This is a genomic window from Cellvibrio sp. KY-YJ-3 (assembly GCF_008806955.1).
Taxonomy (GTDB): domain Bacteria; phylum Pseudomonadota; class Gammaproteobacteria; order Pseudomonadales; family Cellvibrionaceae; genus Cellvibrio.
In genome coordinates, this window is sequence record NZ_CP031727.1 from 1 (window position 1) to 57,671 (window position 57,671).

At 50.1% G+C, this 57,671-nt stretch carries 44 protein-coding genes (1 of these 44 running past the window's edge); 16 read left to right on the plus strand and 28 right to left on the minus strand.

Annotated elements, in window-relative coordinates; translation table 11 throughout:
* Positions 1–28 precede the first annotated feature (28 nt).
* Together D0B88_RS00005 and D0B88_RS00010 are read right to left on the minus strand one after the other, a co-directional pair.
* Positions 29–1,660: an EAL domain-containing protein gene (locus D0B88_RS00005; protein ID WP_225318465.1), complete on the minus strand. Its 1,632-nt coding sequence runs from the start codon at positions 1,658–1,660 to the stop codon at positions 29–31.
* Positions 1,657–4,572 (minus strand): ATP-binding protein, encoded by a 2,916-nt coding sequence (locus D0B88_RS00010; RefSeq protein WP_151054158.1) that lies wholly within the window; start codon positions 4,570–4,572, stop codon positions 1,657–1,659. The genes D0B88_RS00005 and D0B88_RS00010 overlap by 4 nt, the downstream gene beginning before the upstream one ends.
* A 237-nt stretch (positions 4,573–4,809) precedes the next feature.
* Here D0B88_RS00010 and D0B88_RS00015 point away from each other — a divergent pair, with 237 nt between their 5' ends.
* Positions 4,810–5,649 (plus strand): HDOD domain-containing protein, encoded by an 840-nt coding sequence (locus D0B88_RS00015; protein WP_007644745.1) that lies wholly within the window; start codon positions 4,810–4,812, stop codon positions 5,647–5,649.
* 33 nt (positions 5,650–5,682) lie between these two features.
* Here the strand turns inward: D0B88_RS00015 and D0B88_RS00020 are convergent, their stop codons facing one another.
* The 9 genes from D0B88_RS00020 to D0B88_RS00060 form a co-directional block, all read right to left on the minus strand.
* Positions 5,683–7,275: an aldehyde dehydrogenase (NADP(+)) gene (locus D0B88_RS00020; RefSeq protein WP_151054160.1), complete on the minus strand. Its 1,593-nt coding sequence runs from the start codon at positions 7,273–7,275 to the stop codon at positions 5,683–5,685.
* A gap of 11 nt (positions 7,276–7,286) precedes the next feature.
* Complete coding sequence (gene kdgD / locus D0B88_RS00025; protein WP_007644741.1) at positions 7,287–8,201, minus strand: 5-dehydro-4-deoxyglucarate dehydratase; 915 nt, start codon at positions 8,199–8,201, stop codon at positions 7,287–7,289.
* Between the two features lie 125 nt (positions 8,202–8,326).
* On the minus strand, positions 8,327–9,874 hold the full coding sequence (gene garD / locus D0B88_RS00030) for a galactarate dehydratase (protein ID WP_151054162.1): 1,548 nt from the start codon (positions 9,872–9,874) through the stop codon (positions 8,327–8,329).
* Positions 9,875–9,906: 32 nt separating this feature from the next.
* A complete protein-coding gene (locus D0B88_RS00035; protein ID WP_151054164.1) occupies positions 9,907–11,277 on the minus strand; it encodes an MFS transporter in 1,371 nt (456 codons plus the stop codon).
* A gap of 170 nt (positions 11,278–11,447) precedes the next feature.
* Positions 11,448–12,548, minus strand: a complete 1,101-nt coding sequence (locus D0B88_RS00040; protein ID WP_007644737.1) for a beta-propeller fold lactonase family protein — start codon at positions 12,546–12,548, stop codon at positions 11,448–11,450.
* Positions 12,549–12,593: 45 nt separating this feature from the next.
* Complete coding sequence (locus D0B88_RS00045) at positions 12,594–13,979, minus strand: glycoside hydrolase family 28 protein (protein WP_151054166.1); 1,386 nt, start codon at positions 13,977–13,979, stop codon at positions 12,594–12,596.
* Positions 13,980–13,998: 19 nt separating this feature from the next.
* Positions 13,999–15,213: a glycoside hydrolase family 105 protein gene (locus D0B88_RS00050; RefSeq protein WP_151054168.1), complete on the minus strand. Its 1,215-nt coding sequence runs from the start codon at positions 15,211–15,213 to the stop codon at positions 13,999–14,001.
* 101 nt (positions 15,214–15,314) lie between these two features.
* Positions 15,315–18,242, minus strand: a complete 2,928-nt coding sequence (locus D0B88_RS00055) for a TonB-dependent receptor (protein ID WP_191966475.1) — start codon at positions 18,240–18,242, stop codon at positions 15,315–15,317.
* A 531-nt stretch (positions 18,243–18,773) separates the two neighbouring features.
* Positions 18,774–19,664: a LysR substrate-binding domain-containing protein gene (locus D0B88_RS00060; protein WP_007644733.1), complete on the minus strand. Its 891-nt coding sequence runs from the start codon at positions 19,662–19,664 to the stop codon at positions 18,774–18,776.
* Between the two features lie 821 nt (positions 19,665–20,485).
* Between D0B88_RS00060 and D0B88_RS00065 the strand changes: the two genes are divergently transcribed.
* The 6 genes from D0B88_RS00065 (at position 20,486) to D0B88_RS00090 (ending at position 29,619) form a co-directional block, all read left to right on the plus strand.
* Complete coding sequence (locus D0B88_RS00065; RefSeq protein ID WP_151054172.1) at positions 20,486–21,112, plus strand: DUF2214 family protein; 627 nt, start codon at positions 20,486–20,488, stop codon at positions 21,110–21,112.
* Between the two features lie 162 nt (positions 21,113–21,274).
* A complete protein-coding gene (locus D0B88_RS00070) occupies positions 21,275–22,336 on the plus strand; it encodes a cellulose binding domain-containing protein (protein ID WP_151054174.1) in 1,062 nt (353 codons plus the stop codon).
* 23 nt (positions 22,337–22,359) lie between these two features.
* Positions 22,360–25,734, plus strand: coding sequence for a DUF1592 domain-containing protein (locus D0B88_RS00075; RefSeq protein WP_151054176.1), 3,375 nt, complete (start codon positions 22,360–22,362; stop codon positions 25,732–25,734).
* Positions 25,735–25,783: 49 nt separating this feature from the next.
* Positions 25,784–26,995: a DUF1552 domain-containing protein gene (locus D0B88_RS00080; RefSeq protein ID WP_007644727.1), complete on the plus strand. Its 1,212-nt coding sequence runs from the start codon at positions 25,784–25,786 to the stop codon at positions 26,993–26,995.
* 519 nt (positions 26,996–27,514) lie between these two features.
* Positions 27,515–28,570 carry a glycoside hydrolase family 11 protein gene (locus tag D0B88_RS00085; protein WP_040393213.1) on the plus strand — a complete coding sequence of 352 codons (1,056 nt, stop codon included), beginning with the start codon at positions 27,515–27,517 and terminating at the stop codon, positions 28,568–28,570.
* Positions 28,571–28,680: 110 nt separating this feature from the next.
* Positions 28,681–29,619 (plus strand): HEAT repeat domain-containing protein, encoded by a 939-nt coding sequence (locus tag D0B88_RS00090; RefSeq protein WP_151054178.1) that lies wholly within the window; start codon positions 28,681–28,683, stop codon positions 29,617–29,619.
* Positions 29,620–29,762: 143 nt separating this feature from the next.
* Here the strand turns inward: D0B88_RS00090 and D0B88_RS00095 are convergent, their stop codons facing one another.
* The 4 genes from D0B88_RS00095 to D0B88_RS00110 form a co-directional block, all read right to left on the minus strand.
* Positions 29,763–31,967 (minus strand): xanthine dehydrogenase family protein molybdopterin-binding subunit, encoded by a 2,205-nt coding sequence (locus tag D0B88_RS00095; protein WP_151054180.1) that lies wholly within the window; start codon positions 31,965–31,967, stop codon positions 29,763–29,765.
* Complete coding sequence (locus D0B88_RS00100) at positions 31,967–32,431, minus strand: (2Fe-2S)-binding protein (RefSeq protein WP_007644715.1); 465 nt, start codon at positions 32,429–32,431, stop codon at positions 31,967–31,969. Before D0B88_RS00100 ends, D0B88_RS00095 begins: the two co-directional genes overlap by 1 nt.
* A gap of 65 nt (positions 32,432–32,496) precedes the next feature.
* A complete protein-coding gene (locus D0B88_RS00105) occupies positions 32,497–33,123 on the minus strand; it encodes an NTP transferase domain-containing protein (RefSeq protein WP_151054182.1) in 627 nt (208 codons plus the stop codon).
* A gap of 47 nt (positions 33,124–33,170) precedes the next feature.
* Positions 33,171–34,274, minus strand: a complete 1,104-nt coding sequence (locus D0B88_RS00110; RefSeq protein ID WP_151054184.1) for an XdhC family protein — start codon at positions 34,272–34,274, stop codon at positions 33,171–33,173.
* A gap of 428 nt (positions 34,275–34,702) precedes the next feature.
* On the opposite strand from D0B88_RS00110, the gene D0B88_RS00115 reads away from it, so the two are divergent.
* The 3 genes from D0B88_RS00115 (at position 34,703) to D0B88_RS00125 (ending at position 36,899) form a co-directional block, all read left to right on the plus strand.
* The gene (locus D0B88_RS00115) at positions 34,703–34,927 is read left to right on the plus strand and encodes a ParD-like family protein (RefSeq protein ID WP_151054186.1); all 225 of its coding nucleotides are present in this window, start codon (positions 34,703–34,705) and stop codon (positions 34,925–34,927) included.
* Positions 34,920–35,693, plus strand: coding sequence for a type I methionyl aminopeptidase (map, locus tag D0B88_RS00120; protein ID WP_151054188.1), 774 nt, complete (start codon positions 34,920–34,922; stop codon positions 35,691–35,693). The genes D0B88_RS00115 and map overlap by 8 nt, the downstream gene beginning before the upstream one ends.
* A gap of 207 nt (positions 35,694–35,900) precedes the next feature.
* Positions 35,901–36,899 carry a family 43 glycosylhydrolase gene (locus D0B88_RS00125; RefSeq protein WP_151054190.1) on the plus strand — a complete coding sequence of 333 codons (999 nt, stop codon included), beginning with the start codon at positions 35,901–35,903 and terminating at the stop codon, positions 36,897–36,899.
* A gap of 208 nt (positions 36,900–37,107) precedes the next feature.
* Here D0B88_RS00125 and D0B88_RS00130 read toward each other — a convergent pair whose 3' ends face one another.
* A complete protein-coding gene (locus D0B88_RS00130; RefSeq protein ID WP_151054192.1) occupies positions 37,108–37,962 on the minus strand; it encodes an SDR family oxidoreductase in 855 nt (284 codons plus the stop codon).
* Positions 37,963–38,050: 88 nt separating this feature from the next.
* On the opposite strand from D0B88_RS00130, the gene D0B88_RS00135 reads away from it, so the two are divergent.
* The 6 genes from D0B88_RS00135 (at position 38,051) to D0B88_RS00160 (ending at position 47,247) form a co-directional block, all read left to right on the plus strand.
* The gene (locus tag D0B88_RS00135) at positions 38,051–38,437 is read left to right on the plus strand and encodes a helix-turn-helix domain-containing protein (RefSeq protein ID WP_007644705.1); all 387 of its coding nucleotides are present in this window, start codon (positions 38,051–38,053) and stop codon (positions 38,435–38,437) included.
* A 134-nt stretch (positions 38,438–38,571) separates the two neighbouring features.
* A complete protein-coding gene (locus tag D0B88_RS00140) occupies positions 38,572–39,276 on the plus strand; it encodes a 2'-5' RNA ligase family protein (RefSeq protein ID WP_225318466.1) in 705 nt (234 codons plus the stop codon).
* A gap of 72 nt (positions 39,277–39,348) precedes the next feature.
* A complete protein-coding gene (locus tag D0B88_RS00145; RefSeq protein WP_151054194.1) occupies positions 39,349–40,584 on the plus strand; it encodes a TonB family protein in 1,236 nt (411 codons plus the stop codon).
* A 369-nt stretch (positions 40,585–40,953) separates the two neighbouring features.
* Positions 40,954–44,088: a TonB-dependent receptor gene (locus D0B88_RS00150; RefSeq protein WP_151054196.1), complete on the plus strand. Its 3,135-nt coding sequence runs from the start codon at positions 40,954–40,956 to the stop codon at positions 44,086–44,088.
* Positions 44,089–44,179: 91 nt separating this feature from the next.
* Entirely contained in the window at positions 44,180–45,733 is a 1,554-nt protein-coding gene (locus D0B88_RS00155) for a tryptophan halogenase family protein (RefSeq protein WP_151054198.1), read from the plus strand.
* Positions 45,730–47,247: a tryptophan halogenase family protein gene (locus D0B88_RS00160; protein ID WP_151054200.1), complete on the plus strand. Its 1,518-nt coding sequence runs from the start codon at positions 45,730–45,732 to the stop codon at positions 47,245–47,247. The genes D0B88_RS00155 and D0B88_RS00160 overlap by 4 nt, the downstream gene beginning before the upstream one ends.
* 98 nt (positions 47,248–47,345) lie before the next feature.
* Here D0B88_RS00160 and D0B88_RS00165 read toward each other — a convergent pair whose 3' ends face one another.
* The 12 genes from D0B88_RS00165 to D0B88_RS00220 form a co-directional block, all read right to left on the minus strand.
* A complete protein-coding gene (locus D0B88_RS00165) occupies positions 47,346–47,810 on the minus strand; it encodes a hypothetical protein (protein ID WP_151054202.1) in 465 nt (154 codons plus the stop codon).
* A gap of 9 nt (positions 47,811–47,819) precedes the next feature.
* Positions 47,820–48,365 (minus strand): flavodoxin, encoded by a 546-nt coding sequence (locus tag D0B88_RS00170; RefSeq protein ID WP_151054204.1) that lies wholly within the window; start codon positions 48,363–48,365, stop codon positions 47,820–47,822.
* Between the two features lie 127 nt (positions 48,366–48,492).
* Positions 48,493–50,826, minus strand: a complete 2,334-nt coding sequence (locus tag D0B88_RS00175) for a TonB-dependent hemoglobin/transferrin/lactoferrin family receptor (protein WP_151054206.1) — start codon at positions 50,824–50,826, stop codon at positions 48,493–48,495.
* A 169-nt stretch (positions 50,827–50,995) separates the two neighbouring features.
* On the minus strand, positions 50,996–51,520 hold the full coding sequence (locus D0B88_RS00180) for an EF-hand domain-containing protein (RefSeq protein WP_151054208.1): 525 nt from the start codon (positions 51,518–51,520) through the stop codon (positions 50,996–50,998).
* A 37-nt stretch (positions 51,521–51,557) separates the two neighbouring features.
* Positions 51,558–52,376, minus strand: coding sequence for a DUF4198 domain-containing protein (locus D0B88_RS00185; protein WP_151054210.1), 819 nt, complete (start codon positions 52,374–52,376; stop codon positions 51,558–51,560).
* Positions 52,377–52,506: 130 nt separating this feature from the next.
* A complete protein-coding gene (locus D0B88_RS00190) occupies positions 52,507–53,232 on the minus strand; it encodes a hypothetical protein (protein ID WP_151054212.1) in 726 nt (241 codons plus the stop codon).
* Positions 53,225–54,040 carry an FTR1 family protein gene (locus D0B88_RS00195; RefSeq protein ID WP_151054214.1) on the minus strand — a complete coding sequence of 272 codons (816 nt, stop codon included), beginning with the start codon at positions 54,038–54,040 and terminating at the stop codon, positions 53,225–53,227. Before D0B88_RS00195 ends, D0B88_RS00190 begins: the two co-directional genes overlap by 8 nt.
* Position 54,041: 1 nt before the next feature.
* Positions 54,042–54,386, minus strand: coding sequence for a cupredoxin domain-containing protein (locus D0B88_RS00200; RefSeq protein ID WP_191966476.1), 345 nt, complete (start codon positions 54,384–54,386; stop codon positions 54,042–54,044).
* Positions 54,370–55,782, minus strand: a complete 1,413-nt coding sequence (locus D0B88_RS00205) for a cell wall metabolism sensor histidine kinase WalK (RefSeq protein ID WP_151054216.1) — start codon at positions 55,780–55,782, stop codon at positions 54,370–54,372. Before D0B88_RS00205 ends, D0B88_RS00200 begins: the two co-directional genes overlap by 17 nt.
* Positions 55,779–56,438 (minus strand): response regulator, encoded by a 660-nt coding sequence (locus D0B88_RS00210; RefSeq protein ID WP_151054218.1) that lies wholly within the window; start codon positions 56,436–56,438, stop codon positions 55,779–55,781. Before D0B88_RS00210 ends, D0B88_RS00205 begins: the two co-directional genes overlap by 4 nt.
* 37 nt (positions 56,439–56,475) lie before the next feature.
* Positions 56,476–57,147, minus strand: coding sequence for a tetratricopeptide repeat protein (locus D0B88_RS00215; protein ID WP_225318467.1), 672 nt, complete (start codon positions 57,145–57,147; stop codon positions 56,476–56,478).
* A 10-nt stretch (positions 57,148–57,157) separates the two neighbouring features.
* Positions 57,158–57,671, minus strand: partial view of an SDR family oxidoreductase gene (locus tag D0B88_RS00220; protein WP_151054220.1) — the 3' portion only. It continues 353 nt past the right edge of the window; the window shows 514 of its 867 coding nt (coding positions 354–867); its start codon lies off the right edge, out of view — the gene reads right to left on this strand; its stop codon occupies positions 57,158–57,160.

A 57,671-nucleotide genomic window follows, 5' to 3' on the forward strand; every position in this document is an offset into this window, starting at 1 on the left:
GCTTAAACGCGCTGAGCATCTGCCTCTTTTAATGAGGCAGGACAGACGACACTTTAGCGACCAGCGTTTTGCGATCAAAGGGTTTTGCGATAAAACCCGAGGCGCCGGTTTTCATACTCTGCACAACTATGTCTTTCTGATTGGAACCAGACAACATAATTACCGGGGTATTTTTAAAAACTGCAGTAGAGCGTAAACGCTTGAGAATTTCCAAACCACTCATCCCGGGCAATTCGATATCAATTAAAATTAATGCGGGACGCAAGGTTCTTAATAGCGACAAAGCTTCCGCACTGGTTGCGGCAGTCACGACTGAAAACCCCTCCTCCATTAGTATTTTGCTTTGAATACGCCGCTGAAAATCATGGTCTTCAATAACTAATACCGTGCCCTGTTTGCTGGCTTTTACCGTCAGGGTTGCCGCATTGGCCTCGGGCAATAACTCGCGCCGCACCCGCTCTCCCCACAGTGTTAACCACTTGGGCAGCGCATCACCCGCCATGGGTTTGGAAATAAAATAACCCTGGGCATAATCACATTGCGCCGAGCGCACAAATTCCCAATCTTTTTCTGATTCAATGCCTTCAGCAACGACTTTCATCGACAGCCGTTTGGCGAGGTTCAAACTGGTTTCAAACATCACCCGAATCCTTTGGTCAGCCCAGGCACCGGTGACAAAACTTTTATCAATTTTAAATTCATCAAACGGAATATCGCGCAGCTGCGCCAGTGATGAATGGCCGGTGCCAAAATCATCAATCGATAATACAAACCGTTTCAAACGCAAACGCGCGAGGGTATCCAACGTAATCATCGGGTCTTTCATAGCGCGGCTTTCAGTGATCTCCAGAGTGATATCTTTGGTGAGTAAACCGGCATCGGCCATAATTTTTGAAAAATTATCGGCAAACTCCAGTGACGCCAAATTTTCCATAGACACATTGATCGCCATAGGAATATGCAGTGACAGCGCCTGCCATTTTTTATGCTGCGCCAACGCCTCGGTCAACACTACGCTCGCTAACTGATCGATAAGGTTATTGTCCTCGGCGACGGGAATAAATTGATCCGGCCCCACCAAACCATCGGTGGGGTGACTCCAGCGCACCAGCACTTCCACGCAGCTCACCTTGCCAGTTTTTAGCGACACTATAGGCTGATAGGTATTAAACAACTGGCCACCATTAATTGCAGCCGCCAGGGATTCCGCCGAGTAGTTTTTTAAGCTTGAGGGTATAAATGTAGTTTTCGCACCTAATTGTTTTAACAGCGGTATTATGGCCTCCTGGGTTACGGGTTTTTGCAGATGCCCAAGAATACCAATGTGTCGGGCCGCAATTAATTTTTCTGCACTGATTAGCATTCGTTCATCCTCACCGCTAATCAGAATAATACTGCCTTTAAACGATTCAGAATCCAACTGGCGAACAAATTGAATACCATCCATCTCCGGCATATTTAAATCGAGCAATATCAAATCGATTGGCACTGGTGCTTGTCTCAGCGCATCAAGCCCGCCTTGGGCAGTATCACAACAGGTGACATTGGCAATACCGTTGACATGCAGGATGCGCTGCATAATTTTCAGCATGAATGCATCATCATCAATCACCAGGGTATTGATATTGGCGAGATCTACCACACTAGCTTCTTGGTTCATTTTGTTTTGGATGCACTGCACCCACTCCATTCGTCCACAAATATTCTATTGATTAACATCAGCACCTGCTCAAATTCCTGCTCAAAGGCAGCATAGGCAGTGGCCAACTCGATGAACTGTTGATGATTACATTTGTGCTCAATACATTCGCAAATTTTGCCCAGCTGTAATGCACCCACCGCGCGCGACGAGGATTTAAATTTATGTGCACTACTGGCCAGTGCACTGATATCGGAGATGCGAAAACTGGTGGCCATTTCTCCTCGCAGCTGTATGGCCGTTTTTAAATAATCCGCTAAAAACTCCATCACCACCTGCTCATCTGCACCAATTAATTCACGCAATACATTAATATCCAAATGTATATCCTTAACAGCCGGAGAAGCGGAGCTGAGCTGCGCATCTGCAGCGGTGGAAATAGCAACATTTGGTTCAGCGGAAAAATAGCGGTCGAGCATATTTTTTAAATCGTGCAGCAGCGCCGGTTTCACCAAATATTCATTGGCACCAAGCTGTTTGCATTTATCCACCTCTTCCCGCAGGGCATTGGCACTCAAGGCAATAATGGGAATGTTATTGAAGGCGCGATGCGCCGCGCGCACCTTGGCAATCAAACGGTAACCGTCCATGATCGGCATATGTATATCGGTTATCAAGAGCGCATAGCGCTCAGCAGTAAGCCGATCAAAAGCCTCTTCGCCATTGCTCACCACATCCACCGCGTAGCCGAGCAAAGCCAATTGCCGGGTAATCACTTTTTGATTGGTTTCATTGTCTTCCGCCAAGAGTAATAAACGGTTCTGCGCAAGTGCATCGCTGCGGGCGGGTGGCATAAAATCCTGTTCGTGATAACCGCGTGTCAGGGGCTTAGCGATTGTGATATGCCCCAAGGCGATATTGATTGCCTCAAAAAAACGGCTGCGCCCAAGACAATTGCCATCGATAAAACAATTGCCTTGTTCGTCGCTGCGCAGTTCGCGTCGCTGTCCGCGCCCAATCACCAAACAATGCACACGCGGATTGGCAGGGTGTTTATTAATCGCCGCCAGCGCCGGTGAAGACTCAGGAATTTCACCGCACTCATCAATTAATACCAGCCACTCATACTGCGCGTAGTGATGGCGCAACTCGTGCCATTCAATCAGTTCCACCGCGGCCACCGGTATAACCACCGCACCGGATGCGGATAAATATTGCCCCCATATAGCAGACAAGCCGGATAGGTCACCCACCACAATGCACAGCAACAAACTAAAATTCGGATTGTTCGCGGGTGTTACACCGGTTGCTGCATTTACTAAAAAAGGAATGCGCACCCTGAATACAGAACCTATGTCCAAGCGGCTTTCCACCACAATTTCGCCCTGCATTAATTCAACCAGGTGGCGCGTAATTGTCAGCCCTAAACCGGTGCCGCCGTAATGGCGGGTAGTGGATGCATCGGCCTGCATAAAGGGGCTAAATAATCGCCCCAGTGTTTGCTCCGACATACCAATACCGTTATCGCTAATTGCAAATTCAATAACCATCTCGCCCGCATTTTTTGCGTGCACACTTACACTCAACCTCACTTTGCCAAAAGGTTCCGCGCCGGAAGAAAACTTGATTGCATTATTCACCAAATTAATCAGTATTTGACGCAACCGCAATTCGTCGCCCACCAGCGTTTCTGGCAGGTTGGAATCAATAAAAAGCGATAGCTCGACATTTTTATCCAGCGCCATGCGATCCAGTAGCGAGCACACTTTTTCAATACTGTGCTCCAATGAAAAGGGCACCGCTTCCAGTTCTAAACGGCCGGATTCTATTTTGGAAAAATCCAGAATGTCATCAATAATGCTCAATAGTGAATTCGCTGAATCGCGAATAATGTCCACCATTTCAATTTGATAACCTTTCAGACTGGTTTGATGTAAAACATCCACCATGCCGATTACGCCGCTGATGGGCGTGCGAATTTCATGGCTCATGGTCGCTAAAAAACTGGACTTGGCTTGATTGGCTAATTCCGCTACTTGTTGTGCGTGTTTAATAGCATCTAATTGTTTTAACTCTTGCTCTGCTTGTTTTGCCTGGGTAATGTCATCCACCACCCCGACAAAAGCCAGCGGTTGTTCCTGCGCATCGCGCAACATGGACACCTGCGCTCTAATCCAAATAACACCGCGTGATTTGGTGAGGCTGCGACACTCCAAGGTAAAGCGCGACACTTCATTTTTATAGAGCGCTTTCAACCTGGCCTGCATAGCAGGATAATCCTCAGGCAATACAATATCCGCCAAGGTAGTGCGCGACATTTCCGCTGGGGCATAACCAAACAGATTGCAATAGTAAGGATTGGAAAGTAAATATTTTCCATCCAGCGTTGATACCGCAATACCGGTGGCGGCTGCAGAAATAATATCTTTTACCCGATTATGCGCCGCCTGTTCAGAGGCCAAACGCTCGCGCCGCGCATTTAAATTGTACATTGCCTGATGTGCCAACAGACATAGCGCCTTAACGGTTTCTTCAGCGAGTGTACGCGGCACCTGATCGATAACCGCAAGAGTGCCAATTGCAAAACCTTCGGGTGAAATCAGCGGAATGCCCAGATAAAATCGTATGCGCGGATCATTTATCACCAGCGGGTTGCTGGCAAAGCGCGAATCTTTCGCTGCATCTTCCACCACAAAAGGCGTGACGTATTGGATTGCGTGGTTACAAAATGCAATTTCGCGCGGTGTTTCACGCACATCCAAACCATAAATCGATTTAAACCATTGCCGGGTTTCATCCACCAGCGTGAGCACGGCAATTGGCGTTTTACAGATGTGTGCAGCTAACCAGGTCAGCTGATCAAAATCAGCTTCGGGAACTGTATCGAGAATGTCATAAGAATGCAGGCTTCGGAGGCGATGAAATTCATCCATTAGTGGCAACTCTTAATAAAGCCAAGTGAACTGATACTAGCACAGGCCAGTGAGATAGCTTTGCTTAGGCCGAAATATCAAGAGCTATGCAATTTATATAACCGCGAATTTAAAAAATACGAATCGAATGCAGGAAATTATTAATTGATGCGCCAAATAGTGCGCTCAGTTGCCCAGCTTCATTCCTCACCTATACTGAGAAAAATAAAAGCTGCAGCTAGCTGCCGGGAAAAGTTGATGGATAATATTGCCGATAGAGTCAGTGAAAATATCATCACCGCCATTAAATGTGATCAACTGGTGTTACCTACACTGCCGGAAGTGGCGCTACGCGTGCGCGAAGTGGCCGATGACCCGACGGCGGATATTGAGAGTTTGGCGAATGTGATTAGCTGCGATCCGGCGCTGAGTGCGCGCTTGATTCGGGTTGCCAACAGCCCCTTACTGCGCGCCGGGCGACCAGTCGATAATTTAAATAATGCACTGATGCGCTTGGGCATTGAATACGCGTGCAATATTGCCACCAGCCTCGCGATGGAACAGATGTTCCAATCCACTTCGGACATTATTGATATGCGCATGCGCGATGTGTGGTTTAGCTCCAGCGAAGTGGCGGCTGTCAGTCACGTACTGTGCAAACACTACACCAAGCTGCGTCCGGATCAGGCAACACTAGCCGGCATTATCCATAAAATTGGTGTGCTACCCATTCTCAGTTATGCAGAAGAAAATCCAACGCTGTTAAATGACAGTATCACGCTGGATAAAGTGATAGAAAAAATTCACGGGCCGATTGGTAGCCTGATTTTAAAAACCTGGGGTTTTAATAAAAACCTGGCGAGCATTCCAGAAGATCACTTGAAATTTTATGCGCAGAAATCGCAACCCGACTACGCCGATTTAGTGACAGTAGCCGTATTGCAGTGCGATTTTTTTAGAGACAACAGAATTTCTGCGTTGGATTTTTCCAGCATTCCCGCGTTTGATCGTTTGGGGTTGGACCCGAATATTGATATTGGCGAATCCAAAGTCCTCGCCGCTGAATTGGAAGCGGCGGTGGATCTGTTGCGCACTTAATTCAGAAAAGAGTTGAAGCAACGCGCACCACAATCAGTGCGCGCTTTTTCCATCCACCAAACGGGTTAATTGCAGCGGATTATTGTCTTGCAGTTCCGGGGGCAACAACGCCGCTGGCAAATCCTGATAACACACCGGGCGCAAAAAACGCTCCAGTGCCGCAGAACCTACGGAGGTGGCGCGCACATCCGTAGTGGCAGGCCAGGGGCCGCCGTGCACCATCGCATGACAGACTTCCACACCCGTCGGCCAACCATTGGCGAGAATACGCCCGGCTTTGCGCTCAAGCAGCGGCAAGAGTTTACGCGCGAAAGGTAAATCGGCGTCTGCCAACTGCAGGGTCGCGGTTAACTGCCCATCCAAATGACTCAATACACTAATCAGTTCTTGTTCATCGCGACAGCGCACCAACAGCGAGGCCGCGCCAAACATTTCTTCATGCAAATTGGCGTTGGTTAAAAAAATCTCCGCACGGGTTGCATAAAGCGCCGCACGGCAAGTATTGGGGGCAGAAGAGCTTTGGCCCCGTGCCAAGGTTTGCACTTGTTTGCTGCCGGCGATGCAGGCAGTGCTGTGCTCGTAGGCATTGTGAATGCCGGGGCTGAGCATAGTCTGGGCAACAGAGTCTTGCAGTGCCGCACTCGCTGCGGCAATAAAACTGTCCAATGCAGGGCTATCCAGCGCCAACAATAAACCAGGGTTAGTGCAAAATTGCCCCGCGCCCATGGTGAGTGATGCGACAAACTGGCGCCCCAATTCATCGCCCTTTTCACTCAGGGCGCCCGGCAATAACACCACGGGATTGAGTGCACTTAATTCACCGTAAAACGGAATGGGCTGCGGCCGCGACTGTGCGATACGCATCAGCGCAATACCACCCGCGCGCGACCCGGTAAAACCAACGGCCTGAACCAGTGGATGTGCCACCAGCGCAGCGCCCACTTCGGCACCGGCACCAAAAATGAGCGAGAACACACCCTCGGGCAAATCGCATTCAGCGACAGCTTTTTGAATCGCATGCCCTACCAATTCTGAAGTACCAGGGTGCGCCGAATGGCCTTTTACAATCACCGGGCAACCCGCAGCCAAAGCGGAAGCGGTATCGCCACCGGCCACTGAAAACGCCAATGGAAAATTACTTGCACCAAATACCGCAACAGGCCCGAGCGGAATACGACGCTGGCGCAAATCGGCACGCGGTAGCGGTTTACGCTCCGGCTGGCGCGGGTCGATACGCGGCTGATTTTGTTCACCCGCTTGAATGGTCGCGGCAAACAAACGCAATTGATTACAAGTGCGCCCGCGCTCACCTTCCAAACGCGCTTTGGGCAAACCCGTCTCGGCCATGGCGCGCTCAATTAACTGATCACCAATCGCTTCGATATTGCGCGCAATAGTTTCCAGAAAATTCGCGCGTACCGTTGGCAGGGTAGCGCGATAGCTATCAAACGCCTGCTCCGCCAACTGACAGGCACGCGCCACATCATCCGCACTACCTAAATGATAAGCCGGCTGGAGCTGTTCACCGGTTGTGGGGTTAATGGCGTACAAGGTGCCTTTGCTACCCGCCACTTGTTGCGCGCCGATTAACAAATTTCCTGTTAACAATTGTCCGCTTGATTTCATAACAGTAACCTTTATTGAATACGCGCAATCAGCGTTTTTAATTCCGCCATTTCTGCGTCGGTTAAATCCGTGAGCGGTGTGCGCACCGGGCCAGCGTCGCGCCCGACTAATTTCATGCCCGCTTTCACAATCGATACCGCGTAACCCTGTTTGCGATTGCGAATATTGATGTAGGGCAATACAAATTCATTCAGCGCCGCATAGACTTTGGTGTAATCGCGCGCGCGCACTGATTTATAAAAATCCAACGCAAATTCAGGCGCAAAATTAAAAATCGCCGAGGAATAAGTAGTCACACCCATTTCCAGGTAAGGCAACGCAAAGGTTTCGGCGGTGGGCAAACCGCCGATGTAGGTGAGGCGATCACCGAGGCGTGCGTAAATGCGGGTCATTAATTCGATATCGCCGATGCCGTCTTTATAGCCGACTAAATTGGGGCAGCGCTCAGCCAAACGCTCCAGCTCTACTTCATCCAAACGCTGGTTAGCGCGGTTGTAAACAATCACACCCAGCTTGGTGGATTTACAAATTGCCTCAACATGTGCGGCAACACCATCTTTGGCCGCTTCGGTCAAATAGGGTGGCAGCAATAAAATACCATCAGCACCGGCTGCTTCCGCTGCTTGGCAATATTCAATCGAGACGGCGGTGCCGCCACCAGCGGGCGCAATTACCGGAATATGTTTGGTTTCTTCCACCGCGGCGCGCACCACACGGTCCACTTCTTTTTGCGTCAGCGAAAAAAATTCACCGGTGCCACCAGCGGCAAACATCGCCGCCGCATCGTGTTTAAACAGCCAATTCAAATTGGCGCGATAGGCATCTTCATCAAAAGACAAATCGCTCGCTTTAAAATGGGTGACGGGAAAAGAAAGCAAACCGCTGCCAACTATTTGGGCAAATTCTTTAGGTGAATAACGAGTCACGATGTATCGCTCCGGTAGTGGATAGTAGAAGCAAATTTTCACACCGCAACCCATACCGGTAAAGATTAATTGCTGACTGGGTTAATACGGTTTTTGTATTGATACAAGGTAGGAAAAATAAAATATCAAGTCACAGGCGCAGGGTTAAATAACACCAGCGAATTGTGCAATTTCCACTGCTCCGCCCAGGTTTTTTTGCCGCTGGCCACATCGAGCATTAACTGAAAAACTTCCCAACCCATTTCTTCAATGGTTTTTTCACCGTCGGCAATACGACCGGCGTTTACATCCATCAAATCGTGCCAGCGCCGCGCCAGATCAGTGCGGGTTGCTACTTTAATCACCGGGCATTCTGCCAAACCATAGGGTGTACCGCGCCCGGTAGTAAAAATATGCAAATTCATGCCGGCCGCTAATTGCAATGTGCCGCAAATAAAATCACTCGCCGGTGTGGAGTTGTACACCAAACCATGGGGAATTTTTTTATCGCGCAAACGCTCACCGGGCGAGAGCACACCGACAATGGGCGACGAACCGGATTTAACAATCGAACCCATGGCTTTTTCCACAATATTGGAGAGGCCACCTTTTTTATTGCCGGGAGTAGTATTCGCACTGCGATCCACCATGCCTGCGGCGAGATAATCGTCGTACCACTGCATTTCATTAATAATGCCTTGCGCAACTTCCGCAGTGGCAGCGCGCGAGGTTAATTGATCGATGCCATCGCGCACTTCGGTATTTTCCGAAAACATTACCGTCGCACCAGCGCGCACTAATAAATCCGCGGCAAAACCTAATGCAGGGTTAGCGGTAATGCCAGAGAAAGCATCGCTGCCACCACACTGCATACCCACTACCAATTCAGAGGCGGGGCAAGTTTCGCGCTGGCGTTTGTTCAAGCGTATTAAATGCGTTTCGGCCTGACGCATAATCGATTCGATCATGCTCATAAAACCCACGTGCTGTTCGTCTTGCAGGCAGACCACTTGCGGGCCATCAACCAGCGTGGCGGGGATGGTTTCCGGTGGCATTAAGCGTGCGGGCTGCATTTTTTCGCAGCCGAGGCTGACAATCATTACCTCTCCACCAAAGTTGGGGTTGAGTGCAATATTGCGCAGGGTGCGAATAGGAATCGGCGCGTTGGGTGCGTCAATCGCCACGCCGCAACCATAGCTGTGTGCCAAACCCACCACACCATCCACGTTGGGATATTTTGGCAATAATTCTTCACGAATGCGTTTCACCGCAAACTCAACCACCCCGGCAACACATTGCACGGTTTGGCTAATCGCTAAAATATTACGCGTGCCTACGCTGCCATCGGCATTGCGATAACCTTCAAAAGTAAAACCGCTAAGCGGTTCCCCCACTTCACCTGCGCGAGTAGCGATGGGTAAATTTTCCAGCCCCAACGCAGCGGGCATTTCCAACAAATTTTCATTGACCCAAGCGCCCGCATTAATCGTTTCTTTGGCGCGACCAATCACTACGTTGTAGCGAATAACCGCATCACCTTTGGCGATGTCGCACAGCGCTACTTTGTGCCCCTGCGGAATATTTTCGCTAAGCGATAACCCTGTTGCCACTTCAGTTCCCGCAGGCAAACCACCGGCAGTCACCACTACCGCAACGTTATCGGCCGGATGTATTTTGATAAGCAGTTGGGACATGACAAAACCTCGTAAAAAATCGGCACCGAAAATTAATTAACCGGCTCACTAGTAATAGATTTACTCAGGGTGATGCGTTTTATTTCGCCCACCACAAACAGGTAACTAATAATAACTATCGCCGCATGGGCGCCCACATAAGCCAGCGCACCAGCAAAGGAGCCGGTGCTATGCACTATGTAACCAATCACAATCGGCGTAACAATTCCTGCCGAATTGCCAAAAGTATTAAACAAACCACCGGAGAGCCCGCCCGCTTCCTTGGGTGAGGTATCTGCCACCACTGCCCAGCCCAAAGCGCCCACGCCTTTGCCAAAAAAAGCGAGCGACATAATCGCAATAATTAGTACATCGGTATCCACATAATTACAGGCAATCATGGAGGTGGACATCAACATGCCGAGCACAATGGGCAGCTTGCGCGCCACCGTTAATGAGTAACCTTTTTTTAGTAGTCGATCCGAAAACCAACCGCCGGATATGCCACCCAGAAAACCGGCAATCGCCGGTAGCGATGCTAAAAAACCGGCCTGCAAAATATTCATGCCGCGCTCCTGCACCAAATACAGCGGGAACCAGGTTAAAAAGAAATAGGTGAGCGCGTTAATACAATACTGACCAATGTACACACCGAGCAGCATGCGCGAACTTAATAATTCTTTGATGCAGGCAAAGGTATTAACGCTCGCTGTATGCTGATTGCTGCGGCCACTGTCCAAGTCAACCAACGCGCCGCCCTGTGATATGTAATCCAACTCACTCGCACTCAGTGCCGGATGCTCTTTGGGGCTATAAATCACCTTGCGCCACACAAGCGCCAGCACAATACCCAGCACGCCCATAAAAAAGAAAATACTCTGCCAGCCGAAGGAGTAGACCATCCACCCCATTAAGGGAGCAAAAGCGACAGTGGCAAAATATTGTGCAGAATTAAAAATAGACGCGGCTAAACCGCGCTCGTGAGTGGGAAACCACGCGGAGGTAATACGGCTATTACCCGGGAAGGCAGGTGCCTCAGCGGCGCCCACCAATAAGCGCAAGACAATTAACAGCAACAGCGCCGCACCACCGCTAACAAAACCGACAAACCCCTGCAGCAACGTAAACAGCGACCAGAGAAAAATACTGAAAAAATAGGTGGTTTTGGAACCGAATTTATCCAGCAGCCAACCCCCAGGTAATTGCGCCAATACATAGGACCAGGCGAAGGCAGAAAATACATAACCCATTTGCAGCGAGGTGAGACCAAGGTCTTTGGCAACATCCGGCCCGGCAATCGCAATGGTTGCGCGATCGGCGTAATTAATGGTGGTAACAATAAACAGCATCGCCAGAATGCCCCAGCGGGTACGCGATGCCGCCGCAATCTTGCTGGTGGAACTAAGCACTGGTGCGCTGCCCATGACTTCTACCTCTCAACGTCTTGGTTTTTTATTGTTAATGTCTTTTTGGTCAAGCGACAAATTCGCACAGTCAATTCTGCGAGCTTATTATTTCCAAATCAAACCAATAGATAAATAAATTGATCCACTTTGAGTATTGATAAATGCCATTAACGAGTTGCTATATCAAATCACCGTGCGGTCACAGGTAGATTCACTACCTCAATCCATGCCGGATTTTTCCCGGTTTGATGAGTGGATGCGAGCTGCAATTCACCGCTATGCGGGTTAATCGCATACACACTTATGCGCTGCGACAACTGCCCCACCACCAACAGAAAACGGCCATCGGGGGTAATCCGGAATGCCCGCGGTTGCTGCTCAGTCGCCCAACGACTAACTGGACTGAGACGACCCGTGTTGCGATTAACCTTGAATCCGGAAATAGTGCTGCTTGTGCGCTCAGAGGCATACAAAAAATTTCCATTGGGTGTGAGATGAATATCCGCCGCCCAGGGCTTTACCCCTTCCGCCAGCACATGGCTTTCCAACAATGTGGCAGAACCCTTGCTAGCGTTGCGCTGGTACACCTGCACTGTACCGCCCAACTCATTTACCAGATACAAAAAAAGCCCCTGCGCGGAAAACACAAAATGACGCGGCCCCGCGCCTGAAGCGGTATGTAATGCGGGTGTATTCATTGGTACCAGTGGAGCAGATTTAAGTGTGTGATTCACACGAAAATAATCCATACGATCCTCACCCAAGAGCGACACATAAACAAATTGGTGCTGTGGGTCGGTAGTGATTTGATGTGGATGATTCCCCGCGGGCAAAACCTGCACTGGGGATGAAGGAATTCCCTGCGTATTCAGCGGATAGCTACTAATCGTATTACCGGCATAAGAGACTGCAAATAAATAACGCCCTGCTGGATCGACAGAAATATTGGCCATGCTATCCGCGACGGGCAGCTTGGCGCGCAACGATAATCCTCCACTGACACCATCAATTCCCAATACGATTAATTGATAAGGTGTAGAGCGAATGGCGGCATAAAGTAGCTGCCGGTCGGGCGACAGCGCCAAGGGCATCACGGCGCCATCAACCGCAAGCGTCTGCTGCAGGTATAATTGACCGCTAGTTTCATTCAGCGCAAATACGGAAATAGTGTGTGAATCAGTGCTAGCAACATAGACAACTGAGGCGGCATAACAAAAAAATCCTGCCGTACTCAACCAGAGTAACAGCAGGCTTTTGATTAACCCGTGTAAATGCAAAGCGCTATTCACCGCTAAATACCGCGCAAAACAAAAACACTCTTTACATAAAACACACTACTCAAAATGTGCCGACATTTTTTGGCCATTAACTTCCACATCAGAGAAAGTAACATTTTTTAAACCGGTAAACTCCATAAACTCACCCGAGGATTTCACCTTGATGTTTTTAAACAATACATCTTGCAGCGGCTGCACTTCCGGAGCGTGGCTAATAAAAAAGGTATCCACTTTATCGACAGTGATATTTTCAAACACTATGTCTTGATAGCGCGAGGGAAAGTTTCCGCCCAAATAACCAGCCACGTAACTCAGATCGAACCAGAACAAATATTTGGCGCTGCCAATGTTCATATTGCGGATGCGCACATGCTCTACACTGCCGCCGCGATCCAGATTGGCTTTTAAACGAAACGCGGAGGTGCCTTTCAAGTAATCATTATCGGTGAAATACACATTTTTAATGCCGCCCGACATTTCGCTGCCTAAACCAACACCATCTTCACCGTCAAAAAGGTTATTTCTAACCACAATATTTTCACTGGGGCGGCCAATGGTACGTCCGTCCAAATCGCGACCGGATTTAATCGCGATTGAATCATCGCCGGTGCGGAAGTGGTTATTCTCAACCAGAATCCAGCGACCGGAATCTATATCCAAACCATCATTGTTGGCGAACATACTATCTACTTTTACACCGCGCACTTGCGCGTGATCGGTATACACCAAATGATTAACCCAGAACGGTGAGTTAAGCGCCGTGTAATCCTGCAACAGCACACGCTCGGCATTGAGAATTTGAATCAGCGATGGACGCAAAAAATGCCCCTCGCCAAATTGCCTTTTTTCCAACGGCACACCATCAAAACCCATTTGACGCAACTTGGCTATATCCGCCGCCTGGTGTTTTGCCCAGCCGAGAAATTCACTTTGTGCATTACCATCAATAGTGCCTTTACCAGTGATAGCCACATCTGTCACTTTGTTAGCGTAAATCAGCGGCGAATAACCGTAAATTTCAGTGCCCTCCCAGCGTGTAAATACCGCGGGTAAATAATGTTTGGTTTGGGCACTGAACAAGAGTGTTGCGCCCTCTTCCAAATGTAAATTAATGCGGCTCTGCAATTCTACCGGCCCATTGGACAACCACTTTCCCGCCGGGATAACAACACGCCCGCCACCGGCTTTGGCGGCGGCATTAATCGCACGCATAATCGCCGGCCGTGCATCGGCCTGCGCATCCGCACTGGCACCAAACGCGGTAATCACATAATCGGTTTTCGGAATTTTAGGGGATTCTATTTTTTTCAGAATCACATCCATTTGTTTCCAGTCAGACTGTTTATAAAAATCTGTTTTGGCCTGCGCCACTGAAACCAACGTGCACTGCAGTAACAGCAGCAAAATGGCGGCCTTAATTAATATCATTTTATTCGTCATCATTACCCTTACCTCTTATCAATCACTTAAATGCGGCAATTTCAACACCAGCCAAAATAAATGGCCCCAGCCCGTGAGGGTCATCGGTGCGAATGGCTTCACTGACATAGTACTCAAAGGTGCCGGTGCGATAAGGTTCATTGCCCAGCCCGGCGCTGCCACAGGTATTTTTTAAGTGCATGCGGCCCAGTTCATCAATCTCGGTGTGCCCCTGCACTATGCCATTAAAAATATCCGTCGCAATTTTTTGGTATTTTTGCGGCAAATATTTTTTGTTATAACCCTTGGCAAAGGCGTAGGCAAACATAGCACTGCCCGAGGTTTCCAAATAATTACCGTAGCGATCACCTTGGTCGGTTACTTGATACCAAAGATGACTCGAATGCTGAACTTTTAACAATGCTTCCGCCAATTGATTTAACAAACGGATCAGCTCCTTACGTTTGGGGTGGTTTTGTGGAAAATAATCCAGGGTATCCACCAGTGCCATAACGTACCAACCCATGGAGCGCGACCAAAAATGCGGCGACAAACCCGTTTTTTTATTAGCCCATTCTTGCAAGTGACTCTCGTCCCACGCGTGATAGAGCAATCCGGTTTTTGCATCGCGAGTTTTACTTTCAATCAATAAAAATTGATGGGCGATATCATCAAAGGATTTAACGGATTCGTTAAATTGTTGCGCGTATTGGGCGTAATAAGGTGCGCCCATATACAAACCATCCAACCACATTTGCCAGGGGTAAATATTTTTGTGCCAGAAGCCACCTGCAGTAGTGCGCGGCTGCCATTGCAACTGGGTGCGCAATGTTTGCATGGCGGTTAAATAACGCTGGTCCTGATATTTTTCATGCAGTAAAAATAAAAGTTTCCCAGGATTAATTGAATCGATATTAAATTCGGTAATCGCATAACCTTTTATGTTTCCCTGCGCGTCGATTAACTGATCCACAAAGGTTTTGGCATACGCCAAGTAAACTTCGTTACCGGTTTTTAAATAAAGTTTTTGAAATCCGTACAGCACTAGCGAATAAGGGTAACCCCATTCCGGCTCTTTGAGCTGTTTGAATTCGCGCATAGTCCAAGCTTCCGGGTGGCGCTGCATAATGGACTTGGCCATCAGTTCCGCAGTAGCCAGCGCGCTGTTGTCGGCAGAGGTTTGTGCGTGAACAGAAAGGCAGAGGCTAAACATAGCACCAGCTATTAATAGCTGCGCATAGGAGAGAAATTTTTTCATGGCGATTGATCCAGGAAATAAAATTTGCAGGAGAACACCGAACCATCGGCAATTACCAATGGTTCGGTGGATTAATGCAGGAAAATTACGCCTAACAAACCTTAGAAGGTCGCACGAAGGCCCAAGCTGACTTCACGACCAGTGTTGTTGATCTCGCGTACCAGATCCAAATCGCCACCCGATGCCACAGGACCGGTCGTGTAGAGGCGCTCGTTCTCCTCAGTCAAGTTAATAACTTCAAGACTGACTTTGACATTCTCGGTAATATTGTAAAACGCCGACATGTCAACACGCGTTGGGCCTGAGGTGTTTTCGGAAAAGTTTCTGTCACTGCCGGGAATAGCGGTTACATAATCGTCGCGACCATTTACTACTACACGCGCACCAAACTGCTCACGTTCAAAATAAATACCGTAGTTGTAGCTATTTTCTGACAGGCCAGCAAGCGGCCCTTTGACACCATTAGGGTAGACAATTTCAGAGTCCACATAGGTATAGTTGGCAAACATACCAAACCCTTCAAATGTAGAAGGCAAGAAGCTAAACGGTTGCTGGTAAGAAATTTCGTAACCGTCAATCTTTGCACCCTCACCATTAACCGGCGTAGACATATTCCAAGTACTATTGATATTAAAGCCGACTGAATCAAAAGATGGTGAGTTTGGATCAGTCTGTGGATATGCGGTCGCTATAATTGTTTTCAATTCTGGAGTTAATGGACTAGCAACGTTGCTACTCAAAATAAAGCTATCAACATCTTTATGAAAGAAGGTAATACCCAATACTGACTCTTCCGAAAAATACCATTCAAAGCCCAAATCAACTGAGTCAGCAATGGTAGGATTAAGGCCAGGGTTACCCACCGAAATATTACCGTTAATTGGCGTGGCGTTAATAGTAGCCGTCATGCTGGCCATGCTTGGGCGAGATAAATTTCTATTGGCGCTAAAACGAATCAGAAAATCATCTACGACTTCCAGGGTTGCATTCAGGGATGGTAACCACTCCGCATAATCACTACTGCGCTTGGAAACGCCTCCACTAATAACACCCACAGATTCAACTTCTGTTTCCACATAACGCAAGCCTGTATTCATCATCAATGGCATACCGGCCACTTCCATATTGTGCGTGTATTCCGCGTAGACACCTGCTGTCTCTTCGGTCACATCAAAGGTAGAAGCATCGTTCGGGTTGCGGGTAAATGAACCTGCACTGTATGCCGCTCTGGTTGCCGCAAAATCATTTACAACGAAGTCAGTGGGGAAACCTGCTGGTGGGCTAATTGCATCGCCATAACCTTTGCTTACTGCCGATAAAGTTGTCACCAAGTTCGTGGTTACTGAGGTGATAGGCATAATAGTGCTTGTGCCAGAACCAGTACTCACTCTGGCAACCGGATCAGTCAAGGTGCCCGTGGTTGCATCATAGCGCGCAGAAGTTACATTCCGTTTATTTAAAATTACACCCGTTTTGATACTTGAATTATCTAAGTCCCAGGTTAGATCTGAACGAAAGGTATCATTCTCACGCTCAACAATATCTTTACGAATAGTTGGGGCAGTAAAATGGTAATTGAGTGGATCAGTAATATCGAAACCATAACTCATTTCAGCGATATCACTATTATTACGGAAATCATACGAGAAGTAGGTTGGATTCAAACCATTAATTGCCTGGCGAGTAGGCGCATTGGCATTAGCATAACTTGGCGCCAGAGCATCAAGATTAAAACGATACTGCTCTTCATCATGCACAACGGTGGCATTACCAAACATTACGTCCAAGCTTAAATTGTCGGTCAATTCAAATTTACCGGAGAGCACCACCTGTTCAAATTCAGTTTCACTGAATTGTCCACGGCTTTCTACGCGAGGAGTTACACCGGTAAACTCACCGGCAACTGCAATCCGGCCAGCATCATCCAACACAATATTGGTTGGTGTAATGGAGTTAAAAGCATTACGAAATTGCGCAAAAAAATTGTATGAAGTTACGTCAGTTTTCAAATCAGAGCGCAAGTAATCTAGCGTGAATTCCATGCGATCCGTTGGGCGGAACTGGAATGACCCAGTGATACCTGTGCGTTTCTGATCCGTATTAAAAGAATCCATGCGCGGCAGACGCGGGAACATCATAAAATTCAGCTTATCGGTTTCCAACTGCTGCTGAACTGAAGGTGTTAACAACTCCGGCTCAAACATCGGGCTTGAGCTATCGAGCGTGGGATAATTCGCAAAAGGGTTAGGCGTACCCGAAATATTAACAGCCGAGTCATTGCCGACAAAATTCTGCCCGGAGTTATCGTATGGGGATGTCCAACGCACCGTACCAAAACCTTCCTGACGAATGTTGCGCTCGGACTGGGCAAAACTGACCAATACACCAAATTTATCATCAGCAAAAGTATTGCTCGCCATTGCAACAATACGCGGGTCATCTTCACCGGTTAAATTATCCACCGCCATGGAACCGCCAATTACCGCGTGCGGACCAGGGTTATCAAATGGCTTGGCGGAATACAATTCTACGGTTGATGCCAAACCGCCCTCTTCCAATGAACCCTTGGAGGATTTATTCAAAATAATTTTGTTAAATAATTCTGATGCAAACACATTAAAGTCAAATGAACGACCGCGATTTACACCGCCGGAAGAATCCAACCCACCAGTACTGGAAGGCACTTCCATACCATTTAATGTGGTAGCAGAGAAACTTGGGCCAAGGCCGCGCACGGTAATATTTCTACCTTCGCCACCTTCGCGGGTAATAGCTACACCGGGCACACGCTGCAAAGATTCAGCGAGATTCAGGTCGGGCATTTTGCCCATGTCTTCTGCCACAATGGCATCGACATTATTTGCGGATGTTCGCTTGGTATTCAGTGCATTAGCCAAGCTGGCGCGAAAGCTGCCAGTAACTACGACTTCTTCCAGTTGATCGTTAGATGCATCCTGCGCAAAACTGGTTGCAGGCAATACACTGGCAGCCATCGCCAGCACGAGCGGATTTAGGGTAAACTTTCTCATAGAAACTCCTCGCTGTTTTTTTAATTTGGATAATGTATTAATTTTATTCCTATTATCCATTGCCGCTTCTTCGATCTTATTTTTATAACCGCGTAACACTTGAACTTCCGCCACTGACGATAAATTCAAAAATTTGTAGCTGGATATTTTTATGGTGAGCTAAATAGCTCAAAAAAGATTAGTTGATAAAAATACAATTAGAAAAATTATTTTTTACTGCTATCGCACTGAATAAAAAGCCCACGCCTCTTTACAGAAGCGCAGGAAGTTCGCTATGAGCGAAGATAGTCGGATAATACTGGCGCCGGATTGTGGTTGAACATATCCACCTCTCATGGGTTGAGCTGGGCAAGGCCAATTATTGCGGCATGATTTGATAAGAGAGTCGCGTAATTTATTGCTATTAACGTCGCTTCAAACCACCCGCTGATGTGACTGATTCTGAGCGCATGTTATTCACGAATCAAATCAATCACTAGATAAAACGATTTAATTCATGTATCAATCGTGGCGCGCGAGGCAACAGCTGAATCAGCTTTTGAATTCTGGTAACACCTCCTGCAGAAAAGTCTCCAGTGCTGGGTTGTTGTTGTCTTTACGGTAGCTGTAAACCATCTCCACCGGCTTGGGCGGCGTAGTGATCACTTGGCGCAGCAGTATTCCCTCAAAATGCAAACTGGAGGCCGACTTGGGAATCAGCGCCACACCAATGCCCGACTGCACTAGCGCCAACATGGTATGCATTTGCGCCACATACTCTACGATTTGGGGCAGCACGTCCTCGCGCTGAAAACAGCTGGACAGCAGGTTGTGAAAATAGCGCGCCTCATAGGGTGAATACATGAGGAAGGGTTTTGACTGAAGGCACGTCAGGTCAGGCTCGGTTGGCCAGAGGTCAGCGTCCTGCTTGGGGATTGCCAGGTAAAGCTCCTCTCCGGCAAGAAACACGGTTTCCAATTCACCATCATGACTGTGCGGGCGCACCAAACCAACATCCAGCACCCCAGCATGCAGCGCCTCCAGCTGGGCGCCGGTCACTAACTCCTTGAGCGTGAGGGAGACGTCGGGCGCCAGTTCACGCAAGCGCCGCACCATGGCCGGCAGCAAGTGATAACCAAAGGAGGCGGTAAAACCAATAGAGAGCGAACCCTTCTCGCCTTTTGCATTTCTGCGCGCCGTTGCCGCTGCCTCCTCGGCCAACCGCAGAATACGCGCTGCGTCCGGAAAAAAAGCTTTGCCTGCCGCCGTTAACCGCACTGTACGACTGGTACGCTCCAGCAACTGCGCACCGACATGATGCTCCAACAGGCGAATCTGCCGGCTCAAGGGAGGCTGGGTCATATTCAGTCGCTCTGCCGCCCGACTAAAGTGCAATTCTTCGGCTACCGCCACAAAACACCGCAACTGACTGATTTCAAACATCGATTCATCTTCCGCATTAATAAATACAAACTAATGCCATGTTTAGATGGGATGAGACCAAAATGCAAGTTACATCCTGACTACAAACAAACACACCTATCTCGAAAGAGTGGCGCCCGTGACCTCACCACTAGCCGCAAGTTTCGATTTTTTACCCTTTACCCACCGGCAAATCCGCACACAAATTTTTACCCGCAAACCATCAATTCATGCTTGAAAAAAATAACTACTGGAAAATTAATTAGCAAAAAATTTTTAACTTTTTTAGAAAAATAATTTTTAGTAAATCACCTGATCAAATCTGAAAAACAGAAAAAAATAAAAATTGATTTACGCGCCAAAATAAAGCTTTTAACGACAAAATAATTTTTTCGTGAATTACTGCACCGGAATTACTCACATTTTAGTGGACTAGCGCACAATTTTTTGTATGATTTGCAAGCAACATGCGCTTCGCATACAAGTACCCTTCTCCACTAGTTCAAATAATTTTGGAATGCGGGTACCAACAACAAAAAATCATTAGTAAAAAAATATAATTAAAAAGTTTGACCGAGCTGTGAGAGCCAACGCGTTTATCGCGCGCAATGCCCCGTAAAACGATTTTGTTCTGTCGCTTTACAACCCTCATCGACCAACCACGATCGTTTTTGTGCCTGCACAGAGCGCAGTGGTTTCTATTGCCTTAAAAAAACCGTTTTGTTTTTAGCTGCGAATTTTTATTTTTTCGCTTTTTGAACAAATCAAAACGTTAGCGCAATCATTTCACCCGCAGTGATAGTGATTGATTCAAAAACAACAATAGAACAGCGGATTGGCCCATGAAAACCCTAATTATTTATGTTCATTTAATTGCTGCCTGTGTGGCGGTGGGCATTTTATTGATACAGGATTTAGCGTTGGCAAAAACCCGTGGCCGCGCTTTACCAAGCCAAGCGATTGACGAATTGCAACGCGCGGCAAAAATAATTTCGCTCGCCTTGGTTGTGCTGTGGATTTCTGGATTAATGCTGGTGGTAATTGGCTACATAGACAATCCGCAAGAGTATTTATTAAATCAAAAACTCTGGGCCAAGTTCACCGTGGTAGGAATTCTTACACTCAATGGTATAGCGTTACATCACTTCAGTTTTCCGCGCGTGGTATCCAGCCGTGGCATTTTGGGGCTGGGCAATATTGAAAAAACATTAGTCATTTTTACGGGTGTTGTCTCCAGCATTTCCTGGTTGTTCGCTTGTTACTTGGGTATTGCACGCCCATGGAATTACACCGTTGATTACAGCTTTGTGATGTTGGTGTACTTCTTTTTGCTCGCCCCAGCGTGCATTGTCGGGCAGACATTTATTCATTCATTACCACCGTCGAAAGGAGCCGGAAATAATAATCGCCCGGAGCCGCCGCTACTTACCGATTCAATTCAGCTCACTAAACGAATTTCAAAAACCTGATGAGCCTACCGTTTTTTTTAACAGTTCAAACAGCGAGTGCAACAACTGTTTGGGCGCTATTTACCCGTCGATTAATTGGCAGTTGCGTGGGGTTTCAGCAGCTGCCGGTTATTGAAGGCCCCTTGCCGGGTTCGCCCGACATTCACTTAAGAGGAAAACACCATGAGTAGTTTTACCGCCTCTGCGATCACCCCGCGCCCACGGGGCAGGGTTACCCGATCGCTCTGCCTGCTGGGGTTCAGCCTGGCAACTGTTGTACTGTCAGCCAAGGTGTATGCTGGCTGTCAGTATGTAGTCACCAACCAGTGGAATAACGGGTTCACTGCCGCCATTAGAATAACCAACAGTGGCACTAGTCCGATCAATGGCTGGAATGTGAGCTGGCAATACAGCGGTGACAATCGCCTGACCAGCAGCTGGAATGCCAACTACAGCGGCACCAACCCCTACTCCGCCTCCAATTTGAGTTGGAATGGCAGTATTCAGCCAAACCAAACAGTAGAGATAGGCTTTCAGGGCAGCAAAGGCAGTGCAGCGCCTGAAGTACCGCAGGTAACTGGTGCCGCGTGTGGTGCCGCTGCGTCGTCAGCAAGTAGTTCTTCCGCAGCATCTGTCAGCTCCAGCCCAACGCCGGTTTCTTCCAGTTCTTCGTCGCTGTCGAGCAGTATGACAACCAGCTCGTCTTCATCGGCGGTAAATCAGGCAGCGTGGGATCTGAATAGCAGCGCCTCCTATCTGAATTTTGTCACCACTAAAAATACCCACAACGTGGAAGTTCACACCTTCACAACCTTGACCGGTGCCATTGGCAGCGATGGCTTGGCAACCGTGACGATCGACCTGAACAGCGTCAGCACCGGTGTTGCCCTGCGCGACCAGCGAGTGCGCGATTTGCTGTTTGAAACCGCCAGCTTCCCCACCGCCACCATTTCTGTCGCCGTGCCGGGCACACTGCTCAGCACATTAGCTCTGGGGCAAACCACCCAGACCGATGTGAGTGCCAATATCAACTTGCATGGCGTGAGCTTTCCGGTGACTACCCGGGTATCGGTACAGCGCCTGTCCAATTCGCGCATTTTGGTGCAGAGCATGGCGCCGGTGTTAACTCGTGCGGGTGATTTCAACCTGACTGCCGGCGTGGAAGCCCTGCGTGCGATTGTCAACCTGACGTCGATCAGTGCGGCAGTGCCTGTGGACTTCGCGCTTGTTTTTGACGCGCGCTAATTGGAGGCTAAAGAGAAACCATTATGAAAAACTTACGTAAACTCTCCGCGCTCTCCCCATTCGGTTTAGCCCTTGCACTGGCAGTGCCAGCAACAGCGCAAAACCTATGCGATGTTTCCTACACAACAACCAATAGCTGGGGCAGTGGTGCGCAAATTGCCGTCGCCGTCAAAAATAACGGTGCCGCAGTGACTAGCTGGCAGCTGTGCTGGACCTTCAATGGCAGTGAAACTATTGCCAACCTGTGGGATGGAACCTTCACCGCCACCGGCAAAAATGTGTGTGTCAACAACGCCGCCTACAACGGCAACTTGGCAACCAATGCCAGTGCACAGTTTGGTTTTGTGGTGAATAACCCCAGCACCCAAGTGCCCACCGCCTTTACACTTAACGGCGCAAGCTGTAATGGCAGCACTCCGGTAAGCAGCAGTTCAAGCAGCATTGCACCCAGTAGCTCCAGCAGCTCAAGTAGCTCAAGTAGCAGTGTTGCGCCATCGGTAGCGGCGCGCTGGCTATTGGATGCCACCAAGTCCAGCTTCCACTTTGTTGCGGTTAAAAACACCAACACAGCGGAAACCTTTACCTTTACCCAACTGCAAGGCACGGTGGCGACAAGCGGTAACGCAACGCTGACCATTCCTCTGGCGAGCATTTCAACCGGGTTTGATATTCGCAATACGCGCATGCAAAACCTGTTGTTTGAATCCAGCTACCTGCCCAGCCTGCACTTTACAACGCAGCTGGATATGAGCGCGCTGGATGCTATGGCCGTAGGTGCTATGCAGGTACAAACCTTGACCGGTAATTTGATTCTGCATGCGGTAAATAAACCGATCAGTTTCGATGCCACCATCATCAAACACAGCAGCACCAGCATCAGTGTGTCACCGCGTCGCCCTATAGTGGTCAATAGCGTTGATTTTGAACTGAATGCCGGTGTTGAAGCGCTGCGTGTGGTTGCCAATTTGAGTGCAATCGGCGAGAAAACACCGGTGTACTTCAAGATGTTCCTCACCCGTGACAACCCCACCAACATCGCCGCGATCACGCTGCCAACGGCACCTGCCGCACCGGCCAGCTTGATGGGCAACCTGAGCCAGGTTACCGGCGAAGCGACGCTGACCTGGGCGGACGTGAGCAACAACGAAACCGGTTTCCTGATTCGCCGCAAAGGTACCGATGGCCGCTGGACAACCCAAAGCAATCTGACCGCCAATAGCGCAAGCTTCATGGAGAACCTGCTCTCTGCTTACGGCAGTTACGATTACAAGGTAATTAGCTACCGCGACAGTGTGCCTTCAGTGGCTAGCAACGCCATCAATCTGGTCTACTCCAACGGCCAAAGTTCTTCCAGCAGCTCCAGCGCTACCAGCACTAGCTCACTCAGCTCCGCCAGCAGCCTGTCCAGTAGTTCCAGCTCCAGCAGCTCAAGTGGGAGCGGTGAAATTATTGGCGACGCCAGCCGCGGATCAACCCTGTGGAATACCCAAAGCTGTGTAGCCTGTCACGGGGTAGATGGAGAGAAAAATGCCAACGGTACGCCAGCAGCAGCACCGCTGAACCCGAACCGCTCGGTCTATCGCCACAGTCAGGACAATCAGGATCGCAGCCTGCGCGATTTTATTGCCATGTGGATGCCACAGACCGACCCAGGCAGCTGTACCGGCCAATGCGCAGCGGATTTGGAAGCCTATATCTGGACCTGGCGCAGACCGTCTGACGGCATTCCGGACAATCCGGTATCCAACTTCAGCTGCCCAAGCACCGGCCCAACCTACGGCCAACGCACCCTGCGCTTACTGACCAAAAACGAGTATCAACGCTCGGTACGCGACTTGGTGGGTTACACCCAGGATGTCATATCACGTTTGCCCGACGACTTTATCGCCGGCTCATTCATGAACAACAACACCCTGATCGTGGATAAAAACCGCTACACCAGCTACATCTCTACCGCCGAACGTATTGCTACCGATGTAGCAAGCCGCTGGAACGCAGTATTGGCCTGTAGCCCAAGCACCACTTGCGCCGACAAGCTGGTGAACGAACTGGCACCGCGCATTTTCCGCCGCCCATTAACCGCCGATGAGCAAACCGCATACCGCGGCGTTGCACGCGGCACCACCGGTGGCCGCACAGTAACCGAAGGTATGGAAATCGCACTGGCCGCGATGTTGTCGTCACCACAATTCCTGTACCGCTCCGAGTTGGGCACCGCCAGTGGCGGCGCTTACAAGTTGGACGGCTATGAGATGGCGACCTTCATGAGCTACACCTTTACCGGCACCACCCCCAGTGCAGATTTGCTGGCGGCTGCTGGCCGTGGCGATTTGAATACAGTGGCTGGCGTGCGCCAACAGGCGGCACTGCTGCTGAACTCGGCCAATACCCGTGTATTGCTGGGCGACTTTGTGAACCGCTGGTTGGGTACCGAACAGTTGGAGATCAAAGAGAAGAGCGGTGTAACCAACTTTGCCACTCTGGCCAACGACATGAAGCTGGAATTGGGTAAAAACTTTGCCCAGGCCATGTTGGGTAGCGGCTCCAGTTTCGCCTCGCTGTACAACCCCAGCTACACCCACGTGAACCAGCGCCTGGCCAACCTTTATGGCTTGCCCTACAACGCCAATGGCGCCGATAGCGATGGCTTCGTCAGCACCGCAACCAGTGACCGCGGCGGGATCTTGATCTCTGGCGCCTTCCTGTCACGTTACGCCAGTGCGACCGATGCCAACATGGTCACCCGTGCCGTTGCCCTGCGTCGCCGGATGATGTGTCAGGACATTCCAGAACCACCATCAGGTGTGAGCCTGGACCGAGAAGCATTGGCTGCGCGTGATAAAGAGTTCTTTGAGAACCCGCACACCACCCAGCGCATGATCTTTGACCGCATCACCTCTGGCACCAGCTGCTCCAACTGCCATGGCGAGATCATCAACCCACTCGGCGGCGGCATGGAGAACTACGACAGCCTCGGTCGCGTGCGTTCAGTTGACCTGAAAGGTAATGCGATTAACGCGGCAGGCACCTTCTTCTCGCCCTACCCGCAATTGCAGTTCCTCAACGACCCGGATCGCGTGATTTACTCGCCAGCCATTCAATTTAATGGCGGTAAGGATCTCGCGCGCACAGTGGTAGAAGACCCCATGGTATCGAGCCTTGCGCAAAGCTGTCTGGCAACCCAGTTTGTCAGCTACAGCACCGGTATCCATTCGATCTTCCTGATTGATTCAACAAGGGATGTTGGCTATTCGCGCATCAGTAAAGCGGAAGAAGACGCTTATCGCTGCGACATTGCCGACCTGACCAATGTACTGAGCACCAGTGGCCCAAGGGCAATGCTTGAAGAAATTCCCGCATTGGATTCTGTGATGTACCGGCAGGAGTGGGCGCGCTAATGCGCGCCCCTCACACTCATCGCCTTGTTAACGAATTGGAGTAAATAACATGAGATACAAAGACTGCTTCGACAAAGAACGCAGAGACTTCCTGAAAGTCGTCAAACATGCCGGTATCGCTGCGGGATTAATTCAAGCCTCCAGCATTCTGGCGGGCGTTATGTTGGCGCGCACCGCAGAAGCCCAATCCGGCACTCCCACCAAGCACTGCCTGGTGTTTTCCGGCGGCGGTTGCCACCCGGATAAGTGGTTCCCGTCAGGGAGCACCCTGCCCGTTCAGTCAGCGCCACTGCAAACTCACTACAACCGTATCGCAATGTTTAAAAGCGCCTCGCTCAGCGGCGCAGGTCACGGGGTAATGTTTCACCGCTTCAACAACGGCAGTTGGTCTGAGGACAGTTTTGATGTGAACCTCGGCCGTACCATTGGCGCCAATTACCCGGTGAAATACCTGAATGTGGGTACCACGGCGGAATCGGCACTCAGCCGCGAGGGTTATACCGGTAGACCGCTGATCACCAGCCCGCAAGCTGCGCTTGACGTGCTCTTTTCCGGTGGTGGCAGTGGTGGTGGCAACGGTTCAGGCACAGCGCCACGCCAGTCGGTGGTGGACTTGCACTATGCAGCGATCAGCAGTTTGCAAAACAAACTGGGGCAACACGAGAAAGAGAAGCTGGATAGCCACTTCACCGCGATTCGCGAGATTGAAACCGCCATCGATACCGGCGGCAGCAATCCTGGCGGCTCCTGTCCACAGCTCTCCAACACCACCGCCAGTGGGTTTGATGCAACCGCCAAGTTGCACGCCGACATCGTGGCCTTGGCGCTGAGCTGTAATTTGACCGCTTCTGCGTCCATCGCCTTTGGTACCGATGCGCATACCCATTTCTTTGATGTACTCGGGCGTGAGTCGCACCAATCGCACCACAATCAGGGCAACGTGCCTTTGGCCTACACCGAAGATATTGTCTACATGCAGGGCTTAACCCGCTACCTGCTGGATAAGATCAACGAGCGTGGGCTGTTTAGCTCAACGATTGTGACCCAGGTTTCTGACATGGGTGACGCAGACTCCCACGGCAACAACAACGTACCGATGATAGTAGCGGGCGCCGGTATTACTGGTGGCCGTGTGATCGATATTGGCGGCAAAACCCAATCCGAGATTTATCAAACCCTCGGCTTGAAATTGCGTGCGGATCAAAGCCCTAACGGTGCGCTGTACCGCACCTGGGCTAACTCCACTATCGCCGGGCTTTAAACACCCGCCGATTGGTAAGGATGCGCCGTTTTTGTAATAGGGATTGTTAATCAGCAAGCTCCGGAGCAGATGTATCACACATCCACTCCGGAGCTTTTTTTATGCCTCTGCTTTTCCTGTTTGGGTACAATTTTTGTAGCGCAATAACGCTATTTTTTCGCCCATAAAAAACCATTTCAGAAAAATAATTTCCCTCATCAAAACCTATTCACGCATAAAAAAGTGACGCGATTTTTAGCAAATTTATTCAACCTTTAAAAAAATATTTACACGTAAATTCAGCCAAAAAAATCTAAAAAAAACCTATATAGTTTATTTGACAATATGCTTATTGTTTTATTGACAAGAACATTGGTGCAGCGCTATAAATTTCACATCAAAACGTCACGCCGTTTTAACAATAACAGCATGTCGTATGGCGTTTGATAAACATCTGCCCGCAATAGGCAGGTAAACCTTCAACAGTCCCTCCTCCTCTATGGGTGGTATTGGTTGAGCGGCTCACAAGAGAAACTAATAATGAAATTCACAACAGGCAAAATGTTTTTTAGTGGTTTAATCGGTGCTGCTGCACTTTGCGCTTCAATGGTTAGTGCACAAACCCTCAGCTCCAATTCCACCGGCACCAACAACGGTTTTTATTACACCTTTTGGAAAGATTCCGGCAGCGCGACCATGACCCTGCAAGCCGGTGGACGTTACACCTCGCAATGGAATAGCGGCACCAACAACTGGGTGGGCGGTAAAGGTTGGAACCCTGGCAGCAGCTCGCGTGTGATCAGCTACTCCGGCAGCTACAACGTAAACGATTCACAAAACTCCTACCTCGCACTTTATGGCTGGACCCGCAGCCCGCTGATTGAATACTACGTGATTGAAAGCTACGGCTCTTACAACCCTTCCAGTTGCGCCGGTGGTACTGACTACGGCAGCTTCCAAAGTGACGGTGCCACCTACAACGTTCGTCGCTGCTTGCGTACCCAACAGCCGTCTATCGATGGTACCCAAACTTTTTATCAATACTTCAGCGTGCGCACACCGAAAAAAGGTTTTGGCAACATTTCTGGCACCATCACCTTTGCTAACCACGCTAACTTCTGGGCAAGCAAAGGCTTGAATCTGGGTGCGCATAATTATCAAGTTCTGGCGACTGAAGGCTATCAAAGCACCGGCAGTTCAGACATTACAGTCAGCGAAGGTAGCAGCGGTGGCGGCAGCTCCAGCTCTGCGCCATCGGGCAACAAAACCATTGTGGTGCGCGCGCGTGGCACTGTCGGTGGTGAACAAATTCGCCTGAAAGTGAATAACACCACCGTGCAAACCTGGACACTCTCTACCACTATGTCCAACTACACTGTGTCTACCAGCTTATCCGGTGGTTCATTGGTGGAATACTTTAACGATTCGGGCAATCGTGATGTGCAGGTGGATTACATCAGCGTCAACGGCAGCACTCGTCAATCTGAAGCACAAACCTACAACACCGGCGTTTATCAAAATGGCGCCTGCGGTGGTGGCAATGGTGGCAGCGAGTGGATGCACTGCAACGGCGCAATTGGTTACGGCAACTTGTAATCCTTAACTCGCCGTTATTGTACGACATAAAAAAGGGGCGGATTTTCTGCCCCTTTTTTATCTATTTTTTACCATCATAAAAAATATTTTAATAATAACGAGACAACGCCATGAACACTATCACAGGTTTACACAAACATTTTTTGTTACCCGCACTCGCGGGTGCAGCGATTTGTTATAGCGTCATGATGCTGAGCAATGATGACAGCCAGCAGCTTAATAAAATTACCGAGCTGGAAAATAAAATTCTTGATTTGCAATTTTTACTCGCGCAACAAGAACAAGCATTAACAACCGCGCAACAATATGCACCAGACACCCGCATACACAACACCACTCAAATATCCACCGCCAATAATGGCGAAAAAATAGCAACTATTTCTGCAAGCAAAAGCCCCGCCGATGCGGAACTCGACGCGGCTGCGGTGACAGCCAACAGCAATCAACAACTAAAAGAACTGAGCACCCTGTCTGATCGCGATGCCCGTAGCTTCTCAGAAAAGTTAACCGATTTTTTAGCGCAGAACCCGGGGCGCGACAATCTAGCCATCGCCAGCAAAAGCATTGTGGATCTGGCGAACAATCACAGCATCCTGCCCGATTACGCGCTGGAGTCGCTCTATCAGCAACAGAGCAACGAGGAAATAAAACGAGTGGCAGCGCAGGTAATGTCGCTGCGTGGCGATAACCGTTTGCTGGAGCAGCACATCGCGAAGCTGCAAACCAAACTGGAGAGCGACACTCCGCAAGAGCGTCAACAAGCATTGGTGGCATTGGCAAAAACCGGTTACGCCAACGCGGCCACCGCCATTGCCCCGCTACTGCAAGACAGCGATACCGGCGTAAAACTGGATGCCCTACTCGCCCTGCGCGCCACCGGCAACCAGAGCCATATTCGCATGGCGGAAAATTTGCGCAATGATCCCGACCCAGCCGTGAGCTGGCTCGCCAACGACGTGATTAGTCAATTGCAAAATTTAAGTGAACAGGCGCGCACCAAAGTCGCGAGCAATGATATAGCAGCCAATTTATTGCCGATTGCACAGTAATAGTGATGCGAAAAAAATCAGTGTAAAACAGACCAATAAATATCAAAAAAACCTCCAAAAAATATCCAAAAAAATGCCGCTGGCGCAAACCAGCGGCATTTTTTACATCAAAGACCAAATCTTGGTTTTCTTGGTGCAGCGTATTAAACCTTAGTCCCTAAGGGCAAACGCGTGCGCGGTGTACCGGTGACGGCGAATAAAGCATTGGCGACTGCACCAGCGACGGGAGGCAAACCAGGTTCACCTACACCTGACGGCATTTCCGCGGAGGGAACAATATGCACTTCTACCTTGGGCATAGCGTCGATGCGCAGCAGCGGGTAGCTGTGATAATTGGTTTGCTCGACCACACCGTTTTTCAGCGTAATCGCTTCACCCAGTGCCGCGCTCAAGCCCATGCCGATACCGCCTTCCATTTGCGCGCGAATCACATCGGGGTTTACCGCCACCCCACAATCCACAGCGCACACTACTCGTTCGACTTTAAAACTGTTATCGCTATTCACTCGCACTTCAGCCACTTGCGCCACCCAGGTGCCGAAGGATTTATGCACCGCAATACCGCGGCTGACACCTTCCGGTAATTTTTTACTCCAATCACTTTTTTGCGCAGCCAAATTTAATACGCCGAGTGCACGCGGTTCGCTGGCGAGCAATTCGCGGCGAAAAATAACCGGGTCTTTTTTCGCTGCTTTGGCGAGTTGGTCAATAAACGTTTCCACCACAAACGCATTGCCCGAATGGCCCACCGAACGCCACCAGAGTGTGGAGACCTTAATAGGAATTTCTGTGGCCTGCACTTGCAGGTTGGGAATCGCGTAGTGCATATCGTCGATGCCTTCCGCAACCGTGCTATCCACCGGGCCTTGAATCATCGCTTCAAACGGGGTGCCGCGTAAAATAGCTTGCGCCACGGCGTGATGCTGCCACGCGAGCGCTTTACCATCAGCCGATACCGCGCCGCGCAAGTGATGCACCGCCATAGGCCGGTAGCGACCATTGAGGATTTCATCTTCCCGCGTCCACACCATTTTCACCGCGCGCCCTGGAATTTGTTTGGCGATATTGGCAGCGTCCACCACATAATCACTGGGGCAAGCGCGGCGACCAAAACTACCGCCCGCATAGAGTGTATGAATATTTACCTGCTCGGGTTTTACGCCCGTAGCAGCAGCAACCTGTTGCTGATCCACTGTCGGCATCTGGCAGGCATACCAGAGTTCACAGCTATTTTTTTCGGCTTTTACCACACAGTTCAGCGGCTCAATCGCCGCGTGCGCGAGGTAGGGCAATTCATATTGCGCGCTAATCACACCGTCCGCTTTGGCAAGCGTCGCAGTGGCATCACCTGCGGTTTTTATTACCGCACCGGTTTTATTGGCGGCGTCGTGACAGGCTTTAAATAATTCATCGCTGCTACGAGTTTCACAGGCAGATAAATCCCACTCCACCTGCACTAATTTGCGCGCTTTTTGCGCCGCCCAAAAACTCTCGGCTACCACCGCCACGCCGCGCGGAAATTCCACCACAGCAACAACACCGGGCGCTGCTTTAGCTTTGGCGGCATCCACTTTTTTCACCTTGCCAAACAATTGCGGCGGGTAGACCACCAACGCGGTGAGCATGCCGGGCAATTGAATGTCTTGCGTGTAAATCGCGGTGCCGTTGGTTTTTTCAAAACTGTCTTTACGCGGAATTGTTTTGCCGATTAATTGAAAATCCTTCGGGTCTTTTACCACCGGTTTTTGCGGCACCGGCAACGCAGCCGCTTTTGCCGCGAGCGCACCAAAAGTGCTGGTGCGTTTGCCGTGAGAGATCACACCATTTTTCACCTGAATTTCATTGGCAGGCACCTTCCACTCAGTGGCAGCGGCAGCGACCAACATTTCACGCGCGGCGGCGCCAGTTTGACGCAACTGCATCCAAGAGTTGGCAATGGATGATGAACCACCCGTGCCCTGCGCGGGGCCCCAGAATAAATTGTTGTAGCGGCTGGCATCCGCCGGTGCAAATTCCCAATCCATTTGCTCCCAACTTGCATCCAATTCTTCTGCCACCAGCGCCGTTAAACCGGTGCTTACGCCCTGCCCCATATCCAAATGTTTTACCACTATGGTGACTTTGTTATCGGGCGATATTTTTACAAAGGCATTAAAAAACGGCACATCGCCGCTGGCATCGGCAGACGTTGTATCAGCAGCAAAAACCTGTGCGCTACCGGCGACAAAACCGCTGCCAATTAATAAACCACCACCCAGTCCCACTGCCTGCAAAAAATTACGGCGCGATAAAGCCGAAGGCTCATTATGTTGCTGGGTGTGAATTGTTTGTCGTTTGAGAAAGTTCATTAGGCTTTTCCTCCTAACTTATCGGCCGCTTGGTGAATAGCGCCGCGAATCCGCTGATAGGTAGCACAGCGACAGAGGTTGCCACTCATAGCGGCATCGATTTGTGCATCGGTCGGTTTTTTATTACCTTGCAACAGGGCGGTGGCCGACATGATTTGTCCTGACTGGCAATAGCCGCACTGCACCACATCCAATTCGCGCCAGGCTTGTTGTACCGCTTGGAATGCAGGCGAATTAATGCCTTCAATGGTTTCAATTTTTGCACCCGCCGCGGCCGAGATGGGCAAACTGCAGGAGCGTATCGGGCTGCCATTCATGTGCACCGTGCAGGCGCCGCAAAGCGCCATGCCACAACCCAGCTTGGTGCCGGTCATATTTAATTCATCGCGCAGCGCCCACAATAGCGGCGTATCTGGGTCCACATCCAGCTCGTGGGTTTTACCATTAATCGTAAGCGAAATCATGGGTAACTCCTTGGCAAAATCAATTGACTAACAAAACGGTTAAATTGCTTTTTTAAATAACTTTTTTAAATAGCCTTTCTTAAATAATTAGAAAGATCGGCGGGTGTATCTACATCAAATTCCGCCGATGGCATAGCAACAGGAATCACGTGATTGCTGTAACGCAGCAATAAACTTTTTGCACCGCGATCACCGCGACACTCGTACAAGCGCGCTTTAAAGTGCGCAGGAAATAACGCAGGTACGCCTAAGGTATTGGCAAAACTGGCGCAAGTGATTTTTTCCGGGTGCTGACACCAGCGGTGATATAAATTTTGTAAATCCTGCGCGCTAATCAAGGGTTGATCCGCCAACAATACCAATACCGGATTACTGTTTTGCAGGTATTTAACGGCGTGCGCCAATGAATGCCCCAGTCCCAAATTCCAGGCGGGAAATTCCAGCAATTCAACCGGCGTTTCCGTCTTGTTTTTTACCTGTGCATTGAGCGCAGGCAGCGCCTGTAATAATTGCGGATAAAAAGCACCACCCACCACCACAATACGCGCTGGTTGTAATTGGCGCGCGGCAGCAATACTCGCCGCAAGCAAGGGTTGCCCATGCCAATCGGCCAATTGTTTACAGCTGCCAAAACGGCTGGCAGAGCCCGCCGCTAAAATCAGGCAATCCAGATTTATCGTTTTATTTTTCATGGGAGCACCTTTTATTGATTAATCAAAAACTGTTCATTAGTCAGAAACTATTTTTTAGTCAGAAACTCTTCGTTAGAAACAGCGCGATTAATAGCAGCGCCCGCGACCAAATTGAGCGCGGGTAGCGTATCGCCCAATGCACTCATTAGCCCCAGAGGTTGGGCGCTGCTGCCAAATATTTTTGCGTGACATTCCGCCAATACCGACAAGGCGATGCTCTCCGGTAAATCACCACCCAAGGCTAAACCCATAGGCCCGGCAATGGGGCAATTCAATTGCGCCTCATCAAATCCGGCAGCGACCAGCACATCCGCTTTGCGTTTTGCAGGGCCAAGCAAACCGATATAAGGATTGGCGAGCGTTCGCGCTTGCAAAGCCGCGACAGCAGCTGCATCCAAACGCAAATTATGGTGGGCGATAATAATGCCATCCACGCTGTGCAATAATTCATCATCCAATTCGGCAACGGTTGTGTTCAACGCGCTAATTTGCGGCGGAAAATTTTCGCGTTTGTGGGGATTTAAGCGTTGATCCACCAGTGTGATGCGCCAACCTAAAATCAGCGCGAGCTGGCACAGGGGAATTAAATCCACGCCACTGCCCAGAACTAATAAATGGGGTAGCGGATTAATTAAGGTCGTGAGGATTTGTTTGCCGTTATCCGTGTCATCGGCGCGCTTCAAACTGCCATGCTGACGCTGGCTAAACGCACGCGGGCATGGTGTGAAGCTGGCAAAAGCATCCTCTATTTGCAACTCAAAACGACAGGCTTGCTGTTGCTGCAAACAGGAAAAAATTTCCGGCAGGCGCAAAAAATCATTGGCAGAATTACAAGGGTGCAACACAATTTCGGCTGCGCCACCGCAGCCTATGCCCAAACGCCAGGCGATATTACTATCGTCGCTCGCGTCGTACACCACACGGCGGGATTTCCCCAACGCGATAACCTTACGCGCTTGCAACAACAAATCGGATTCAATGCAGCCACCACTCAGCATACCCAATTGATGGCCCGCATCACTCAGCAACATTAGCGCGCCAGTTTTGCGATACACCGAACCGCGCGTTTGAATAACCGCGCCCAGCACCCAGTTGGCGCTATCTTTGAGTGGCAGCCAGGAGGCGAGTAAATGATAAAACTGATTAGACATAGACAGGCATCCGCGTTATTACATTTATCATCGGAATTTCAGGCACTGCACTAACAAACCGTTCGATAATCCCACCTGAATGCCCATAAGGAAAGCAGGATTAACAAAACTAAACTGACTGATTTGCTTTAGCGAGCGTTGCGTTATTAAAACGACGCGTTTAATCCCGATTAAAAATTTAGTTCGTCGCACGGCCAATTCGCGATCACCGTGACAACCAAACATGACAATCAACACCACAGATAAATGGAATTTAGTATTTATCAAATAGCCGATGATAAGTTTGCTCGATCCAAGCGGATTATTGCCTGATCCTGCAAACAGAACCTCAAACCACTAGCTCCCACCCTTACTCGGGCGACCAGGCCGCTTGATATTCCCCCACAACAAATATACGATGCATATACGTTTCATATATTGAGGTATTTATGGGCATTGTCAAAATTAGCGATGAACTGCATGAGGAAATCCGTAAAGCGAGCTCAGCAATGGTGCGCTCTATCAATTCACAAGCGGAATTTTGGATAAAAATTGGCATGCTGGCTGAAACCAACCCCACTCTTACCTACAGCGAGATTTTGCGCGAACAATTACAACTTGCCGCCGTTGAAATAAATCAACCCATTCCTCTGAGCAAAAGAAATCATGGATAAAGTTTTTTTAAAAAACAGCGCTGAATTAAATGTGATGCGTGAATCAGGGCGGTTACTTGCCTCCGTTTTCGCCTACCTTGATCCGCTGGTAAAAGCTGGTATATCGACCATGGAAATTAATGATGTGGTAGAGCGTTTTATTACCAACCAACTCAATGCCCGTCCGGCAAGTAAGGGGCAATATGATTTTCCTTATTCATTAAACACCTCCGTTAACGATGTTGTTTGTCACGGAATGCCTTCTGCAACTCAATTTTTAAAAAGCGGCGATATTATTAATGTCGACATTACGCTGGAAAAAAATGGATTTATTGCTGATTCCAGCAAAATGTATATGATCGGCGAGGTGTCGCCGCTGGCAAAAAAATTAGTAGAGAAAACCTACGAGGCCATGTGGCAAGGAATCCGCGCGGTAAAACCTGGTGCAACCCTCGGCGATATTGGTTTTGCAATTCAACAATTTGCCAGCGCTAATGGTTATTCAGTCGTGCGTGAATATTGCGGTCACGGTATAGGCCGCGCCATGCACGAAGGCCCACAAATACTCCACTATGGAAAACCGAATTCTGGTTTGGTATTGCGCGAGGGAATGACTTTTACTATTGAGCCAATGATCAACCAGGGTGAAGCAAAAGTGAAATTAAAACGCGACGGCTGGACCGTTGTCACACGCGATAAAAAACTGTCTGCGCAATGGGAACATACTATTGCTGTTACGGCAGATGGCTATGAAGTATTAACCTTGCGCACTGAAGAACGAACTTAAAAAACCCAGCATGTCTTTTGCGTCACGCCTCCGCCATTAGCAACCTCTCACAATATGACTTACCCAAAAGATAGCCAACCCCACCAAACCTTGTTATAGTTATTTAAACCATAACAAGCCTAAAGTGTAAGTTTCACTGGGCAAACAACAATCAACCCATCGGCATGGTGTGCGGTCAGTGAGATTAACTGGCTTGGAACAATAACCATGAAACACATTACCCGTACCGCCACAGCCCTCTGCTTATCGCTTGGCTCCCTACTCGCTTGCGCGCAAAACCCGTTCAATTTTGGCAGCAATATTAAAACCGCTGATCCCTCTGGCCGCGTATGGGCCGACGGAAAAATGTATTTGTACACGTCGCATGATGAAGAGTGTCAGGAAGATTTTCACATGCAGGACTGGCATGCGTTTTCCTCTACCGATTTAGTCAACTGGACCGCACACGGCGCCATACTCTCACTCAAAGATCTCAGCTGGGCCGACAACTACGCCTGGGCGCCGGATGCGGTGTATAAAAACGGCAAATACTATTTAGTTATTCCGGCGGGCACTGGCTTCAAAGACCGGGTAAACCCGGAAAAAAGCACCAAGTGGATGGGCATAGGTATCGCCGAGAGCGACTCCCCCACCGGCCCTTTTAAAGACATGATTGGCGCGCCGCTGTGGAAAACACCCTATGCCAATGATCCGAGTATGTTTATTGATGACGACGGCAAAGCCTATTTATATTTTCACGGTGTGAATAGCGATTACCAAGTGGTGGAAATGGCCGATGACATGCGCAGTATTAAAGGCGATTTTTACAAAATGGATATGGGCGGTTATGAACCCAAAATGGAAGGCCCCTGGATATTTAAACGCAACGGCATTTATTACTTCACCATGCCGGAAAATAATCGGGTGCTGAGTTATTACACCGCCAAATCCCCCAAAGGCCCGTGGAAATATCAAGGGGTGATTATGGATGAGGAAAACAATGCAAATAACCATCACTCGATTGTGGAATATAAAGGCCAATGGATTTTGTTTTATCACCGTTGGTTAAATGACAAAACATCAACCTGCCACAAAAAACAACGTCACACTGCTGCAGAATATTTGCATTTCAATGCAGATGGCACCATTCAAAAAGTGGAGCGCACAGAAAAAGGGGTGAGTGATTTTTCTGTACGCAGTAACACCAAAAAAGCCGGCGAAAAATAATATTCCGTTTCGCAACGGTTAAAGGAACACCAGCTGGTCAGTAATACTCTGTCGTCACTCTCGCGCAAGCGGGAGTCCAATTTTGGTAATAACAACCGCAGTTGTGGATACCCGCGTTCGCGGGTATGACGATAGTGAATATTTCAAAAAAATCCCTGAAAACAGTAAAAGAGCACCAGCCGGTGCTCTTTTACTACCGCAAAAACCTTTATGCCTTAACCGCTTTTTCTACCATCGTTTTCCATGAAGTCGTCGGGCGACCAATTAATTGGCTGAGCTGATGGCTGTCATCAAACAAACCGCCTTTGGATGCACCCACATCAGATTCGGATAATAGTGTTGCGAGCCATTCCGGCAAGCCTGCACCCAACAACGCTGTTTTAAAATCAGCCTCAGGCAAATTCTGATACGCAATATTTTTGCCGGAATGCAACGCAATTTCTGCTGCGAACTCAGCAAGCGAATAACTTTCATCGCCCGCCAATTCATAGACTTTCCCGCTATGATTTTCTTGCGTCAGCACCGCTACGGCAGCCTCGGCGTAATCCACACACGCGGCAGAGGCAATACGCCCGTCACCCGCACTGCCAAACACTGCACCTAACTGCAACGCAGAACCTACGCTCGCCAGATAATTTTCGGTGTACCAACCATTGCGCAAAATCACAAACGGAATACCGGCCGTACGCAGCACCGCTTCGGTTTGTGCATGCTCAACACACAGTGGCAGGGGCGAGATATCCGCACGCAACAAACTGGTATACACCAGCAGGCCAACACCCGCTTGTTTTGCCGCTGCAATGGCGGCGCTGTGCTGTTCAAAACGACGACCAATTTCATTGGCGGAAATCAGCAACAATTTGTCGGCACCTTGAAACGCAGCGACCAGACTCTCGGGCTGATTGTAATCACCCTGCCGCACCTGCACCCCCAAGGCGGCAAGGTCGGCAACCTTTTCAGGCGAACGCACCACCACCGCTATTTCATTGGCAGGGACTTTTTTTAACAACGCACTCACAACCAAACGACCCAATTGGCCAGAGGCTCCGGTAACAACAATCATGATGAACTCCTTTATTTCAGTGGAAGAAGTTGTCACACTAGCAGCCTAACTAACTTTTAGTAAGTACGCACAAAAAGGTAAGTATGAAATGACAACCAAAAGCTTGAAAGAAGCCATGTTGCGCGGCGATGTAATGGCCGACAAATGCCCGTCGCGCGCGATACTCAATCATGTCACCAGCCGCTGGGGCGTATTGCTACTTATCGCCCTGCGCGGCGGCACCCACCGCTTTAGCGAATTGCGCCGCAAGGTAGGCGGCATTAGCGAAAAAATGCTGGCACAAACACTGCAAGCATTAGAGAGCGATGGTTTTGTCGAGCGCATTTCCTACCCGGTTGTGCCGCCCCATGTGGAATATTTGTTAACCCCCATGGGCGAACAAATCAGCGAAAAAGTGGAGACATTGGCAGATTGGATTGAATCAAACCTTGCGCACATTTTGAAAGCACAAGAACAGAAATCAGAAAAACGTTGAACCATTTTTTTTCCGTGATACCCATCACCGCGGGTATCCATAAAAATCAACAGCGGCAAAATAACACCCGATTATTAGCCGCACATTTATTTGTATTTTTTACATGCCCGACAGCAAATCATGGAGGTTTTTTAATGTCTGACATCAACCAAATTTATGGCGATATGTGGCGCAATGCGGAGGAAAAAATTCGCGCAGGTGCCTACGAAATGGATCACCTGATTGGTGCAAGCGATGACACGCGCAAAGGCACCACGGTGTTGTCCTACCTTAACAAGGCGGAGGGCAATGTGAGCCGCAGGATTATAGAATTTCTCGATGCGCTAGCGGTGCAGGAGCCTGAGCAATATTACTATCCGGAAAATGAATTGCATTTGACGGTGTTATCGGTGGTTAGTTGTGTGCGTGGGTTTATGCTGGAAGATGTTGATCAAGCGACTTATCAGGCAGTGTTTAACGACGCCGTAAAATCCATTGGCCCGCTGGAAATTCAGTATCGAGGTATCACCGCATCGCCGGGGTGTGTTTTGGTTCAGGGCTTTCCGCTGAACGAACAATTACACCAACTGCGCGAAAATTTGCGCCGCGTTTTTCGCGACTCAACACTGCATTCCACCATCGATAGCCGCTACAAAATTGCCACCGCACATTCCACCATTGCGCGCTTTCAGGCACCGCTGCGCAACCATTCCGAATTACTGAAACTACTTGAGCAATATCGCACTTATGATTTTGGTGTAAGCCGCATTCATCACCTGGATTTGGTATTCAACAACTGGTATCAGCAACTGTCGCATACCCACCCCATCGCGCAATATTCATTGGCGGAAGCAGGGTAAATTCACTGTCGCAAAACTGTCGTATTGATTCGCTAAGCTGGCGCCGTTTTATTTCCTTACAACGGTGTTTTTATGTTCCCCCGCTACTTGCTGATAAGCCAGTTGAGTTTACTCTGGCTGCTGTTGTCCGCTGTTACCCAGGCATCCCCACAACTCAGTGGAATTGCAACCCACAGCGAATTAGGGCAGGAGCAATTTCTGGCAGCGCTGTACAGCGAAACGCTCAGCAAAGATGCCGACCTGCTGCTCAATACGCAGGATGCCAAACGCATGGAATTAAAAATTCTGGCGCGCGAGGGCATTGCACCCCGACGTTTTACCCGTATGTGGATTGAAGGTGCCGCGATTAATATGCCCGCAGGCGCGATGAATTCTCACGCTGAAAATATGTTGGCGTTCGACCAATTATTTCGCGGCCGCCTGGAAATGAATGATCACCTGATCTTTGATTTTTCGCCGCAACAGGGCACGGTTATTCACCTCAATAGCGTGCACCTGGGCACCATTGAAAACCCGGCTTTTTTTGACGTGTTACTGCGCACTTGGATCGGCAATGTACCGCTGTCGTCCGGCTACCGCGAGGCGTTATTAATGGAGGGAAATATTGACGCGGCACTGCTGCAGCGCTTCACACATATGGAGCCGCGCTTGAGCAGAATTGCGGTAGTAAAAAGTTGGAATGAGACCATTCTTGCCGCCGCGAGTGCAGCCAGTAGTGCCAGCTCCAGTAGTGACAACCGGGGCAACATTTCCGACAACAATACCGAGAACAATGCCGACAACAAGAGCAAACAAATCGCAGCGATTAGCAGTGCTAAATCGAGCGCGCCGCAATCTGGAATTGCCGTGACCAATCAATCGTCATTACCTGGAGCCACGCAAGTTGCTGGCGCAACTGCATCAACAACTGAATCAACAAACGCATCGACAATTGCACCCGATGCACCAGCAGTGAATAACACTAGCGATAACGCCGATGACGCACTATCGCAACTGACTGCACAGTCACTGGTTGCACAGCAGTATTACATCTCCGATGCGATGCGGCGGATTTACGCCCAGCTGATTTATCCGCGGCGGGCGCGTGAACTGCAGCAAACCGGCTCGATTAAAATTCGCATCGCCGTGGATGCCGCTGGCAACATCACCGCATTGCAGCCGCTGGAAACCTCGGAGCACCGCTTGCTCAATCAAGCCGTTGAATCCGCCATCAAAGCCTCAGCCCCCTTCCCACCCTTACCGCCAGAAATCACCGCGCAGCAGCTGGAATTTGCGGTGCCTATTACCTTTACGCTCGGGCAGTCATAAGCCCCGTTTTATCCCATCACCATTCGCCCAGCGGTTTCAGTCAACAGTACTCAGCCGCTTTTTTTTTGGCTTTTGCCCACCAACAATCCTTCGTTAACCCGAAGGATTACTGACGCCCAATTCGGCCGAAAAAGCTATATCCGATACATCATATAATAACAAATAAATCTTGTATACTAGAGCACTAGAATGTTGACACCACCAAATAGTCTATGTGACCATCATTTGGTAGCGGCACTAAACCTGCCGGTATTGCTTCGATAATTTTCTAATAATCAACCGCAAAGGTGTCTTTCCGGTGTGTCGTTCAGACACCAGCGCGAAACATCAACAAGGAGACGCTGCCCGGCGTGGCGGCTTGAGACAATAATGAAAAAAAACACCTGTTACAGCACCAACCAAACCACCACAGGCAGTGCCCGGGTCTTTCGGCGTTCACTGTTAGCGGCGGCAATTATGGTCTGCTCGCCCGCACTCTTGGCGCAGACGACCCAGGCACAAAACACCACTAAAACCAAAGCCAGTGACGATGCACCGATCGAGGAAACTATTGTTACCGGTCAGCGCCAATCACTGGAAAGTGCGATGGAGTTAAAGCGCGCCTCGGATACTGTCGCTGACTCCATTGTGCTGGATGAAGCGGGCAAAGTGCCCAGTACCTCCCTGCTGGAAATTCTGGAGCGCGCGCCCGGCGTTACCATGAACCGCGTGCGCGCAGGTGCCGAAGGTTCACCGGACGGCTTTGCGTTTGAGGGTTCGGGAGTTCAAATCCGTGGTTTAAACAAGACCAAAACACTGATCAATGGGCGGGAAGTTTTCTCTGCCAATGGCGGCTCCGGCCTCAGCTGGGCGGATGTGGGGCCTGAGTTGCTGAAAGCGGTCACCGTCTACAAAGCGAGCCGTGCCGACCTGATTGAAGGCGGCGTTTCCGGTACCGTCGACCTGCAGACCCGCATGCCGTTTGATTTCAATGGCTTTAAGGCCAATGCGGCGATTTCCGGTAGCTATGGCGACTACTCCGAGGAAATCACTCCGGCAGGTTCCGCCATGATATCGAACCGTTTTGATACCGATTTTGGTGAGTTCGGGGTGCTGCTCGATCTGGCTTATTCGAAGATCGAATCCCATGACAGCAACATCATCGTTCCGCCCTACTACGCCACGCAATACGAGGGCGAGCGGGTCTACGTGCCGGGCGGCATACGCTACAGTCAGGATCAATTTGAACGCGTCCGCAATGGCTATTACGGCGCACTTCAGTGGGCGCCGAACGACAACCTTGAGCTGTTCCATACCACTTTTATTTCCGAGCGCGACAGCAATCGCGACAGCCAAATCCTGTCGGTGGAACCGGGCACACCCGTTGGTGTATTTGACGGTGCAGTGTTTGACGATGGCGTATTCGTGAAAGGTGCAATCTCCAGCCCCAACCTAACCTCCGGCCTTAGCGTATCACCCAACTCCAGCTTCACACCGTCGTTCAGCCGCACGGCCGACCACAGCACCGGCTTCAAATACGACGCTGAAGGCTGGGACATGAGCGGTAGCTACCAGTACGTGAAAGCCGAATCGAGTTCCGGTAAATACAGCCTTGGCAGCACCGTGATTCCGACAATCGGGCAAATCAATATGGATATGTCGGGCAAGCGGCCAGTGGTGAGTTTTGAAACCCCGCTCTCAACCGACCCGGCACAAGCCGGGCTTTCCCGCATCAACTGGTTGGACACCGCCAATGAGGGCGAAGCCCATGCCATTCAACTGGATGCCAATATTGAAATCGGCGATGGGTTCTTCAAAAAACTGGCTATCGGCGGTCGTGCAGCAGCGCGTGAGGAATCTGATAGTTTTGTCGGAACCTGGTGGTCGGCAACTGGCCGCGGCTGGAATGGCGTGACGCGCCCCTTCGTCAGTACCGCCCCGGAAGGCGATTTTGAACTGGAAGAATTCTCGGATTTCTTTAAAGGGGATATCCCGTCACTCGGTGGTGTTTGGGTGGGGACCCGTCAAGTCAATGACTATGCCCAGTTCGATCGGGTATACGACACCTACCTGGCCTGCGGCCCCACGCTTCAACATCAGTGCAGCAACCCAACGGCCACTACCTACCTCTACAGCACCGACGGCACACTGCGCAACCGCAACTTTGACCAGCGCCCATCCTTTTACGAGACGGAACATGACACCCAGTCCGCCTATGCGATGGTGGGTTTTGCGAATGATAGCGACGCCTGGTTCCTTAATTTCAGCGGTAATTTTGGGGTGCGCTGGGTAAATTACGACATTAGCAGTCAGGGCAATTTCAACTTTAGTGGTGGCGCGCGTTACTACGCGAGCCTGGCCGATGCCCAGGCGTCAGTCGAAGCCATGGGAGGCTTGGAAAATGTCGCCGCCTGGCAAGAGGCTAACGAAGGCGTGCAGCCGCCATTGACGCGCGAGAGTGTGGGTTACGAAAAAGACCGCATGGGCAGCTTCTCCAAGGATTATTTCCTGCCGTCATTCAATATCAAATTAGAACCGGCGGAAGGCTGGGTAATGCGCTACGCCCTGACCCAAACCCTCACGCCACCGCGCTACCCGGATATCCGCGCGCAGGGTATTGCCAGCGTGCAGACCACCGAGAACCCGATCAACGACGAGTTGGCTGCGCTCAATCCGGGTGATGATGTATCCATCCCGGCGATTTTCTCAGGCTATACCAATACCACCGGCAACCCCTTCCTAGAGCCGGAAATCGCGTTGAACCACGACCTCTCGTTCGAGTGGTACCCGAAAAAAGGCACCTCGATGAACCTGGCGCTGTTCCATAAAACCATCGACAACTACATCACCTTCAACAACTTCTCGGCGCCGGCAAGCGGCTTCTTCTCCGAAGGGGATTACCCACAATCAGCACTGGCGGATGGCAGTGGCAGCAGCTTTCTGGATGGTTCAGTCACCAGCCGGACCAACTTCAATGCCGAGGGTGACACCATCATCCGCGGTTTTGAATTGGGCGGGCGCACCTATTTCGATGCACTGCCCGGCTGGATGAGTGGCTTTGGTATCGAAATGAACGTCACCTACATCGACAACAAAGCGCCGGATGCCTTTGCCCAGGACATCAATGGCGATGAACTCAAGGTGCCGGTGATCGGACTGTCGGAGTGGGCCTACTCCACCACCCTGCTGTACGATTGGGATAGATTCAGCGCACGTTTGGCCTGGAACTGGCGTGATCGTTATTTAACGACCACCAACGACTCGGGCACGACCAATGTCTATAACGATCCGTTTAACGGGCAGCAAATCCAGTTCGGTATGCCGGTCTACGCGGCGGCTTCCGGTCGGCTGGATGGCAGCATCTCCTACCGTTTGACCGATAACGTCAACATCAAACTGGATGTGCAAAACATCACCGACGAAGACCAGCGCACCGAGATGGAGATCCTGTCCGGACGCTTTGTTGATCGCGCGGTGTTTGTGACTGACCGTCGCATTGGCTTGCACCTAGGCGTTAACTTTTAACTGAGCATCAATTGTTAACTGAGCATTAGGGTTAACTGAGCACGGCAGGACGCTCTTGAGCAAACTTGACCACATAATAAGAGGCACATAAATGAGCAAGAGCGTTCTGATTGTTGGCGGAGGAACCGCCGGTTGGATCTGCGCCGCCTATATGGCGCGGATGCTGGCGGCGGACACTCCTGGCGGCGTAACGATTACGCTGGTCGAGTCTGACGAAATAGGTATCCTCGGCGTTGGCGAGGGTACCTTCCCGATTATCCGCAAGACCATGAGCCGCATCGGCCTCGATGAAAGCGCGCTGATTCGGGAAGCCGATGCCACCTTTAAACAAGGCATCAGGTTTAATAACTGGAAGAAAAATCCAGCCGATGATCCCCAGGACACCTACTTCCACCCCTTCCAGGTTGCGTCCCAACATACCGACATGGACCTTCTACCCTATTGGCTGCTCGGTGTGGCCGGAGACGTACCCTGGGCCGAGGCCTGTACGGTGCAAGAGCGGGTGGTGGACGCCAAGCTGGCACCCAAACTGATTACTCACCCCAATTACAATGCGCCACTGAACTACGCCTATCACTTTGATGCAGGGAAACTGGCGCAAGTGGTATGCCGTCAGGCCATGGCGATGGGTGTGAAGCGGCTGATCGATACCATCGACGATGTGAAGGTTGATGAACAGGGCATCGCCTCAGTGCAGGGGCGAACCCACGGCGAACTCAAAGCCGACCTCTATATTGATTGCACCGGGTTCCGCGCGCGGCTGATCGGCGAAGCGCTGGGCTCGGAATTTACCTCCTACAAAGATCAGTTGTTCTGCAACCGCGCGGTGGCCATGCAGGTGCCCTATGATCGGCCCGATGCGCCCATTCCCTCCTGTACCTATACCAGCGCGCAAGATGCGGGCTGGATTTGGGATATCGGTCTGCATAATCGTCGCGGCGTCGGCTATGTCTATGCGTCCAATTACTGCAGTGACGATGAAGCACTGGCCACCTTAAAACGCTATATAGGCCCTGCTGCCGATAATCTTAAACACCGGAAACTGGCCTTTGAAGCCGGGTTTCGCAAAACCCAGTGGCATAAGAACTGTATCGGCGTTGGGCTGTCGGTAGGTTTTATCGAGCCACTGGAAGCCACCGGCATCAGCTTTGCCGAGGTTGCCGCGCTCATGCTGTGCAATCTGTTTCCCTGGTCGGGCGATTACGAACGCTCGGCCCAGCAGTTCAACCAGGCCATGACCAAGCGGTTTGAACATGTGATCGACTTTATCAAGCTGCACTACTACTTGAGCGAGCGCACAGATACCGCGTTTTGGCGCGACAATCGTGCGCCCGCGTCGGCCTCCGATTATCTGAAAGGCAAGCTGGAGCAATGGCGCCACCGGCCGCCATCCTTTCTCGATATTGATGCCAGCCATGACATTTTTGATGAAAACAGTTGGCAGTACATCCTTTACGGTATGGGGTTCAAGACCGACATCAGCGCCCGCGCTGGCGCGTTGCGGTTTTATGACGACGCCAAACGGGAGTTTGAGAGCATTCGCCAGCAGAGCAACAAGGCGATGACCGCTGTACCCAGCCACCGCGACCTGATCAATGAAGTGGTGGCAAGAGGGTTCCGTAACGCATCCGGCGGGCAGCGATGAAGCCGGTGAACAATGTCGTCATTGTGGGCGGCGGCACCTCCGGCTGGATGTGCGCCGCCGCCATTGCGCGTATGGCGCCGCCCAATGCGTCCATTACGCTGGTTGAATCCGAGACAATAGGGGTGATCGGTGTTGGCGAAGCGACCATCCCGCCATTACTGGAATTCAACCAATTTCTCGGGCTGGACGAGCACGAGGTGCTGCGCGAATGTCAGGGCACCTACAAACTCGGCATCGAATTCGTTGACTGGCTTGACCTTGGCAAACGCTATTTCCACCCCTTTGGTTTTTACGGGCGCGATACCCCGGAGTTTGCTTTTCACCAACTGTGGCTTCGTTTGCGAGCAGTCTCAGAAACAGGCAAAGCACCTGCCGACTTGGCGGGAGACATCAACGACTACAACCTCTGTGCCATGGCGGCTCGCCTTGGGCGCTTCACCCAACCGCAGGGCGGTAGCGATGCGATTTTGTCCACCCTGCGTCACGCCTATCATTTTGACTCCATGCGCTACGGTCAGCTGCTGCGCCGCTACGCCGAGCAACGCGGCGTTCGCCGGGTGGAGGGTTTGGTAGATAGCGTCCAACAGCATCCGGATCACGGCATGATCGAGTCGGTGACGCTGGCTGACGGCCAGGTGCTGGCCGGTGAATTGTTTATCGACTGCAGTGGTTTTAAGTCCCTGCTGATTGAAGGCGCGATGAACAGCGAGTTTATCGACTGGAGCCGCTACTTGCCCTGTGACCGGGCGCTCGCCCTTTCCACGACCGGAACGGGCGCGCCAGATCCATTCACTCGCGCCACAGCAGACAATGCCGGCTGGCGCTGGCGCATTCCCCTGCAAACACGCATGGGCAATGGTTATGTCTATTCAAGTGCATTTGCCGATGAAGATCATGTACACCGGGCACTGCTTGTCGGCGCCGAAGGCGAAGCACTGGGTGAGCCGCGACCACTGCGTTTCCGCACCGGCCATCGCCGCCTCTTCTGGGAGAAAAACTGCGTTGCCATAGGTCTCGCCGGTGGTTTTATCGAACCATTGGAGTCCACCAGTATTCATCTGGCACAAATTGGCATTCAACGGCTGATTAACCTCTGGCCGGGGCGAGGCATCAATGCAGCGGAGATTGCACACTACAACCGGATAATGACCGCCGATTACGAGCGGCTCAGGGATTTTATTGTGCTGCACTACAGCGCCACCCAGCGCCGGGACACCGAATTTTGGCGCTACGTTGGCCATATGAAAATTCCGGATACCCTGGCATCCAAGCTGGAGATTTTTCGCGGCAGCGGCCGGGTTATTGCCGCGCCAGACGATTTATTCACGCCCCACAGTTGGCTGGCAGTCATGCTCGGGCAAGGCATCAACCCCACACATTACGATGCACTGGTGGATCGCGTGCCCGAGACTGCGCTTATTCAAAACATGCGGCATTTGAAAGAATCTATCGCCAAAACAGCAGCCGCATTGCCGAGTCATGAGGCTTACCTCAAGCGCTATTGCGCCGCATAACACAAACAAAGCGCAGACTAAGCGGTGGTTTATACCACTACAGCCCATCCAGTTTTTTAACCGCTTCATTTCACCGGCGCTTTTCAGCGCCGGTTTTTTTAATGTACGGCTTGCTGCTGCAATGCATCTTCCGCAAATAATTGATTCATCCAAATATCGCGCTGCTGGCTGTTGGCATGCACTAAATTAATGATTGGTTTTAACAGCTGTTGTGTCAGGGTGGTAGTTGCATAACACTCCAGCGTTTGCCGCGCTATATCCAGCACCCCCAACAACACGTCGGAGTGGTGGGTTTGACACAAACTGTAACCATACTCAAATAATGTGCGCACATAATTTTTAATCGCACAGTTTTTACAATCTGCAATATGAATTAATAATTCAGCCTGACAATAGGCGTGCTGATAAGCATCGACAGCGGCATTCCAATCCTGCCGATGAAGTTCACTGCGTGCGTTGTCCAGCAAATAACGCCAGCGGTAAATCGCCTGTGCCAACATATGTTGGTGTTTGGTTTTAACACTAGCCTCTATCGTTTCTGTAGCAGTATGTATGGTTCCCATATACCTCTCCTAGGATGCCAAGGCACAGCATTCATATTCACTGACTATTTGATTTACCCAGGTGGCTACACGCCTATCGGTTAATTCAAATTGTTGGTCTTCATCTATTGCTAAACCACAAAATTCCGTTTTACTTTCATTTAATGCCAGCGATGCCGCCACTTTATATCCCTCTGCTGGCCAATGGCCGATGACCTGTGCGCCCGTTGCTAATACACGCTCGTATAGCCAGCCCATAGCATCGACAAAATAATCACCGTAACCGCGCTGATCACCCAAACCATAAAGCGCTACCACCGCTTGGGATAAATCAGTGAGTTGTAAATCTCCTTCAAAATCTTCCCAGTCCTCTTGAATACCCCCAAAATCCCACGTGGGAATTCCCATCACCAAAAAGCGATACTGTTGCAGCACCACCGAGGTAACGTCGCACACATTCATCATGTCCACGCTGTAACCATAACTGCGCAATGCCTGTGCGATTTTTTCTCCAATCTCTTGTGTGTTACCCGTGTCTGTGCCAAACACCAAGGCGATATTTGCTTGCGGCGCCATAGATAATTTCCTCTTTCTTTGCGTACAACTCCCCTGCGCGATGCAACTATCGCGCAGGGAATTTCTACTTCCCTAAAATAAACAGATAAATTAATAGATAAATTAATAGATAAATTAATGCGTTTTATTAAAACACGTAACTCACACTCGCTTTGAAATTGCGCCCCGGTTCTGCATAGCGATTAATACCATCGCCACTGACTCCACCGCGTGCACCACCAGCGCCCTCGGTGACAAATTGCACCCGCTGCCAGCGCCAATATTGTTCGTCGGTAATGTTGTACAACCCCATGGTGATTTTTAACGCGGGCGTAACCTGATAGCGCCCTTGCAAATCAAACAAGGTAAATGCATCGGTTAAAAATGCCGCGCCTTGGCTTTGTGTGCCGTTAACATCAGTCACCACTACATCATCCGCATTTTTACTGCCTGAGCGAGTCATGCTAAAACTCGCCGCCCAGCGACGATCATCGGGTTGGTACTCAATACCAACAACACCCGAGTGCGGCACAATACTTAACAGCGGGTCGCCATTTTTCTTTTCGCCTTCGTTGTAGGAGTAGGCAAAACGCAGCGCGATATTGCGATCCAGATTCCACTGCCCATCCATTTCAAAACCTTTCACTACCACCTCGCCACTATTAACCGGCATGGTGTAGTCATCGCCCGTTGCATTAGTGCAAGTACCGCGACTACAGCTTTGAAAAACCGTATCGTTTAAACGTGTGAGAGTTTGGGTTTCAATAAAATTGCTGTAGTCGTCGTGAAAAATAGCGGCGTTAATTTGCACACGATGATTGGCAAAACCATAGCGCAACTCTTTATTCAAACTTTCTTCGGCTTTCAAATCGGGGTTGGCGACCGAATCCCATAACAGCACCTCCTGCCCTGTTGCCGCATCCGTTCCTACACTGGTCACTGTGGTGTAATAAAGATTTTCGGTAGAGGGCGCACGAAAGCCAGTTCCCAGTTGCACAGCGAGGTGTTGTTGCGCGGTAAATTGATAATCCGCACCTAATTGCCAGGTCGCCTGCGTAAAGTTCACATCGCCAATAGTGGCCGATGCATCCTGATACTGCGCGCCCAATTCCGGTGAATAGTCAAAACTGTCAACCCGCGCCCCCAGGTTAAATGTCCACGGGGAATTAACCAGCACCAGTTGATCGCGCACAAATCCATGCCAATGAGTCACTGCAGTTTCCGGTACAAAGTCCGGGTCAACTTCCACCAATGAAGCCGTATTACTGGTGCCGATATAACGGGTATCGATGGAGGCATAATTCACATCGCGCACTTCTGCACCCAGGCCGTAGATTAATTCCTGTTCCAGTGCAGTGCCGGCGATATTTTTACTGAATTTAAACCGCGTGGTGTGAGCATCCTGCTCGTAGTAACGATCCTCCGAGCGATAACAGGGCGATACCCCTTGTGGGCAGGTAGTGGAATTAAACAGCATCAAGGTATAACCACTGTTGTAGCTGTTTTGATAATCGTAATTCCAATCAAACACATCAAACCAACGGGACTCGGCAAGCCATTGGTAATTCACGCCGATGCGATCGCGCTCGTTGTCGTCATCCGTAGTGCGCGTTAAATAACTCGCATCCACACGCGATAAATTATTGAGCTGTGAATTCGCACGATAGTGTTCAGCAACCATTCCTAAGCGATGGGATGGGCTGGCATAAAAATACAATTTGACTAACGCGTTGGTGGATTCTGCCTCGAGCGGGTCGGCAATTTCGCGCGCGCCACCGGTAATATTTTCACCCTTACCATACACTTCCAATTCATGACTTTGACGCTGGGTGAGCACCAGTAAACTCTCCCAGGCACCGGTGCGATTGGCGAGTGTTGCGCTGAGTAAGGCTTCATCAGAATCACTGGCGTAGCCGGTTTTCAGGCTGAGAAACGTGTCGTCGCCCTGCGCTGCCAAATAATCTGCCGGGTCTTTGGTGACAAACATAACCGCGCCCGACAAACCACCACTACCGGCAGCGATTGAATCCGCGCCTTTAATAATTTCTACCGATTTCAGTGCGTCTATATCCAACCCGCCGCGTGTGGAGCGAAAAAAATCGTAGGCTTGATAGCTCGCCGGATCGAGGGTTTCACCCATGGATAAACCATCTACAGTCATGGCTACACGATCGCCATCCAAACCGCGAATATTAAAACCATTAGCGCCAAACCGGCCTATATCGCTCACACTCACGCCAGGCATATAGCGCACCAAATCATCCAGATCGGTCACTTGCTGATTATCCAATGCCTCGCGGTTTACTAACTGACTGGATGGATGCGCCGACTCTTGTTCAGCTTGCGCCGTGACCACTACTTTGCCCAATTTCTTTTTTTGTGTGCCGGCCTGCACCGAATCGGCAGCTGACACCTGAGCAGATGCAAGCACGGCGCACGCCATAAATGCAGCGAGTAAATTACGGGGAAACAACTTTTTCATTTTATCCTCATTAACCAATACAACATCGTTTTTTATATGCCGAAGCGCTTATGGCAATTCGGCACGCATATTTTTTTGGCTAACAAGGCACACTCTTTTATGAGTTTTTGATTTTTCTTTTTTTGGAGATAAAAATTTTGGGGTGATCAAGTGGTAGGTGAAAAATTATTTACGGTGTGGGCAATGGATCTTGCTCGTTGATGACACCATCCTTATTTAAATCCCAGCCGGTGAACATCCGTGTTCCTGAGACAGCAAATTCCTTCACCGTAAGATCTCCATCCTTGTCCTTATCCAACACCCCAAACCGCACATGGGCTTGTTTGAGTTGTTTGGTTCTATGCTCTTTTTGCTCCTCAGTCATACGCGCGACAAACTCCTGCACATACTCGGCTTCATCAATACGCTGATCCTGATTGCTATCCATAGCACGTAAATGTGCCGCGCGCGCCTGATCAAATTCGGCGCGAGTTAAAACGCCATCACCGTTTTGATCGTAATCCTTGATAAAACTCTGGCGATGCCCGGCACTCGCGCCGTGACTGCGCTGATGCGGGGTAGCACTGTGCGCTTTTTTAGCTGCTGCCTTAGGCTCCGGGTTAGATTCTGATGTGGATTCTGGTTTCGGTGCTGATTGGCAGGCGGTTAATAGCAACAATGCCAGTGGCAGTACAAAATATTTTTTAGCCATCATAAAAATTTTCTCGTCATCAATATAAATGTTGGAAAAATTACAGCGCCGGTTGCACGGCAAAACTCAGGGTGTAGATGTAACCGTAATTAGGCGCCTCAGCTCCCTTGGGTGCGGGTGCACTTTTGCGCAGGTGCAGCAAATAAATACCGGCGTTATTGAGTTCAACACTGGCCTTGCCGCTGTGATCTGTAGTGGTGGTGTATGCAGGTTGTTGCTGTTGAGTGGAATCCTGCGCGCTAAAAATACTGACAGGCTGATTCACCAGCGGTTTGCCATCCAGCAATACCGAAAATTCAAACTTCTCACCCGCATATAAATCATTGGGGTGAGTGATGGGTACCAACTCCAAACCTTTGTTATAGGGTTTCAGCGCGCTAGTGTCCGGGGCTTTTAAAGTCACATAGGTTTCCGCGAGGGTGACAGATTGATAGTGATCGAGCAGCTTGTGCCCTTTGGGCAAAACCTCTTTGGGGTCGCGGGTGTGTTTGCGTTCACCATTGAGTTCATACATGCGAAATACCGCACCCAAACGTGTGCCGGTGGTGAAGCGATAGGTGCCCTCCTGCTGCGCTTGATATTCCAGCACACTGCGGCTGGTAAATTGCTCCACCCGCGCGGGCGCCACCCAAACACCAGCCGGTGTTAGCACCTGAAAATTGCCGTTATCAAAGGCCACATCGGAGTGGAAAAAGGTTTCAGCAAACCCCGCATCCAGGCTGATCCAACCCTTGTGCGCAGGTTCAAAGGCGGTGGGGGCGATGAACGGCGTGTGGGCATATACCGCCGAACAAAAACCGAGAACGAACATAAAAGAAAGGGAAAACGCGAGCAGGGTAAAACCTGATAAAGCTTTCATCGATGGCTCCTGTAAGACCCAGCTGCTGCCAGGGACAATGAATTAGGGAGCCAATCATACGCAAAGATGAGAACCGTTATCAATACAAATGATAACAATTCTTGTTTGACAGGTTAAGTCAACCGGAATACTAGAACTCGAACTCAAGCCCAAAGCGCAGGCTGGTGTCCGGTGTTTCTGCATCCAGACCAAACATCAGGCCCAGCTCCCAGCGCAGCTGCTTGCGGCCACCCAATTTCTGGATGCCCATTAGCGCCGGACCGGCGGCCCAATCCTGATCATCCAGATAAATTTCCAGTGCAGGCTCCAGTGCGGCGGAATAGCGATAACGAAATTGAGCGCGCAGTGCGGTTTCCACTTCCTCTTCGATATCTGCGCCGTATTCGTATTCGACTATAGCGTTGGCCGTCGCCACCCAGCGGCTGCCCAATTCTTTAGCCCAAAGTAAACCCACCGCCAGTTCGCGGCGATCAATATCCCGCGCACCACCCGCCTCCACCAAGAGCCCCCAATCCGCCCAGTACTCACCCTGCTCGGTGATTTGCCATTTTAATTCCGCTTCATAACCGCGGATTTCTTCACCGTCGTGGCCGATGGATTCACTGAGCAAATACACTTCGGTGAAAATTTTATCGCTCCACGCGTAACCCACGCCCACGCGGTTTAACAAAATATCCTCGCCGCCCAGATCGCGTAGGGTCGCGCCGTACTCCAATTCGCGCTCGCCCTGTTCAACGTAAGGCTGGTAAACACGGGTGATATCGGCATAAACAGGTGCGATAAAAAAAAGCGCCGCACAGACGGCACTACCCAGCAGAGAATATTTAATCCTTTTTTTAATAATTGTTTTAATCATGGTTTTGATCTCGCTTGCGCCATACACCACCCACCACTGCCTGCACTACCAAAAACAATCCTGCCAATAAAATCGGGGCAATCGCGGCGCCATAAAAAATAATTTGAATCGGTGTGGGCTGAGCGTCGTAACCGAGCAGTGCATACAACAGCTCACCCAACCAACTTTGTTCGGCCACAATAAAACTGCTGTCCCACAGCGGCTCTGCTGAATCCAACAAACCAATTTGCAATAATTGCTTGGCAATTTGCATGGATAAACCACCAGCCAATAAGGTAGCAATGACTAAAAATGTTGGCAGAAAAAATTGGCGACGCATAAACACTAACAGGTAATAGGTGATAGCGCCCAAACTCAAACCGATTCCCGTACCGATTATCGCGCCGATTAACGCAGAGGTGAGCGCATCGGGTTTCTGGGTAAAACTGGATAAATAAATCCAGACTTCAGAGCCTTCACGCATTAGAGAAAAACTCACAATAATCACAAACAATAGCGACAGGCTTAAGCGCTGCAACGTTTCTTGTTTGTACAACTGCGGCATCAACATTAGCGCAAGCAAAATAAAACTGAGTGCTACCACAGCATATAAACCGGCGTTAAGTATTTCCTGCCCGGTACCCTCCAGCGCGTCGGCAATCGCATAGGCATTGTGTGCAAGAAACCATGAACCCAGCACACCTATCAGCAACGCCCACAAACTCCACACCAGCCGCAATTCATATTGCCGGCTGAGTGCGAGCAACAGGCTGAACATCAGTGCCGCCTCTAATACTTCGCGCAATACTAACAACACGGCATCGACCATATTACTGCTCCACCCGAATCACACCCTGCGCGGTCTTGGGATTAAACTCGCCAAAAAAAGGATAATCGCCCGGCTTGAGCGGGCCAATAAAAATTGTCGCTTTGGCACCGCCCATAATTACTTTTTCACGATTGAGTTCGTAACTTTCAAACTCTTCGGGTGTTGGGTCCTGATTGATAACCAGTAATTTAATTTTGGTATTGGCGGGCACGACCAATTGCGAGGGATAAAATAAATGCCCACGAATCTCAATAGTGAAAGTCGGCACTTCTGCCTGTAAAAAACTGCTTAGCAATAACAGCATCAACCCCACACAAAGGGGAAAAGTATTAGCTATTTTTTTCATTGTGATTATCTCTACTAGCGCCATGCTCAATTTTTTTAATCGTTACCGGTGCAGCAATGGCCGCAAAGGTCACTATGGCTAACAGGCCGTGATCAAAACGCGATTGGGTGAGCGCAATCTGTGCGTTATGCAACTCCACCACCTGCTGCACAATTGACAAGCCCAAACCGCAACCGGGCGTTTGTGAATTGTGACGATCCCCACCCACCCGATAAAAACGATCAAATACCCGCGCCTGTTGCTCAGCAGGAATACCGGGGCCGTTATCCATCACCTCCAACACTACATCCTTGCCGCGCAGCCAACTATTCACCACAATCAAACCGCCCGCCGGGGTGTATTTAATGGCATTGCCAAGTAAATTATTGAGCAGCGATGCCAGTGCTGCACGATCGCCCAGCACCCAGCACTCATCGCCATTAAATTCGATCTGGTGATTTTTTTGCGCGAGTGATGCACTGCAATCCACCACCGTTTGTTTTGCCAGCATGGTTAAATTCACCGGCTCAAAGCGGCCCATAAAATGATCTGGCGCGGTGCGGTTGAGCAGTAATATTTGCTCAACTAGATAACTCATGCGTTCAATACCCAACTGTAGTTTCACCACCGATTCCGGTGCTGGATGCAATTCCCTGGCTAAATTTTCGCAGTGAATTTTGAGTGCGGCGAGCGGTGTACGCAGTTCGTGGGCCGCATCGCCAGAGAAACGTTTTTCACGCGCAAAGGAGGCATCCAGGCGGCGCAACAATTCATTGGCCGATTGTGCCAGCTGCAATAATTCTACTGGCATGTCACGCTGTTCAAGCGGATGTAAATCTGTCGCTTCACGCTGACGCAATTCCCGCGCGAGCTTGGCAACGGGGCGCAAGCCCACACCGGCCACCGACCAGATAATTAGCGCAATTAATGGCAGCGCCAGCACCATGGGGTAAACCGCTTGCAAAATCATGGATTCTGCCAAGCGATAACGCTGATCATCGCGCTCGGCAATAATGTACCAACTTTGTTTGTCGCTACTGGCGGTGACTAATAAATGCCAGCGGTAATTATTAAAATTAAAATAGCGAAAGCCCTCCTCCAGCGATACCAGAACTGTATCTGGCATGGCAGCCGAGCGCGCCAATAATGTTCCATCATTATTAACCCATTGAAATTCCAAGGAGGATTCAACATCGCTGGCACGCGCCGGAAATTCAATGACGCGATTTGTATTGCCCGTTATTGCATGCAATGGCAAGGCATAATTTAATAAATCTACTTGTTGTAATAAACGTTGATTAAATAAACGTTCCGCTTCATCCATACTGCCGAGATAACCGCGCACCGCCGCCGCAAAATTTGCCAGTGTCACTATCGCCACCAACACAATGACCAAAAAACGGCGAATGGATTTCACGGCTTGGACACCATGTAACCAATACCGCGAATAGTGCGAATAAAATCGGCGGGCAATTTTTTACGCAAATTATGAATGTGCACTTCAATCGCGTTACTCGCCACTTCATCGCCCCAGGAATACAATTTTGCTTCCAATCCCTCGCGGGTTTGAATCACCCCGGCGCTTTCCATCAGCGCTTTTAACAGCATATATTCGCGGCGCGATAAACTGAGCGGCACCCCATCCACACTCGCTTCATGCTGCGCAGTATTAACCGCGACAGAGGCAATGGTAATCACAGAGGAAGAGGCTGTGCCCAAACGCCGTTCCAGTACCCGCAAACGTGCGAGCAATTCATCGAGCGCAAAGGGTTTAGTGAGGTAATCGTCGGCGCCGGAATCCAGCCCTGCAACTTTGTCGGTGGTGGTATCGCGTGCAGTAAGAATTAATACCTGGGTGTGCAATTTTTTTTGTCGCACCCGTTTTAATACCTCCAGCCCGTCCATATCGGGTAGGCCCAAATCCAGCAGCAAAATATCCGGCGGCTCAGCAACTACCTGGGTGCACGCCGCTTTGCCATTGTCCAACCAATTAACGGCAAAGCCAGCGCGTTTTAATGCACTGACAATGCCGTCGGCGAGCAAACTGTCATCCTCTACCAGCAATATTTGCATTCAGCATTCCGTTAACGTAATTCGGTGGGGAACCCGATCATAAATGTTTTTTAGCCTTTGCCATGGCCGCTGTAATTTCACCTTTGCGCCCGGCATCGGCAGATTCTCGACCAGGGCGCGGCGCGGCTTGCAGTGCTTTTTCAAACGCTGCAATTGCCTGTTGATATTGTTTCTCTTCCAACAGGTAATCGCCGTAAAAGTAATTGGAGTCTATGCCATCCGGATTATAGCTCAAGCCTTTCAGCAGCATTTCTTTGGCTTTTTTACTATCGCCAAAACCCACCGGCCAACCGGGCACTTGATAGTAGAGTGAACCAAGGCTGGTATAGGCGGAACCCTGCATGGCATCCGGCTGCAATTTAATGGCCTGTTCAAATAATTTTTTAGCCTGCTTGACTTGATCCAGCGCACCCAAACCGCCTTTTGCTCCAGCGTAGGTGGAGCGAATAATGCCTTCCCATATCAAATAAGGCGCCGATTTATTGGCAGCGGTTAATTGTTGTGCCTCGCTCACCAGTGCGGCAAAGGCTTTTTCTTGCTGCGCCTCGGGGGTGGAATATTTAATCTCGGCCCAGCGGGTTTGCAATTGTTGTATATCACTGGTTTCATCGGCATAAGTGTTCATTGCCAAACCACTCATGGTTAAAAATGCCATGAATCCCAGCATGACGCTTTTCAAGATTGTGTTGTGTATAAAATGAGTTTTCATAATCGCACCTTTAGGATAAACGGGTTGAAGTAGTTGCATTAGATTCTGCGGCAGGAGCAGATGATGCCTCCGATGCAGATGAGGATTGTGCATAACGGCGAATAACCGGTAATTGTTTGCGCAGCGCACCATCAATAAGGCGCGGAAAAATACTGTTGATGCGCAAAAATAATCGCTCCGGCCAACCAATATTGCGATCGCGCATTTGTGTTGCAGACAACATTTTTTCGGCTACCGAAGCAACCAATTCAGGTTCATCTTGCGCATTACCCAACTCGCTATTTAGCGCACACACCGCCGAATTATTAATGCTGGTATTGGTGGCGCGCGGAGCGAGATAAGCCACTTGCACTGCACCATCGCTCAACTCGCGCCGCAGCGCTTCACTAAAACCACGCAATGCAAATTTACTTGCACAATAAACCGCAAAACCAGGGTAGCCCAGACCACCAAAACTGGAACCTATGGTGAGAATACGCCCACTGTGCTTGTGCAAAAACGGCAGCACCAAACGCGTCACTAAA

Bases quoted from the DNA above. Each gene is read 5' to 3' on its own strand.
- D0B88_RS00090 (WP_151054178.1), top strand. From the start codon at position 28,681: ATGAACACTATCACAGGTTTACACAAACATTTTTTGTTACCCGCACTC.
- D0B88_RS00180 (WP_151054208.1), bottom strand. From the start codon at position 51,520: ATGATGGCTAAAAAATATTTTGTACTGCCACTGGCATTGTTGCTATTA.
- D0B88_RS00020 (WP_151054160.1), bottom strand. From the start codon at position 7,275: ATGAAATCAAGCGGACAATTGTTAACAGGAAATTTGTTAATCGGCGCG.
- D0B88_RS00035 (WP_151054164.1), bottom strand. From the start codon at position 11,277: ATGGGCAGCGCACCAGTGCTTAGTTCCACCAGCAAGATTGCGGCGGCA.
- D0B88_RS00005 (WP_225318465.1), bottom strand. From the start codon at position 1,660: ATGAACCAAGAAGCTAGTGTGGTAGATCTCGCCAATATCAATACCCTG.
- map (WP_151054188.1), top strand. From the start codon at position 34,920: ATGGATAAAGTTTTTTTAAAAAACAGCGCTGAATTAAATGTGATGCGT.
- D0B88_RS00195 (WP_151054214.1), bottom strand. From the start codon at position 54,040: ATGGTCGATGCCGTGTTGTTAGTATTGCGCGAAGTATTAGAGGCGGCA.
- D0B88_RS00185 (WP_151054210.1), bottom strand. From the start codon at position 52,376: ATGAAAGCTTTATCAGGTTTTACCCTGCTCGCGTTTTCCCTTTCTTTT.
- D0B88_RS00015 (WP_007644745.1), top strand. From the start codon at position 4,810: ATGGATAATATTGCCGATAGAGTCAGTGAAAATATCATCACCGCCATT.
- D0B88_RS00065 (WP_151054172.1), top strand. From the start codon at position 20,486: ATGAAAACCCTAATTATTTATGTTCATTTAATTGCTGCCTGTGTGGCG.
- D0B88_RS00095 (WP_151054180.1), bottom strand. From the start codon at position 31,967: ATGAACTTTCTCAAACGACAAACAATTCACACCCAGCAACATAATGAG.
- D0B88_RS00105 (WP_151054182.1), bottom strand. From the start codon at position 33,123: ATGAAAAATAAAACGATAAATCTGGATTGCCTGATTTTAGCGGCGGGC.
- D0B88_RS00140 (WP_225318466.1), top strand. From the start codon at position 38,572: ATGTCTGACATCAACCAAATTTATGGCGATATGTGGCGCAATGCGGAG.
- D0B88_RS00060 (WP_007644733.1), bottom strand. From the start codon at position 19,664: ATGTTTGAAATCAGTCAGTTGCGGTGTTTTGTGGCGGTAGCCGAAGAA.
- D0B88_RS00125 (WP_151054190.1), top strand. From the start codon at position 35,901: ATGAAACACATTACCCGTACCGCCACAGCCCTCTGCTTATCGCTTGGC.
- D0B88_RS00215 (WP_225318467.1), bottom strand. From the start codon at position 57,147: ATGAAAACTCATTTTATACACAACACAATCTTGAAAAGCGTCATGCTG.
- D0B88_RS00155 (WP_151054198.1), top strand. From the start codon at position 44,180: ATGAGCAAGAGCGTTCTGATTGTTGGCGGAGGAACCGCCGGTTGGATC.
- D0B88_RS00130 (WP_151054192.1), bottom strand. From the start codon at position 37,962: ATGATTGTTGTTACCGGAGCCTCTGGCCAATTGGGTCGTTTGGTTGTG.
- garD (WP_151054162.1), bottom strand. From the start codon at position 9,874: ATGTCCCAACTGCTTATCAAAATACATCCGGCCGATAACGTTGCGGTA.
- D0B88_RS00135 (WP_007644705.1), top strand. From the start codon at position 38,051: ATGACAACCAAAAGCTTGAAAGAAGCCATGTTGCGCGGCGATGTAATG.
- D0B88_RS00210 (WP_151054218.1), bottom strand. From the start codon at position 56,438: ATGCAAATATTGCTGGTAGAGGATGACAGTTTGCTCGCCGACGGCATT.
- D0B88_RS00190 (WP_151054212.1), bottom strand. From the start codon at position 53,232: ATGATTAAAACAATTATTAAAAAAAGGATTAAATATTCTCTGCTGGGT.
- D0B88_RS00170 (WP_151054204.1), bottom strand. From the start codon at position 48,365: ATGGCGCCGCAAGCAAATATCGCCTTGGTGTTTGGCACAGACACGGGT.
- D0B88_RS00070 (WP_151054174.1), top strand. From the start codon at position 21,275: ATGAGTAGTTTTACCGCCTCTGCGATCACCCCGCGCCCACGGGGCAGG.
- D0B88_RS00055 (WP_191966475.1), bottom strand. From the start codon at position 18,242: ATGAGAAAGTTTACCCTAAATCCGCTCGTGCTGGCGATGGCTGCCAGT.
- D0B88_RS00165 (WP_151054202.1), bottom strand. From the start codon at position 47,810: ATGGGAACCATACATACTGCTACAGAAACGATAGAGGCTAGTGTTAAA.
- D0B88_RS00100 (WP_007644715.1), bottom strand. From the start codon at position 32,431: ATGATTTCGCTTACGATTAATGGTAAAACCCACGAGCTGGATGTGGAC.
- D0B88_RS00045 (WP_151054166.1), bottom strand. From the start codon at position 13,979: ATGATGACGAATAAAATGATATTAATTAAGGCCGCCATTTTGCTGCTG.
- D0B88_RS00150 (WP_151054196.1), top strand. From the start codon at position 40,954: ATGAAAAAAAACACCTGTTACAGCACCAACCAAACCACCACAGGCAGT.
- D0B88_RS00200 (WP_191966476.1), bottom strand. From the start codon at position 54,386: ATGAAAAAAATAGCTAATACTTTTCCCCTTTGTGTGGGGTTGATGCTG.
- D0B88_RS00145 (WP_151054194.1), top strand. From the start codon at position 39,349: ATGTTCCCCCGCTACTTGCTGATAAGCCAGTTGAGTTTACTCTGGCTG.
- D0B88_RS00175 (WP_151054206.1), bottom strand. From the start codon at position 50,826: ATGAAAAAGTTGTTTCCCCGTAATTTACTCGCTGCATTTATGGCGTGC.
- D0B88_RS00010 (WP_151054158.1), bottom strand. From the start codon at position 4,572: ATGGATGAATTTCATCGCCTCCGAAGCCTGCATTCTTATGACATTCTC.
- D0B88_RS00160 (WP_151054200.1), top strand. From the start codon at position 45,730: ATGAAGCCGGTGAACAATGTCGTCATTGTGGGCGGCGGCACCTCCGGC.
- D0B88_RS00085 (WP_040393213.1), top strand. From the start codon at position 27,515: ATGAAATTCACAACAGGCAAAATGTTTTTTAGTGGTTTAATCGGTGCT.
- D0B88_RS00050 (WP_151054168.1), bottom strand. From the start codon at position 15,213: ATGAAAAAATTTCTCTCCTATGCGCAGCTATTAATAGCTGGTGCTATG.
- D0B88_RS00115 (WP_151054186.1), top strand. From the start codon at position 34,703: ATGGGCATTGTCAAAATTAGCGATGAACTGCATGAGGAAATCCGTAAA.
- D0B88_RS00110 (WP_151054184.1), bottom strand. From the start codon at position 34,274: ATGTCTAATCAGTTTTATCATTTACTCGCCTCCTGGCTGCCACTCAAA.
- D0B88_RS00080 (WP_007644727.1), top strand. From the start codon at position 25,784: ATGAGATACAAAGACTGCTTCGACAAAGAACGCAGAGACTTCCTGAAA.
- D0B88_RS00075 (WP_151054176.1), top strand. From the start codon at position 22,360: ATGAAAAACTTACGTAAACTCTCCGCGCTCTCCCCATTCGGTTTAGCC.